Origin of the sequence: Agrobacterium sp. YIC 4121 (assembly GCF_002008205.1) — a bacterium.
GTDB classification, from domain to species: Bacteria; Pseudomonadota; Alphaproteobacteria; order Rhizobiales; family Rhizobiaceae; genus Agrobacterium; species Agrobacterium leguminum.
Map to the genome: position 1 here is coordinate 394335 of NZ_MRDI01000027.1, position 52086 is coordinate 446420.

At 57.0% G+C, this 52086-nt stretch carries 74 protein-coding genes, 2 tRNA genes and 1 pseudogene (2 of these 77 running past the window's edge); 27 read left to right on the forward strand and 50 right to left on the reverse strand.

Annotated features, from left to right (window positions below; translation table 11 throughout):
• The 3 genes in view from BTE54_RS23580 to BTE54_RS23590 are tightly spaced (each overlapping or abutting the next) and all read left to right on the forward strand, a layout consistent with a single transcriptional unit that may run on beyond the window.
• Positions 1-288: the 3' portion of a hypothetical protein gene (locus tag BTE54_RS23580; RefSeq protein WP_078054130.1), read on the forward strand. Its footprint begins 60 nt before the window's first position; 288 of the gene's 348 nt are visible here — the last part of the coding sequence; its start codon lies beyond the left edge, outside the window; its stop codon occupies positions 286-288.
• A complete protein-coding gene (locus BTE54_RS23585; protein WP_078054131.1) occupies positions 275-1084 on the forward strand; it encodes a hypothetical protein in 810 nt (269 codons plus the stop codon). The genes BTE54_RS23580 and BTE54_RS23585 overlap by 14 nt, the downstream gene beginning before the upstream one ends.
• Entirely contained in the window at positions 1081-1287 is a 207-nt protein-coding gene (locus BTE54_RS23590; RefSeq protein WP_078054132.1) for a hypothetical protein, read from the forward strand. Before BTE54_RS23585 ends, BTE54_RS23590 begins: the two co-directional genes overlap by 4 nt.
• 164 nt (positions 1288-1451) lie before the next feature.
• On the opposite strand, the gene BTE54_RS23595 is transcribed toward BTE54_RS23590, so the two are convergent.
• Positions 1452-1970: a TIR domain-containing protein gene (locus tag BTE54_RS23595; protein WP_078054133.1), complete on the reverse strand. Its 519-nt coding sequence runs from the start codon at positions 1968-1970 to the stop codon at positions 1452-1454.
• Positions 1960-2826, reverse strand: coding sequence for a DUF4231 domain-containing protein (locus BTE54_RS23600; RefSeq protein ID WP_078054134.1), 867 nt, complete (start codon positions 2824-2826; stop codon positions 1960-1962). The genes BTE54_RS23595 and BTE54_RS23600 overlap by 11 nt, the downstream gene beginning before the upstream one ends.
• A 407-nt stretch (positions 2827-3233) precedes the next feature.
• On the opposite strand from BTE54_RS23600, the gene BTE54_RS23605 reads away from it, so the two are divergent.
• From BTE54_RS23605 to BTE54_RS23630, 6 genes are all read left to right on the forward strand, one after another.
• Positions 3234-3821: a hypothetical protein gene (locus BTE54_RS23605; RefSeq protein ID WP_078054135.1), complete on the forward strand. Its 588-nt coding sequence runs from the start codon at positions 3234-3236 to the stop codon at positions 3819-3821.
• Positions 3822-4044: 223 nt separating this feature from the next.
• Entirely contained in the window at positions 4045-4539 is a 495-nt protein-coding gene (locus BTE54_RS23610; protein WP_143240764.1) for a hypothetical protein, read from the forward strand.
• The gene (locus tag BTE54_RS23615; protein WP_143240765.1) at positions 4536-4823 is read left to right on the forward strand and encodes a hypothetical protein; all 288 of its coding nucleotides are present in this window, start codon (positions 4536-4538) and stop codon (positions 4821-4823) included. The genes BTE54_RS23610 and BTE54_RS23615 overlap by 4 nt, the downstream gene beginning before the upstream one ends.
• A complete protein-coding gene (locus BTE54_RS23620; protein ID WP_078054138.1) occupies positions 4824-5921 on the forward strand; it encodes a phage major capsid protein in 1098 nt (365 codons plus the stop codon).
• Positions 5922-6024: 103 nt separating this feature from the next.
• On the forward strand, positions 6025-6258 hold the full coding sequence (locus BTE54_RS23625) for a cold shock domain-containing protein (protein ID WP_078054139.1): 234 nt from the start codon (positions 6025-6027) through the stop codon (positions 6256-6258).
• 9 nt (positions 6259-6267) lie between these two features.
• A complete protein-coding gene (locus BTE54_RS23630; protein WP_078054140.1) occupies positions 6268-6582 on the forward strand; it encodes an HNH endonuclease signature motif containing protein in 315 nt (104 codons plus the stop codon).
• A 204-nt stretch (positions 6583-6786) separates the two neighbouring features.
• Here the strand turns inward: BTE54_RS23630 and BTE54_RS25010 are convergent, their stop codons facing one another.
• Positions 6787-6924, reverse strand: coding sequence for a hypothetical protein (locus BTE54_RS25010; protein WP_158080280.1), 138 nt, complete (start codon positions 6922-6924; stop codon positions 6787-6789).
• A 58-nt stretch (positions 6925-6982) separates the two neighbouring features.
• Entirely contained in the window at positions 6983-7774 is a 792-nt protein-coding gene (locus BTE54_RS23635; RefSeq protein WP_078054141.1) for a hypothetical protein, read from the reverse strand.
• A 69-nt stretch (positions 7775-7843) separates the two neighbouring features.
• Here BTE54_RS23635 and BTE54_RS23640 point away from each other — a divergent pair, with 69 nt between their 5' ends.
• The 5 genes from BTE54_RS23640 to BTE54_RS23660 are packed head-to-tail and all read left to right on the forward strand — an operon-like array spanning position 7844 to position 11891.
• Positions 7844-8221 (forward strand): gene transfer agent family protein, encoded by a 378-nt coding sequence (locus BTE54_RS23640; RefSeq protein ID WP_143240766.1) that lies wholly within the window; start codon positions 7844-7846, stop codon positions 8219-8221.
• Positions 8178-8675: an HK97-gp10 family putative phage morphogenesis protein gene (locus BTE54_RS23645; protein ID WP_245316687.1), complete on the forward strand. Its 498-nt coding sequence runs from the start codon at positions 8178-8180 to the stop codon at positions 8673-8675. The genes BTE54_RS23640 and BTE54_RS23645 overlap by 44 nt, the downstream gene beginning before the upstream one ends.
• Complete coding sequence (locus BTE54_RS23650; protein WP_078054144.1) at positions 8665-11007, forward strand: tape measure protein; 2343 nt, start codon at positions 8665-8667, stop codon at positions 11005-11007. Before BTE54_RS23645 ends, BTE54_RS23650 begins: the two co-directional genes overlap by 11 nt.
• The gene (locus BTE54_RS23655; protein ID WP_078054145.1) at positions 11004-11294 is read left to right on the forward strand and encodes a hypothetical protein; all 291 of its coding nucleotides are present in this window, start codon (positions 11004-11006) and stop codon (positions 11292-11294) included. Before BTE54_RS23650 ends, BTE54_RS23655 begins: the two co-directional genes overlap by 4 nt.
• A 3-nt stretch (positions 11295-11297) precedes the next feature.
• Entirely contained in the window at positions 11298-11891 is a 594-nt protein-coding gene (locus BTE54_RS23660) for a hypothetical protein (RefSeq protein ID WP_078054146.1), read from the forward strand.
• Between the two features lie 945 nt (positions 11892-12836).
• Here BTE54_RS23660 and BTE54_RS23670 read toward each other — a convergent pair.
• Positions 12837-13148 (reverse strand): hypothetical protein, encoded by a 312-nt coding sequence (locus BTE54_RS23670; RefSeq protein WP_078054148.1) that lies wholly within the window; start codon positions 13146-13148, stop codon positions 12837-12839.
• Between the two features lie 98 nt (positions 13149-13246).
• Positions 13247-13435: pseudogene (locus tag BTE54_RS25525) on the reverse strand (helix-turn-helix domain-containing protein); the annotation flags it as partial.
• Positions 13436-13541: 106 nt separating this feature from the next.
• Here BTE54_RS25525 and BTE54_RS23680 point away from each other — a divergent pair.
• The 4 genes from BTE54_RS23680 to BTE54_RS23695 all read left to right on the forward strand — a co-directional run bounded on the left by BTE54_RS23680 (position 13542) and on the right by BTE54_RS23695 (position 14907).
• Positions 13542-13985: a hypothetical protein gene (locus tag BTE54_RS23680; protein WP_078054149.1), complete on the forward strand. Its 444-nt coding sequence runs from the start codon at positions 13542-13544 to the stop codon at positions 13983-13985.
• Positions 13982-14170, forward strand: coding sequence for a hypothetical protein (locus BTE54_RS23685; RefSeq protein ID WP_078054150.1), 189 nt, complete (start codon positions 13982-13984; stop codon positions 14168-14170). The genes BTE54_RS23680 and BTE54_RS23685 overlap by 4 nt, the downstream gene beginning before the upstream one ends.
• Positions 14167-14532 carry a hypothetical protein gene (locus BTE54_RS23690; RefSeq protein ID WP_078054151.1) on the forward strand — a complete coding sequence of 122 codons (366 nt, stop codon included), beginning with the start codon at positions 14167-14169 and terminating at the stop codon, positions 14530-14532. Before BTE54_RS23685 ends, BTE54_RS23690 begins: the two co-directional genes overlap by 4 nt.
• A 177-nt stretch (positions 14533-14709) precedes the next feature.
• A complete protein-coding gene (locus BTE54_RS23695) occupies positions 14710-14907 on the forward strand; it encodes a hypothetical protein (RefSeq protein WP_078054152.1) in 198 nt (65 codons plus the stop codon).
• A gap of 151 nt (positions 14908-15058) precedes the next feature.
• Here BTE54_RS23695 and BTE54_RS23700 read toward each other — a convergent pair.
• From BTE54_RS23700 to BTE54_RS23730, 7 genes are all read right to left on the reverse strand, one after another.
• Positions 15059-15149 (reverse strand) — tRNA-Ser (locus BTE54_RS23700).
• 321 nt (positions 15150-15470) lie between these two features.
• On the reverse strand, positions 15471-15710 hold the full coding sequence (locus tag BTE54_RS23705) for a hypothetical protein (RefSeq protein ID WP_078054153.1): 240 nt from the start codon (positions 15708-15710) through the stop codon (positions 15471-15473).
• The gene (locus BTE54_RS23710) at positions 15707-16459 is read right to left on the reverse strand and encodes a deoxynucleotide monophosphate kinase (protein ID WP_198939218.1); all 753 of its coding nucleotides are present in this window, start codon (positions 16457-16459) and stop codon (positions 15707-15709) included. The genes BTE54_RS23705 and BTE54_RS23710 overlap by 4 nt, the downstream gene beginning before the upstream one ends.
• Complete coding sequence (locus BTE54_RS23715; RefSeq protein WP_078054154.1) at positions 16456-16734, reverse strand: hypothetical protein; 279 nt, start codon at positions 16732-16734, stop codon at positions 16456-16458. Before BTE54_RS23715 ends, BTE54_RS23710 begins: the two co-directional genes overlap by 4 nt.
• Positions 16731-16973 (reverse strand): hypothetical protein, encoded by a 243-nt coding sequence (locus BTE54_RS23720; RefSeq protein WP_078054155.1) that lies wholly within the window; start codon positions 16971-16973, stop codon positions 16731-16733. Before BTE54_RS23720 ends, BTE54_RS23715 begins: the two co-directional genes overlap by 4 nt.
• Entirely contained in the window at positions 16970-17698 is a 729-nt protein-coding gene (locus BTE54_RS23725) for a hypothetical protein (RefSeq protein ID WP_245316689.1), read from the reverse strand. The genes BTE54_RS23720 and BTE54_RS23725 overlap by 4 nt, the downstream gene beginning before the upstream one ends.
• Positions 17698-18126 (reverse strand): hypothetical protein, encoded by a 429-nt coding sequence (locus BTE54_RS23730; RefSeq protein WP_198939219.1) that lies wholly within the window; start codon positions 18124-18126, stop codon positions 17698-17700. The genes BTE54_RS23725 and BTE54_RS23730 overlap by 1 nt, the downstream gene beginning before the upstream one ends.
• Before the next feature lie 207 nt (positions 18127-18333).
• Between BTE54_RS23730 and BTE54_RS25015 the strand changes: the two genes are divergently transcribed.
• Complete coding sequence (locus tag BTE54_RS25015; protein WP_158080281.1) at positions 18334-18483, forward strand: hypothetical protein; 150 nt, start codon at positions 18334-18336, stop codon at positions 18481-18483.
• A 4-nt stretch (positions 18484-18487) separates the two neighbouring features.
• Here the strand turns inward: BTE54_RS25015 and BTE54_RS23735 are convergent, their stop codons facing one another.
• From BTE54_RS23735 to BTE54_RS25020, 5 genes are all read right to left on the reverse strand, one after another.
• Positions 18488-19723 (reverse strand): hypothetical protein, encoded by a 1236-nt coding sequence (locus BTE54_RS23735; RefSeq protein ID WP_245316690.1) that lies wholly within the window; start codon positions 19721-19723, stop codon positions 18488-18490.
• Between the two features lie 81 nt (positions 19724-19804).
• Complete coding sequence (locus tag BTE54_RS23740; protein WP_078054156.1) at positions 19805-20143, reverse strand: hypothetical protein; 339 nt, start codon at positions 20141-20143, stop codon at positions 19805-19807.
• A gap of 37 nt (positions 20144-20180) precedes the next feature.
• Entirely contained in the window at positions 20181-20423 is a 243-nt protein-coding gene (locus BTE54_RS23745) for a hypothetical protein (protein ID WP_078054157.1), read from the reverse strand.
• Positions 20424-20447: 24 nt separating this feature from the next.
• A complete protein-coding gene (locus BTE54_RS23750) occupies positions 20448-21119 on the reverse strand; it encodes a serine protease (protein ID WP_078054158.1) in 672 nt (223 codons plus the stop codon).
• A gap of 317 nt (positions 21120-21436) precedes the next feature.
• Positions 21437-21610 (reverse strand): hypothetical protein, encoded by a 174-nt coding sequence (locus tag BTE54_RS25020; protein WP_158080282.1) that lies wholly within the window; start codon positions 21608-21610, stop codon positions 21437-21439.
• Between BTE54_RS25020 and BTE54_RS25395 the strand changes: the two genes are divergently transcribed.
• Genes BTE54_RS25395 through BTE54_RS23775 form a run of 5 tightly spaced genes read left to right on the forward strand, consistent with a single transcriptional unit; the run spans position 21545 to position 23445 of the window.
• A complete protein-coding gene (locus BTE54_RS25395; RefSeq protein WP_245316704.1) occupies positions 21545-21706 on the forward strand; it encodes a dehydrogenase in 162 nt (53 codons plus the stop codon). The genes BTE54_RS25020 and BTE54_RS25395 overlap by 66 nt on opposite strands.
• Positions 21690-22172 carry a hypothetical protein gene (locus BTE54_RS23760; RefSeq protein WP_078054160.1) on the forward strand — a complete coding sequence of 161 codons (483 nt, stop codon included), beginning with the start codon at positions 21690-21692 and terminating at the stop codon, positions 22170-22172. The genes BTE54_RS25395 and BTE54_RS23760 overlap by 17 nt, the downstream gene beginning before the upstream one ends.
• A 2-nt stretch (positions 22173-22174) precedes the next feature.
• Entirely contained in the window at positions 22175-22837 is a 663-nt protein-coding gene (locus BTE54_RS23765) for an SOS response-associated peptidase (RefSeq protein WP_078054161.1), read from the forward strand.
• A 9-nt stretch (positions 22838-22846) separates the two neighbouring features.
• Entirely contained in the window at positions 22847-23260 is a 414-nt protein-coding gene (locus BTE54_RS23770) for a hypothetical protein (RefSeq protein WP_078054162.1), read from the forward strand.
• Positions 23257-23445 (forward strand): hypothetical protein, encoded by a 189-nt coding sequence (locus BTE54_RS23775; RefSeq protein WP_078054163.1) that lies wholly within the window; start codon positions 23257-23259, stop codon positions 23443-23445. The genes BTE54_RS23770 and BTE54_RS23775 overlap by 4 nt, the downstream gene beginning before the upstream one ends.
• 1 nt (position 23446) lies before the next feature.
• Here the strand turns inward: BTE54_RS23775 and BTE54_RS23780 are convergent, their stop codons facing one another.
• The 3 genes from BTE54_RS23780 to BTE54_RS23790 form a co-directional block, all read right to left on the reverse strand.
• Positions 23447-23791, reverse strand: coding sequence for a hypothetical protein (locus tag BTE54_RS23780; protein WP_078054164.1), 345 nt, complete (start codon positions 23789-23791; stop codon positions 23447-23449).
• A gap of 117 nt (positions 23792-23908) precedes the next feature.
• Positions 23909-24148 (reverse strand): hypothetical protein, encoded by a 240-nt coding sequence (locus BTE54_RS23785; RefSeq protein ID WP_022556394.1) that lies wholly within the window; start codon positions 24146-24148, stop codon positions 23909-23911.
• The gene (locus BTE54_RS23790) at positions 24145-25071 is read right to left on the reverse strand and encodes a peptidoglycan-binding protein (RefSeq protein WP_078054165.1); all 927 of its coding nucleotides are present in this window, start codon (positions 25069-25071) and stop codon (positions 24145-24147) included. The genes BTE54_RS23785 and BTE54_RS23790 overlap by 4 nt, the downstream gene beginning before the upstream one ends.
• 361 nt (positions 25072-25432) lie before the next feature.
• Here BTE54_RS23790 and BTE54_RS23795 point away from each other — a divergent pair, with 361 nt between their 5' ends.
• Entirely contained in the window at positions 25433-26488 is a 1056-nt protein-coding gene (locus tag BTE54_RS23795; protein ID WP_143240767.1) for a class I SAM-dependent methyltransferase, read from the forward strand.
• Positions 26489-26633: 145 nt separating this feature from the next.
• On the opposite strand, the gene BTE54_RS25400 is transcribed toward BTE54_RS23795, so the two are convergent.
• From BTE54_RS25400 to BTE54_RS23825, 6 genes are read right to left on the reverse strand one after another with little or no spacing between them, the layout of a single operon-like run.
• Complete coding sequence (locus tag BTE54_RS25400; protein WP_245316692.1) at positions 26634-28547, reverse strand: hypothetical protein; 1914 nt, start codon at positions 28545-28547, stop codon at positions 26634-26636.
• Complete coding sequence (locus BTE54_RS23805) at positions 28547-28774, reverse strand: hypothetical protein (RefSeq protein WP_078054166.1); 228 nt, start codon at positions 28772-28774, stop codon at positions 28547-28549. Before BTE54_RS23805 ends, BTE54_RS25400 begins: the two co-directional genes overlap by 1 nt.
• Before the next feature lie 3 nt (positions 28775-28777).
• Positions 28778-31657, reverse strand: coding sequence for a phage tail protein (locus BTE54_RS23810; RefSeq protein WP_078054167.1), 2880 nt, complete (start codon positions 31655-31657; stop codon positions 28778-28780).
• 58 nt (positions 31658-31715) lie between these two features.
• Positions 31716-32144 (reverse strand): GNAT family N-acetyltransferase, encoded by a 429-nt coding sequence (locus tag BTE54_RS23815; RefSeq protein WP_078054168.1) that lies wholly within the window; start codon positions 32142-32144, stop codon positions 31716-31718.
• Positions 32144-32809 carry a hypothetical protein gene (locus BTE54_RS23820; protein WP_078054169.1) on the reverse strand — a complete coding sequence of 222 codons (666 nt, stop codon included), beginning with the start codon at positions 32807-32809 and terminating at the stop codon, positions 32144-32146. Before BTE54_RS23820 ends, BTE54_RS23815 begins: the two co-directional genes overlap by 1 nt.
• An 8-nt stretch (positions 32810-32817) precedes the next feature.
• Positions 32818-33462, reverse strand: a complete 645-nt coding sequence (locus tag BTE54_RS23825) for a hypothetical protein (RefSeq protein WP_078054170.1) — start codon at positions 33460-33462, stop codon at positions 32818-32820.
• 87 nt (positions 33463-33549) lie between these two features.
• Between BTE54_RS23825 and BTE54_RS23830 the strand changes: the two genes are divergently transcribed.
• On the forward strand, positions 33550-34044 hold the full coding sequence (locus tag BTE54_RS23830; RefSeq protein ID WP_045533628.1) for a ferritin-like domain-containing protein: 495 nt from the start codon (positions 33550-33552) through the stop codon (positions 34042-34044).
• A gap of 37 nt (positions 34045-34081) precedes the next feature.
• On the opposite strand, the gene BTE54_RS23835 is transcribed toward BTE54_RS23830, so the two are convergent.
• Positions 34082-36442 carry a phage tail length tape measure family protein gene (locus tag BTE54_RS23835; RefSeq protein WP_078054171.1) on the reverse strand — a complete coding sequence of 787 codons (2361 nt, stop codon included), beginning with the start codon at positions 36440-36442 and terminating at the stop codon, positions 34082-34084.
• Between the two features lie 14 nt (positions 36443-36456).
• On the opposite strand from BTE54_RS23835, the gene BTE54_RS23840 reads away from it, so the two are divergent.
• Positions 36457-36942 (forward strand): heavy metal-binding domain-containing protein, encoded by a 486-nt coding sequence (locus BTE54_RS23840; protein ID WP_245316694.1) that lies wholly within the window; start codon positions 36457-36459, stop codon positions 36940-36942.
• On the opposite strand, the gene BTE54_RS23845 is transcribed toward BTE54_RS23840, so the two are convergent.
• The 22 genes from BTE54_RS23845 to BTE54_RS23960 form a co-directional block, all read right to left on the reverse strand.
• Positions 36939-37142, reverse strand: a complete 204-nt coding sequence (locus BTE54_RS23845) for a phage tail assembly chaperone (protein ID WP_078054173.1) — start codon at positions 37140-37142, stop codon at positions 36939-36941. The genes BTE54_RS23840 and BTE54_RS23845 overlap by 4 nt on opposite strands.
• Positions 37139-37498, reverse strand: coding sequence for a hypothetical protein (locus tag BTE54_RS23850; protein ID WP_022556411.1), 360 nt, complete (start codon positions 37496-37498; stop codon positions 37139-37141). Before BTE54_RS23850 ends, BTE54_RS23845 begins: the two co-directional genes overlap by 4 nt.
• Before the next feature lies 1 nt (position 37499).
• A complete protein-coding gene (locus BTE54_RS23855; RefSeq protein ID WP_078054174.1) occupies positions 37500-37931 on the reverse strand; it encodes a phage tail tube protein in 432 nt (143 codons plus the stop codon).
• Positions 37932-37965: 34 nt separating this feature from the next.
• Complete coding sequence (locus BTE54_RS23860) at positions 37966-38376, reverse strand: DUF3168 domain-containing protein (protein WP_078054175.1); 411 nt, start codon at positions 38374-38376, stop codon at positions 37966-37968.
• On the reverse strand, positions 38376-38870 hold the full coding sequence (locus BTE54_RS23865; RefSeq protein ID WP_078054176.1) for an HK97 gp10 family phage protein: 495 nt from the start codon (positions 38868-38870) through the stop codon (positions 38376-38378). The genes BTE54_RS23860 and BTE54_RS23865 overlap by 1 nt, the downstream gene beginning before the upstream one ends.
• Positions 38867-39223, reverse strand: a complete 357-nt coding sequence (locus BTE54_RS23870; RefSeq protein WP_078054177.1) for a head-tail adaptor protein — start codon at positions 39221-39223, stop codon at positions 38867-38869. The genes BTE54_RS23865 and BTE54_RS23870 overlap by 4 nt, the downstream gene beginning before the upstream one ends.
• 125 nt (positions 39224-39348) lie before the next feature.
• Positions 39349-39696, reverse strand: coding sequence for a head-tail connector protein (locus BTE54_RS23880; protein ID WP_078054179.1), 348 nt, complete (start codon positions 39694-39696; stop codon positions 39349-39351).
• A gap of 1 nt (position 39697) precedes the next feature.
• Entirely contained in the window at positions 39698-40039 is a 342-nt protein-coding gene (locus BTE54_RS23885; RefSeq protein ID WP_078054180.1) for a hypothetical protein, read from the reverse strand.
• Positions 40017-40283, reverse strand: a complete 267-nt coding sequence (locus BTE54_RS23890) for a hypothetical protein (RefSeq protein WP_078054181.1) — start codon at positions 40281-40283, stop codon at positions 40017-40019. The genes BTE54_RS23885 and BTE54_RS23890 overlap by 23 nt, the downstream gene beginning before the upstream one ends.
• A gap of 34 nt (positions 40284-40317) precedes the next feature.
• A complete protein-coding gene (locus BTE54_RS23895) occupies positions 40318-40614 on the reverse strand; it encodes a hypothetical protein (protein WP_078054182.1) in 297 nt (98 codons plus the stop codon).
• Between the two features lie 516 nt (positions 40615-41130).
• A complete protein-coding gene (locus tag BTE54_RS23900) occupies positions 41131-42339 on the reverse strand; it encodes a phage major capsid protein (RefSeq protein ID WP_078054183.1) in 1209 nt (402 codons plus the stop codon).
• Between the two features lie 12 nt (positions 42340-42351).
• On the reverse strand, positions 42352-43470 hold the full coding sequence (locus BTE54_RS23905) for a S49 family peptidase (protein WP_078054184.1): 1119 nt from the start codon (positions 43468-43470) through the stop codon (positions 42352-42354).
• Positions 43471-43479: 9 nt separating this feature from the next.
• A complete protein-coding gene (locus BTE54_RS23910; protein ID WP_078054185.1) occupies positions 43480-44709 on the reverse strand; it encodes a phage portal protein in 1230 nt (409 codons plus the stop codon).
• Between the two features lie 24 nt (positions 44710-44733).
• Positions 44734-46395, reverse strand: a complete 1662-nt coding sequence (locus BTE54_RS23915; RefSeq protein WP_078054186.1) for a terminase TerL endonuclease subunit — start codon at positions 46393-46395, stop codon at positions 44734-44736.
• 14 nt (positions 46396-46409) lie between these two features.
• Entirely contained in the window at positions 46410-46865 is a 456-nt protein-coding gene (locus BTE54_RS23920; protein ID WP_078054187.1) for a terminase small subunit, read from the reverse strand.
• A 119-nt stretch (positions 46866-46984) separates the two neighbouring features.
• Positions 46985-47305 (reverse strand): HNH endonuclease signature motif containing protein, encoded by a 321-nt coding sequence (locus tag BTE54_RS23925; RefSeq protein WP_078054188.1) that lies wholly within the window; start codon positions 47303-47305, stop codon positions 46985-46987.
• 479 nt (positions 47306-47784) lie between these two features.
• Positions 47785-47861: transfer RNA gene (locus BTE54_RS23930), tRNA-Met, on the reverse strand.
• A gap of 225 nt (positions 47862-48086) precedes the next feature.
• Positions 48087-48992 carry a hypothetical protein gene (locus BTE54_RS23935; RefSeq protein ID WP_078054189.1) on the reverse strand — a complete coding sequence of 302 codons (906 nt, stop codon included), beginning with the start codon at positions 48990-48992 and terminating at the stop codon, positions 48087-48089.
• 41 nt (positions 48993-49033) lie between these two features.
• The gene (locus tag BTE54_RS23940) at positions 49034-49498 is read right to left on the reverse strand and encodes a VRR-NUC domain-containing protein (RefSeq protein ID WP_245316696.1); all 465 of its coding nucleotides are present in this window, start codon (positions 49496-49498) and stop codon (positions 49034-49036) included.
• Positions 49499-49834: 336 nt separating this feature from the next.
• On the reverse strand, positions 49835-50245 hold the full coding sequence (locus BTE54_RS23945) for an HNH endonuclease (RefSeq protein ID WP_078054191.1): 411 nt from the start codon (positions 50243-50245) through the stop codon (positions 49835-49837).
• Between the two features lie 208 nt (positions 50246-50453).
• Positions 50454-51089, reverse strand: a complete 636-nt coding sequence (locus tag BTE54_RS23955; protein ID WP_078054193.1) for a GIY-YIG nuclease family protein — start codon at positions 51087-51089, stop codon at positions 50454-50456.
• Between the two features lie 296 nt (positions 51090-51385).
• On the reverse strand, positions 51386-52086 hold the 3' portion of the coding sequence (locus BTE54_RS23960; RefSeq protein ID WP_143240768.1) for an ATP-binding protein. The gene runs 715 nt beyond the window's last position; only the last 701 of its 1416 coding nucleotides appear in the window; the start codon falls outside the window, past its right edge — the gene reads right to left on this strand; its stop codon occupies positions 51386-51388.

Genomic DNA, 52086 nt, shown 5'->3' on the forward strand with positions numbered 1-52086 from the left:
GGCGCGTATGTGCTCAAGACAAAGAACGGTTTTCGCATTCCCGGTCTTGTCGTCGACCAGTGGCGAGAACATGGGTTTGCCGTCCTGCGCACCAATGCCCTGGCTGCGCGCTACGGCGTCGGCCGCAAAACCATGTGGAACACCATCAAGGGTGCGATCGATGCCGGTTTCATCAAGGAGATCGGGCGAACTGAGGACGGCCGCGCGATGTACGTTCCTGTCGTCGAGCGTGGCGATGAATGGCGGGCAGCACATGATGCACGGATGGCGAAATATGAGCAAGCCTGATCACGCTGGCGGTCCCGTCGACCGTATCGAGCTCCTTGGGGCTATCATTGACGATGAGCGCGTGCGGCTCATCCACATCAAGACCGCGCGCCACATTCTCAAGCGCTATTACCAAAAGCATGGCAACGCGCGCGCCAGTGTTAGCTTCCTGCAGCAAGCCACCGGCCTGACAAGGGGCAGCGTCGCAAGCGCAACAGAGGATCTTGTTGCCTGGGGTTATTTCACCCGTGTCATGGGTTCCGGCAAACGGCCCTCCGAATATCACCCGAACTTTAGCGTCCTACAGTCCCCGGACGCTACTAGCGTCCTGCCGTCACAGGACGAAACAAAATCAAGCGTCCTACAGCCACAGGACGAGATCGTCCTACGGTCACAGGACGCTAAATCTGTTAGTGTCCTACAGCCGCAGGAGCAAACTCATTTACTTGTCTCGGCTACAGCCAGAGACAAAGTAAATACATCCGCAACGGGCACGGGGTCGGGCCTGTCGGCCGCCCCGGCCTGTGCGTCTGAAGATCGCGTGATGACCATTGTATCGAGCCACATTGAGCACGACGAAGACGACGGCTCGGACTGGCTTCGGCTGGATATGGAGACCGACGACGGCCTAACAGAGCCATACGCCATCTGCGTTCAAAGCGACGAAGATCAAGCAATGCAGGAACGCGGCATGAAAAAGCTAGAAATGCTGGCAACCGCCCTAGGCATAGACCAGATCAACGCGCCGGGCGACGTGGTAGGCAAGACGCTGGTTCTTACGGCAAGCGACGACTTCCTTCCCTTGGAGGCCGCATGAAATATTTCGCCCGCATCAATGCCATAGCCAACCGTCTCGAGCGGTTGGCGCCGAGCCACCGCGACCCGTTTCGCTTCCATGAAGAAAAGTCCGAACTGGTACATGAGCTCCGGAGGCTGGCCGACGAAAGCGCCGGCCTCCGTGCTGCCAACGACAAACACCAAGGGCTTTGCCCCAGGTCACTACATATGCATGTGCAATGAATGCGGAAAGCGGTTCACTGGCGCAAAGCATTCATGGAGGTGTCAGGGGTGCGAGTCCGCGAAAGAGGCCAGCAAGTAGTCCGGCATTCCCGGACTACTGAATCCATGCAGAAAGTGCATTAGTTGAAGGGGGTGTCGACCCTAGCTCGACGTCCTTGACAGTTTCAGAGGCCCCAACTTTTGTACAAATCGTCGTTATAACAACGCCATCCTTGAGCCCGATCGGCGGCAGACAGTTGTCTAAACTGCGGTGGCCAACTGGTCATAGCGTGCTTTATTGGCTTCAGCTTAAATGGGACATGGACGACGCATTTGTCGCGGATGATCGGGGGGCATAATGAGTCCTGCTCTCTGCTATCATTCAAGTTTGCGGCAATGATCGGCAGATCCATTGAAAGAGCCAATTCCATCTCCCACCGGACAAAGCGGTACAGATTTTTTGTGCTGTCCCCAATTAGCACTAGGACAGCACCTGACTGCTCCATCCGAGCCCTTAGGTTTTTTTTCACGTACTCCTCGTTTTGGGCTCGACTGGTCATGTTGTCGAGGTCATGGGCGTTGAAAAAGGTGAAGTCGACGTTCGGGAGCGCGTTCCAGCCCTTCATGAATTGATAGGCCCAGGCATCGTTATCGCCGTCGAAAACGACGTACGTTGGATAAGAATATGACACACTAACCCCCATGGTGCTGTCGAGCAGACCATTGAGTGTGCTCGCGTGAAAACGCCAATTCCGCCTCGTTTACGGCAGCCGAAAAGGCAGCGTTGGTGCGGGCATCGGCAATTAAACTCTCGGTTAATCCGATTTCTTGAGCTGTGAGGCTGTAGGCAGCTGCCAGCTCGTTGAACTTCTTAATCTGCGTCCATCCCACGATGGCCGAGGCCACGACTACCAGCGGCTCTGTAGGCCACCCCACGTTAGAGGGATCCACAATTCGGGTGCCTACAAAGAACAGGCCCATTGCATACGCCCCACAGGAGACCCAAAACCACACTTGGGCTGCCTTCTTGTTCGATGCTGCCTTTTTCTCGTACCAAGCTCTTTGGTCTGAAACTCTATTCTTGAGGTAGAAGGCTTTTCGATCCTCTAGCGCAAACTCTCGTATCGTCTGCATTTCGTTGGGCAACTGGTCGCCGGTCGCTTTTAGCCCTCCCAGAGCTTCGCTCATTTCCCGGTTCGAATTGAGGACATCCCAAATCAGTGCGCGAAAGTCTCTTCGGGCGTCCGCGCTTCTGTCGTCGTCGAATGGCTCTGCGCGCATCGCGAAACGCCAAGTCAGCGTTTTCACCGATTCCGCTAGCGCTCTTGCGCGATACCAGGTCTTCTCGGGCTTCTTGAGCGATCTGTAAGCCATCAATGCCATCGATGCCATCAAGACCCCGGCATAGCCGATGTAATACAACCGCGCGTCGCTCAACCCTAGGGAAAAGATTGCAGCTAGAAACAGCAAGAAATATTCGAGCCTGATTAGCCAAAGGAATTTTCTTTGGCTTGCATTCGACGCCTTATCTGCACTTTCAAATAAAACAGGAAATTTCATCAAACCGCCGCCCAATTTAGTAACTTATAGTAGCATGTGATTACTAATTCGCGCTTGGTCGACACTCACTATCCACAGGAATGAGCGTAGCGCCGCTCTAGCGGCTGCAACAATTCCTTCGCAAAGTCAAGAAAATCTTGACAAATTTGTAAAATCGGTCTAAGGTTTAGTTCGCTGATTTCCGGCGCCTCCACCCAATGACATGCCCTCTTTTGCAAGGTTACGAACCATTGAGTTTGCCAACCAGTCTGCGCACGCTTTCGGCTCGCAATGACGCCGAACGATTTGCAAACAAACTCCTCGCTGCCAACGACAACAGCGGACCGAGGGGCCGAACTCCTGTTTACCGGGGCGGGCGCCCTGCGTTTAGTTGGGCCGCAAAGAAAGATCAGTACGGGGCGGCTTGCATGTGGCTCATTGCGCGGCAGCGGCTGCCTATGTCGATGATTGCCGCCAACGACAACGAACCTCAGCAGGGTGGCCTTGATACTCGGCGAAACGGCACGGCTCGCGGCCAGGTCAAGCCTAAGACGAACCTCGGCGCGCACCTGGATTTGCCTGCCGTGATACCGCCCCTAGGATCTGCAGATCCTCAGCCCGTCAAGCCCTGCGGATTTACCCGTCTCGACATTCTGCCGCAGAACGATGTCGATGAGCTATCCGACAACTTCCGGGCGTTTGGCGCTTGCGCCGATGCAGTAGTCGAAGGCGCGATATTCATAGGAGCTGAATCGGGACTAGGGACACCTAGGCCAGGCAAGTCTAAAGGCTCGCCACTTCGGGTAGACGATCCAAACTTCGATGTACCGCCTTCAGATATCGATTATGTCATTGAGCTCTTGCTGGCCGGCGAAACAGTTTCAGGCATTGGAAATGCGTTCGGCGCCAAGGGCAGATACAGAGACAAGAAGGGCGCCGCTCTTCTTCGGGCCACGATGGATTGGGCGAAATCTCAGATCGAGCAAACTAATTTCGGACCACGTGTTACAAATTGAGTGACGTCGTTTCGCTTATAATATGATCCTTCAAAGGTCGCTTCGGCGGCCTTTTTCTTTTCCCATCATCGTGACCGCGGATGAACCGGCACTTTGAAATCCTGACGCCGTCCCCGTCGTCAGTGATCCGGCCAACGCACCCCGCTCCGGCGGGTGTGCGAGCTTGGCCTGATTTTTTTTAAACACCCGGAAAATTCATTTCAAAAAATGAAAGGAGGCGACCGTGCGCAAAGCCGCGGCATGTCTTGCCCTATCCAAAACACTTGGCATCGGCCTCGGTCGCGTCACTTCACTGGCCCAGCGCGCATCTGACGCCGGTGTCCTACCTAAGGCCGTGGGACGTACCTACCCGCCACTTTCCGCTGACCAAATGGCGCGGCTGCTTATCGCCGTCCTTGCTGACAACGGGCTCGGCACCGTAGGCGAAAGCGTCGATAAGTTTGCCAGTATCCATTCACCAACGCTCTGCATGTCGCTCGTCGAGGCCATTGCCGCTGCGTTCGATGGCGGACGGACAAACCCTTTTGCCCCGGTCATCAAGAGCATTGTGCTGCGAAACGATCTGGAAAACCCCGGCGTTGACATCCTTGCGGACGTCGGCGGCCACGGCGTTCACGCCGTTTTCGGCGCAACGCAGGCAACCGGTGCTGTGAAGCAGGCCCTTGTTGCGGGCCCCGCATTCGAAGCGCTGGCGAGAGAATGGCGGGCTGCGCAATGACGTCTGAAGTTACGCGCCTGCTCGCAGAAATTCGAGAGGATGTAGCAACGAGGAAGGCCGAAGTCTTAGCCAACCCCGTTGCCGCTGTATTCGAAGCAACCACCCATAAGCACCGAACAGCCGAACAGATCGCTGCGCATCGCGATCTATACCGGCAAGCAAAGCGGCACGTCGTCGAAATCGACACATGGAATGCCGCCAACACAGACAAACCCGCACGAACGTATCTGCCGCACATGCTGGCCTACCTCGGCGCGTTCTCCTATGTCGAAAAGGACACCTGAATGACTGACAATATCGCTACCAAAATCGAGCAGCTTGGTTCTGCTTTCAACACCGCCACAACCGACCTGTCTGAGAGAATTTCCGGACTTGAAAAGAGCTTCGCCCGTATGGACGGCCACGCCAACGACAACTTCGCCACCGGCGAAAGCCTGGCAACTGCTCTGGTCAACACGCCTGCGTTCAAGGAGCTCAATGGCGGCGCCAATCGCGGCCGCGCTTATGTCGAATCTGCCGCCATTACCTCTGGCAACACCACCGTCGGCACTGGTCGCTCTCAGGGCACGTCTCTGGTCCCCGCCGATCGACGCCCGGGCATTGTCACTCCCGCCCAGCGCGTTCTCACCGTCCGCGACCTCATTGCGCCAGGCAAGACCACTGCGGGCTCTATCGAATTCGTGCAGGAAACTGGCTTCACCAACAACGCGGCACCTGTCGCCGAGACTACGCAGAAGCCCTACTCGGACATCACCTTCGACCTCAAGACTGCATCGGTTCGGACCATTGCGCACCTCTTCAAACTCTCCAAGCAGATGCTTGATGACGTCGTCGGGTTGGTCTCCTATCTGGATCTGCGCGGCACAACCGGCTTGAAGCTGGTCGAGGAGCAGCAGCTGCTCTTTGGTAGCGGCACTGGCCAGAATATCCTTGGCCTTATCCCGCAGGCGACCGAATTCGACGACAGCCTGCGCCAGACAGGCGATACTCGCGTTGACACCATTCGCAGAGCCATCCAGCAGGTTCGCCGCGCGGAGTACACCGCGACTGGCATTGTCATGAACCCGGACGACTTGGCCGAGCTTGAGCTCACCAAGGATGCTGGTGGTAACTACATCATCGTCGACCCAGTAGAGGGCGGACAGGGCCGCATCTGGCGCCTGCCCATCGTTGATACCACGGCGATGCCAGCAGGCCAGTTCCTCGTTGGCGCACTGGCTACGGCTGCGCAGATCTTCGATCGGCAGCAGGTCACGTTCGAACTCAGCACAGAGAACGACAAAGACTTTGAGCTCAATATGGCGACGGCCCGGATCGAGGAGCGTCTTGCCCTTGCGGTCTATCGTCCTGAGTCTCTGGTCACCGGTGGCTTCGAAGCCTAAGCGCCATCTACCTAGGTAGCGTGGGTGTGAGTGGCCACGCTACCAACGGCCTGCTGCTGAGCCCCGGCGGCAGGCCACCCTTTCCACATATAAGGACTAACCAATGCCATCAGGCAAGATCATCAAGTGGATGACCGATCGCGGTTTCGGTTTCATCCAAGAAGACGGAGCGCGCGGTAGCGCCGGTGACTTCGTACACATCACCGCAATGCCAGATACTGAGGCACCACGTATTGGACAGCGCTTCGACTACGACCGCGTGACCGGCATGGATGGCCGCACCAAAGCGGTGAACGTCCGCGAGGTTACGACGTGGGGCGAGGCAGCGTACCTTTAGGTGGCAGGTATGTGGCGCAGTAACAACCGCGCTAAGAGTGCCGATTGGCAACACCTCTATAAGCGCAAGCGCTGGCTCGACCTACGAGAACGGCAGTTGATGCAAGAGCCCCTGTGTCGGTTTTGCCTCGCAACCGAAGAGGTGACCGCCGCCGAGGTCGTCGACCACATCACGAAGCATGAGGGAAACGAAGACCTATTCTTCGACCCCGACAATCTTCAAAGCCTTTGTCGCCATCATCATGACAGTGCCAAGCAGGCAATGGAACGAGGGCGCAAGGTTTTCGCTTGCGGTGTGGACGGATACCCCATCGAGCTAGGCTAGGGGGTGGAATTGAAGTGACCGTTCGCTCAGCCACGGAGCGGCGCGGGAAGGCACTTTTAATGCAAACACAGATTTTTGCCTCGCGCGTGCGCAAGCGCGCGCGTGAGAAAACATTGGATTTTTTCGCCTGATACGGGGCTTATCGAAACTCTGAAAGTCGCCTTTTTCAGGGACCGGCCGGGGTCATTCGCGTGCATATTACCCCTAGTTTTCGCTTGGGCTTTCCTCATCCTCGTCAGGGACCGTTTCCAGGTCTTTGCAAAGCGCCCTCGCCTGTTCTGCCAATGCGGCCAGCTGCGCCGTAATCTCTGCCAGCGGCAGGCCCTCAACCCGTTCTTCCATTGCATCCCTCCTGCATTTCGTCGGTGACGAACGCAAATTGGTGCAGCCTGGTTCCCTGCTAGATTTTCATGCGTTGCTGCGCGAGCTCCTCGTACAGGTTACAACGCTCCGCAATTTCTTGGTAGAGTCGGCTGTATATGCCAACATTGTGTATCGCAGCAGAGAGCACGCCTGGAGGCAACGTTTCAGGGACCAGTTCTGCCTCGAACCTTGCGTAGTCAAAAAGACAGGAACAGCGGGCATAAACCTCTAGGGCATCTATTAGGTGAGATTCCATCGTGCTTTTGGACGGCGATTGCCCGCCAGCTTTATCTCGCGCTGTGCCGCGCAACCTCGCGCTCTGAACCTGAAGCTTCGACGCGAGTTTTGCGAAAACCATACCTGCGGCATGATCGCTCAACTCAACCATCTCCTTCAATACAGCAACCGGCGTGTCTGGAACTGAAGGGTACACGGGAAGCACAACGTCTTGTGGCAATCGATCTTCACCGCATCGGAGAAGCAGACCGTGGGTCAGCTGGGCGCACGTGGTCGAGTAGTCACATAAATTGCTCAAGGAAAGCGACAAAACGGAACGAGCTGCCTGCAATTTTGCGAGCCGCCTCTCGTCTTCTAGCGACCGCTCCTGCTCAATCTGATCTCTCACCGCCCTAACGCTGACATAGGCAGCCGCCACTGCCGCCAGACCGGTGACAAGGGTTGTATCGATCCAACCCAAGCGGCCTACTTTGCTCATCGCATCGCCAATCATAACCGGCCATGATCGCTCATCTAGCGCGATCTCGCGCCCGACAGCGAACAGCAGCAATCCAACAAGAAACCCAACAGCAGCGGCGACCGATTTTTTCATCCTCCCATGAAGCGCTCAATCCTGAGTCGCGTCGATGCAACCCGCCTAAAATCCACAAGGAAAATCAAAATGACCACAGCACAGCCCTTTGCCATCATCGAAGAAGACTTCGCCGACGGCACTTACAAATTCGCACTGACCTGGGACTTGGCGAGCGAATGGGAAAAAACCACGGACCGATCGCTCTATGCCACTCTGCTCCAAGCAATGCGCACTGGCATCGTCGGCCTGAACGACACGCGCGAGCTGGTACGCTTGGGTTTGATTGGCGGAGGCACGGCACCGAAAGAGGCGCTGAGGCTGGTGCGCACCTACGTTGAAGAACGTCCGGCCGCGGAGAACTTCGGTCTGGTGATCAATCTGGTGGACGCACTCTACCACGGCAAGGGTGTGGCCGATCCGGATGAAGGAAAGCCAGCCGAAAGCGCCGGCGACGTCGATGGCTAAAGTCCAAGGCTGGGACCGCCTAAAGCGCCGTCTCGAAAAGATACCCAAGGCCGTGCGCGAGCAGACGCAGCCGTCAATCACTTCCGCTGCCGATGATGTGGCGGAAGTGATCAGGGCTTTAGCCCCGAAAGACGATGGCGATTTGCGGGACAGCATCGAAGTCACCGGCGGCGGGCAGTCAACTCCGCCCTATAGTCTGCCTGGACGATCTATGGTCGTTCCAGAGAACGCCGCCATGATCACGGCGGGTAATTCCAAGGTCAGGTACGCGCACCTCATCGAGTTTGGCACCCGCGCGCATATCGCCGGCGGCCAGTTCGAAGGCGCAGAGATACCCGCCATACCCGCGCACCCATTCTTTTTTTCGGGTTTTCGCACAGCAAAGAAAAAGGCTGGCCAGAAAATCAAGCGCGCGATGTCGAAGGCGATAAGGAGCAAAAAGAATGGCAATTGAGTATGAACGACTTGCCGTCATGCTCGAGGCCCGCGTTGCGGATTTCGAGAAGAAAATTGCTGGCGCCACGCGCAATGCCGAGCGCAATTTCAAGCGGATCGAAACCACTTCTGCCAGAATGCAGGCCCGCCTGAATTCGACCTATTCGGGGATCGCCGCCAGTGCGGCGAAAGCCTTCGCCCTTATCGGTGGTGCCCAAGGCTTTCGCCAGCTATCGGACAGCGGAACGCGCATCACCAACTCCCTGAAGGTAGCGGGCCTCGCCGGCGAAGAACTTGAAGGCGTGTATCAGAAGCTTTTCACGGCGGCGCAGAAGAATGCCGCGCCGCTAGAAACGTTGGTGCAGCTCTACGGCCGCGTGTCATTGGTGCAAAAAGAGCTGGGCGTCTCGTCGGACGAGATTATCAGCCTGTCCAGCAACGTTGCACTTGCGCTGCGCGCGTCTGGCCAGTCCAGCCAAGAAGCATCCGGCGCGCTATTGCAGCTTTCGCAGGCCCTAGGCGCCGGCGTAGTTCGCGCTGAGGAATTCAATTCGATCCTCGAAGGTGCGCCTACTATCCTGCAGGCCGCTGCCGCTGGTATCAAGCAGGCCGAGGGCTCAGTGGCGAAACTTCGGCAGATCATGCTCGAAGGCAAGCTTTCCTCAAAGGCGTTCTTCGACGGTATCAATGCTGGCGCACCAGTGCTTGAACAAAAGGTTGCCGGTGCCGTCCTGACGGTTGACCAGCGTCTTGAGAACCTTCGCACGGCCCTGACGAACTCTGTCCGCAGGTTCAACGAATCCACGCAGGCAGCAAACACGTTCGGCTCGGCCATCGACAACATGGCGAACTTCGTCAACAGCGTCGACATGGATGGCCTGGCTTCCGATATTCAGTACGTTATCGAGAAGCTGAACGCTGGTGCGAAAGCAGCTCAGGACTTCGCCGAATGGGTAGGAAAGGCGAGCGGCCTTCAGAACATTGGTCAAGGTGCTATTAGCGCGTTAGACAGCGATGGCGATGGCAAGCTATCAGTTCTCGGTGGCGCGCTGACAGTCAATTCAACCGTTAAAGCCAGCGACAAGCTCGTCGACAACACCCAGAAGCGGCTAGACCTCGAAAAGCAGATTGCTGAGATCAAGGCCAATCCGGCCAACGTTCTCGGCCAGGCTGAAATCAGGCAGCTTGAGGGGCAGATCAAGGCCCTACAAGAAGCGCAGACCAGAACCGCGTCCAGCATCATTCAAGACGTGCTGAATGACAAGCCGCTGAAATATCCCACCAGTGCGCCCTCTATTGTGGGAGGCGGCGGAGAGACCAAAACCGTCAACGGCAAGAAATTCACGCCGATCGACATCACGGACAAGCAGTACCAGGTCACAGCCGACAAAGACGGCAAATCCAGCAGGAAGCGTGCTGATGAGTATGCCCGCGAGGTTGAGCAGATCACGAAGCGAACCGCGGCTCTGAACGCTGAGACGGCAGCGCAGGCTGGTCTTAATCCCCTCCTCAATGACTACGGGCATTCCATCGAGTTCGCCCGCGCCAAACAGGAACTCCTAACCGCTGCCCAAGAGGCGGGCGTAAAGATCACGCCTGAACTTACGGCCAGTATCGAGGATCTAGCAGCAGGCTACGCGAACGCTGTCGTCGAGTCCGAGCGGCTTTCCGAAAAGCAGGATGAGATCCGCCAGCGCGCTGAAGAGGCGATGGAAACCGCCAAGGATGTTACGCGAGGCATGATTGACGGCTTCATCGAGGGCGCCAGTGCGGCAGACATTTTGGCCGACAGCCTGAAGAAGATTGGCAACGCCCTTATCAACGACGTCTTGAACAACATCTTCAAGATCAACAACGCCGGCGGCGGTGGAGGCGGCCTGTTCAGTCTGTTCAGCGGCCTGTTTAGTGGTGGCAAGAGCAGCTTTCCTTCGGCTCCTGGCGGCCTTTATTCTGAAGGCGGATACACCGGCGACGGCGGCAAGTACCAGCCTGCCGGGCTCGTGCATAAAGGTGAGTATGTCTTCGACAAGGCTGCGGTCAAAGCTGCGGGCGGTCCTGCCGCACTGGAAGCAATGCGCCGCAATCTAAAAGGCTACGCCAACGGCGGCTACGTCGGCACGATGCCTTCGGTGCCGGCGCTGCGCGTGCCATCCATACCGGATATGAAATCCATCGCTGGTGGCGGTGTGGGCGGCGCGGTTAACGTGAATTTCTCTCCCGTTTATAACGTGCAGGGCACCGGCCCCGAGATCGCACAGCTTCGTGCGCAAATGGCCAAGGACAAAGCAGAAATACCGCTTAGAGTGGAAGCGGCAGTTAGAGACGCTCGGAAAAGGAACGTGAAACTATGATTGACGAATACAACAGACGACTTTTGACGGTTGAGGGAGAAATGTTCGCCCTCAGAAACGCGACGCATCTTATCGCATCGATTTTGCGCGAAACATTGCCTGATCAGGGCGTGATATTCGATGAGTTTCTGGAAACGGCAATAAGCTCCTACCGCAACGAGCTGCCATCTGATGAAAGAACGACCGTGTATCTTGAGGCTGCAATAAAGGCCACACGCGGCCTAATGGGCGCCCCAAGTGTGACGCCGACTCTCTCCGTGATCGAGGGCGGCAAAAAGGAAGAATGAGCCTTGGGGCAGCTGAAATGCGGGTGTCAGGTCCGCGCAGAAGCGAAACGTGAAGCTGTGACGGCAGAGCTTCAGAAACTTGTTGATGACCGATTGATCTCGCAAATCTTCTCCACGCCCTTAGGGCGTGGATTTTCTAGGCGAGTTTTCGCTTCGTCGGATTGGCCGGATTATGTGCTGAAAATGCCACTGAACAGCGATGGCTCAAACGCACGGGAATGGAACAACTGGACCATTTGCAAGGACGGCAGTCTAAGCAAATGGCTGGCGCCTTGCGTTGCTTATTGCCCAGACCAGGATCTCTTGCTGATGGGGAAAACAAAACCGATTCCTCGCCACTTCTGGCCCCAGTTCATTCCGGCCTTCTTTGGTGACGACCACAAAGGAAACTTTGGTTTCTTCCGGGGAATATTTGTATGTCACGACTATAGTGAGCTCGATCTTACTGGCTTTGGTTGGCGGCAAGCACCATGGCGTGGACGACGTGACGGCCTCTCTAAAAGGTGGCGCGTTGAAATGCATCAGCCAAAAATTGAAGTCTATGAGACTTACTTTGACAACTACGCTCGTGCAGTTCGGGAAAGCGGGATTGCCTAAAGCGTCGCCCCACTCCACCGGTAAAGCGCCTCGCTGAAAGGTAGGCGCAGCAGTGATTCTGCCGCAACACCCCATCCGCAAGCGGATGACTGTCCTAGGCAATAGAACGCGCCAACGTGACTAGATTTTTTTGCGGATTTTTGACCGTTAACAGCATCTCTTCCAGCGAAGAAGCTGCTAAGCTGTATCACGAAAAACGGACTAAGTCAACCGATTGTTGATATTGACGGCGCCGTCAAGTTGACCATATTCGAAGTGTACGCGAGACGCGGTAATTAGCCAAGGCCGTCCTCCCCGCAAGGGTGTAGAGCATTTCTGGGTGTTTGGCGCCCAGGCGTACAAAGACCCCGCTCCGGCGGGGTTTACTTTATCCGGCGAGCCCTTTTCGCGCGCCGTCGATACTCACTCGCGTGGACGGGGTGAAACGTGCTCACCCATATTTCATTTTTCAACTGAACTCCTTTGAGAACCAGCCGATAAAGCCGGTTCTCGATCTGGGAGAAGAACTGGATGCAGTTCGGCTCTCGGTCGGTGTATGCTTCCCCATATTCCAGAATGGTGGGAATGTGGGCAAACGCCATTTCGGCCGTCCGGTGCTTAAATCTGATCTTCTTTACATAATCGGGACTGATCCAGATCGAAACAGTGGACACGCCGATCAAAACCGAAAGCGTAGGGTTCAGCCCACATATACGCACCGGCCTATCGAATGCTCCTATTGCAAGAAGGTGCCATTCATCTTCATTTAAGCTCAATATTATCCCGCCAAAGCCAGCCGTGATTATGGATACGCGTGAGCCGGAATAATAATACAGGAATCAGGCCGGCAACGTGCAATGGAATCACAATCCACAAAGCTTTGGCAACTACCGCGGGATACTGCCAGTTTGTTCGCGTTAGGTTCTTTTATGTGGAGCGAGAGCCTAGCTGTCCGGCCACCAATGACTAATTATCTCGAAACGGGCCGCCGGTGAACCGAAACAGTGTTTCGCTATAGGGTAGTCGCAGCAGGATTTTACCATTCTCAGCTATCGCGCCGAGGGCTGCAGCTCGACAAAGAAGGCTTACTCCGCCTTGTTGCCTGTTGCACATGGCATCTGGGCTATCAATCAATCGAACGTTGGCCAGGCCAGCAACCACTATTGTTGTGCCTTCGGGAAGCGCGCCGATCGGCTGAACAACAATAATCCTAACGCCACCCAGCCATACGCCTATTGATGCGATAAACACTACCGCGAGCGCCAACAGCAATTTCATTCTTGCCCCCCAGACCTATGGGAGCAAGATGGTTTAGCCTGCCAAGATGGTCAAGGCTTAATGGTCACCCCGTAGCCTTGGGCAGTATCTCCGGTAGCGATGAACATGACGCCGGCATCTTCAAGGGCCGACTGGATATCGCGCAAAGTCCTGTCGTACGGCGTGGATTTTTCACTTTCGAAGTTTGCCAGCGTGGCTCGGCCCACTGCTGACGCCTTGGATAAGTCATCTTGCGACCAGTTAATTAGGGCACGCGCTGCCCGGCATTGTGACGCCGTAATAGACATTTTGTATAACTCTATCATTTTTGTGTTGACTTACGACCAACTCGATGTATTTTGTATCGTGTTATAGCGAAACAATCGCTTCGCAGCAACCGAGGAGAACGTTGAAATGACGCATGCCAGCAGAAGACACGAACCTGCGCGGAGCAATGCCAGAGAGCAGTTGCCGCGCGCGCTTGTCGGAAGAAGACGACCAACCTTCCTTGAGCATGATATTGCCGCCGCTCCCCAGGCGGCACACTACTACAGACCATCCCAAGGCCAGAACCGCTGCGCCATGGAGATTGATGGTGAGCGCGTTTTGGTGGATGTCAGCACGTTCACAAACATGAAGAACGAACGGGCTGTCGTCCTGCGCCATGATGGCAGCATCGGTATTGAGCTGGTCTCTACTGAAGACGACTACCCTCGCCCTTACGGAACAAGATCTGCTTTCGGCCAGAGCTATAGAAGCCCTCACGGCGGAACCATGCGCGATTGTTTAACGGTCGTTGGTAAGGTTATCGATCCTGAAATCTTTCATGGCGTCACGATCGACGGAGAGCCGTCATGACGTGGCAGCAAACCTACCCTGAAGGCTCGACCGTATTGATCGGTCGCGACAGTTACACGGCCAAGCACAATCCCCACTTTCCCGGCATAGATCTATATCAGGGGCGCTTGCGCGTCATGACGGTTTGCCCCGATTATTTGCCGCAGGTCGCGACTGGAGTGATGATCGAGGGAGAAGCACGATGACCGGCGCTGCCCGAGAAGCTTCCGAAAGATCATTCCTGCGAAGGATGACTTCGCTATACGCAGAACTTGATACCGTCTGGAGCCGGCACGGTGAATTGCCTGACGAAGTTAGTGACGCCATCGTCGACGCTGCAGGGCTGCTGTGTGACGCGATTATCAATGCCCCGATCAAAAGCGAGGAGGACATTGCTCGCAAGCTTCGGTTCGCCGCGGACCTCGTGTCCAGCAAAGACGGGGTAATGTTAGCCGAGCGCCCAGCCGTCGAGCGAGCGCTGCACGACCTGATAGCATTTCGGGAGGCAGAACTGCGCGTTGACGAGCGCCTCCTCGATCGACTTCAGTTAGCATCCGCACACCACTAGTTCCCTGTGCCAGCCTTGCATTCGGGCTGGCCAATTTGCCGCAGCGCGCCTTCGGGTTGCGCGCGGTCTTTTATTCCAGTTGCCGATACCCCCGGCCTAAGAGGCCTCACCAGCTGCACCACGCGCTCCACCACTGCGCGGGCCGGGGGTGGTAATCAATCGACCGAGGAGACCTTCATGATTTCAGCGATCCTATGCGTGACAATAGCGCTGGTTGTCGCAGCCTCAATCTTGATGATGATATTGATGGTTGCCGACGAGCACCCGAACGGCGCAACGGTTAAGTCAAGCATGTGGACAATGATGGGAGCGGCGACGGTATTAGGCGGCCTATTGATTGGAATGATGCTTGTGCAGGCCGCGAGCGCTATCTGATTTCCACGTCACCACGCGCCTACGATGCCCGCCAGAATCACCAACTGGCGGGTTTTCGCTATCTGGACGACATATCCACAACGGAAAACTCGCCGGCCAAGTTATGGCAAGCGGCGAAAAAATCAAAATTATGCAATGAAAACAAGGGTTGTGGCGGAGAGGATGGGATTCGAACCCACGATACGCTTTTGACGTATACTCCCTTAGCAGGGGAGCGCCTTCGACCACTCGGCCACCTCTCCGGTAGAGGGGTTACTAACCGCAAAGCCCTTGTCCTGCAAGGGCTTTTTTTCATGTCTATTCGTTTGTTCTCCTATTTTCTTCGATACGTGAAAATGCGGCTTGTGACGTGAACAAACAACGATTTACGCCAAAAAACATCCCATATTTAGACCATAGGCGTTTTCCATATGTGCTTATTTCGTTCACACTACCTAAAAACGGACCATAATTACCGTACCGACGTGTATATATAATGAGAGACGGTTTTTGGCATGAATCCTGTTTGCGACATCGCGAATCAAACAAAAAACCCCGCCGTGGTTAGTGGCGGGGTTTTTGTGTTATAGCGGCGGCGGTTCCCATTTCGGATCCATGATGGCAGCCGCGATCTTTTCTGGCTCATCTTCATTCAAGTTGCAGCCGGAAATGTCCTCCAAATAGCGGCGGGCAACATCGGCGCATCGTTCACGCTCGGCGAGGATGGCTGCCGCAAATACCTTGCGAGCATGGCTGTCTGTTATTCCCGCGTTGGCGCAGATCGATGCCGCTACCGCAGTGATGTCATCTGGAATACCTCTCACGCCGCATCCTCCATGCGCCAATCCAAGAAGATACCCAACTGGCGATGAAGATCGACAATATCACCAATGTTGTGAATCTCGATATCCGGGCGACCACACCCCGCCTCGCTCTCGTGGCTGCCCGCGATGCCACCACGACCGACAAGTCGCCAAACCACACCACCCAGCTTGCGCACCTCATCCGCTTCATTCGGGAAACGGCAGTCATCGACGACAACACGGCCGCCAAAGGCAAGCACGCCGTCTACGCGTGAGCGCCAGAGATTGGTCCAGAAGTCCTCTCCCATGCACTTGCGTCCCCACTCAGTGCCGAGCGTCTGCATGGCATGCCTTGGCGTGTATCCAGATAGCATTGCAAGGTCGGTCTCTTTGTGAGCGCCCTCGATGTGACCTTCGCTCAGACCGATCGCCCGCAGCATGTCTTTCAACGGGCCTGCGAACTTCACCAGTTGGTAGCCGTGCTTCTCGACCAGGTACTTGCTGGCCGTGCTCTTACCGCTGCCGGCAAGGCCGGTGAGCGCAATGACGGGCGGCAAGATAGATGTGCTCGCCTTTCCGATTGCCGCGCCGAGTGCGCGCAGCTCGATAGGAACGTTATCATTCGCCGGTACGGCTGTGAGGCAGCCTGTGTCTTTGGATGTCAGGGTCTCGCCGAGAGTAAAAGACGCACGGAAATCCACCAAAGCTGAAGCATAGGCAGCGCGGTTCTTTTCAGCGAGTTCGTCGAGCTTGTCCAGAATGTTGGTCATAACGTTTCCTCGATCTTCTTCTCTTCCTCGACTTTCGGCTTCACCACCGGCCTGAACCGGCGCAGCGCGAACGGTGGATCCTCATCGCCGAACTGCGGACACACGCCACGGTTCACGCCCGCCAGCCTGATGCCAGCGTAGTCACCGCCGAGATACGAGCGGCACATGCCGACCCAAGTTGCTGTGTAGGTCTCCCCGGCACGAATGCCGAGGTATTGCTCTGGAAGGGTAGTGTCGTCGATGCAGATTACTTCGTCGCCGGGTTTGATGGTCATGGTGCCAACGCTCCGATGATTTTGATTGCCTCACGTAGGTCAGCGGCATACTGCCGATCGCGCTTAGCCCCGTTGTGGTGGTCGAGGAACATGCGAACCGCGAAGGTGTTGTGGTTGCCCTGCCCGGCGTTGAATAGGTCCATCTGCGGCTTCAAGGCGTCGGCCACAGCATCGTTGTTTGCGGCACATGCCTCGTCCTCGGCGAGTCGTTTTCTTAGCCGCTCGATAAGGTCGGTCACGCAGCCCTCCCCGCCATAAGCGCATCAAACGTCGCCAGGAATTCCAACTCCGCTTCCTCCGGTGACCAGTACCGCATCTTCACGCCCAGCTCTTTGCCGGCGTACCGCGCATGCCACGGCATTTCACGCAGGTTGACCAGCTCGTCCGCAATGATTCGGTTGTCAGCGTCATGCACTTCGCGCGGCAGCTCCCGGTCCAACTGAAATCGCGCCGCGATAGCCAGCCAGTTGTCCTGCTCAATCGCCCGGTAGTTGATAAGGTACGGCTTGAGCGGTCGCGGAATGTCCACGCAGTATGCTTCAGGGGCATCGTGGAGAAGGCCAGCCAAAGCCACCTCCGGCGCGTGCTTGGCTGCAAGATGACGGGCAATCAGGACAGAATGTTCGGCGACGCTGTAGAACTTGATGCAGTGACCAGCGTATCGGCATTGCAGGCCGAGCGAATGCGCGATGTCTTCGATGTGGACTTCGTGCGGTCTCGGAGACATCGGCCAGTATTTGCGGCCGGTGAACGTTTGCATGAAATCGCCGGTGCGGGGTGGCTCGGCTGGTGTGTTGCGGGTTAGGCCGATGTATTGTCCGTTGTCCTGGGACTGAGGACGGTTGTCGTTGGCGGCAACTGGGGTACACCTTGTGCGCTCTTCGCGCAGCGCCACTGCAGCCTTAAAGGTGGCGATCTTTTTATCTGCGATCTCTCTAGCGTCTATCACTGCAGCGTATGGCATCAAAACGCCTTCCCACCAGCCATAAGCCGGTTTTCGATTTTGTGGTCAGGGCGGTTGGCGTTGAATGCCATCTTCTCGACGACGGCGCCGCCGAGGTCATAGCCGAGGAATGCCGCCAGATCGCCGATCCGGATCATGGCGTCGGCCAGCTCCACCTCAGCCATAGGTCGGTGCGGCAGCTTGTCGTCCATCAGCACTTTACCGGGCCTGGACTTGCGATAGCCCTCCATCGCTTCGCTGATCTCGCTGTGAATCAGGCAAAGCATCTCAGGCACGTTGCGGTCCAGCGCCCTGCCTGTGGCGAGGTCAGTGTACCAGCCTGCTCTACGGCTTGCTGCGTGGCAGTCGGCTGCAAACAGGTTGATCGCTGCGGCGTGGTGGAATTCCACCTCCGCAGCGATTTTTAAAGTCACGACGTTGTCACTCATTCTTGTCTCCTCAGTGGCGGTGGTTGACCGCCAGTTGGTGGCTGGCGGCTGGTTGGGGATTGCTGGGGAAGTCGCTGTATAAATGCTAAAAAAAACCCGAATTTGCCGGTTGTTTCGGTGGTTATCCCCCATTGGCAATTGACCTTCGGCCCGTAGGGAGTCCTTATTGCCATTGTGGTGCCAGCGAATCTTTCACTGGAGCACCAAATGAAGACCTTCCTTAAGTTCAGGCACGGTAAAACCGAAGGTGAAGCGAACAACACTCTCGGAATGTTGCTGCTAACGATCATTGCCGTAACCTACAGGCTTGCACCGTTCATCGCGCTGGGCGCTGGCGGATACTGGCATGTTCGCTAGGGCGTCACGCCACTGCCCTCGCCGACTCATTATCATTGGCGGCATCCATCATCGCAACGCGAACGCGCGAAACTTCGCCATATTCCTTGTGGTAGCTGATCGACTGCATAGACCGGCCAGACAGGAAGCCCGAGCCAAAGTGCCACGCATCCTGCGGCGTCGGCGTCTGGTGAGATTCCGAAATCACCCCGCCGCCCTCAGAAGCGAACTTGCTCGAGTGGTGGATGTGAAAGCCATGGACGAAGCGGTGGCGAGTTGCGCCCCAGTCTTCGGCACGGCGGTGTGCCATGATGCTCGCCATGTCCTTGAGCTTGACCGTGTGGCCATGCGTGGCGCCGATCATCACCTTGCCGAAACGGAACCAGAAGAACAGCGACGGGTCTACGTCGACAGTCACTCTCGGCTCATTGCGATACCAGGCGAGCAGGAAGTATGCGACTGCAACAGACGCGTGCTCATCGTGATTGCCTGGCAAGATGCGGACGGTGACGTGCCCATGCCGCTTAAGGCTGGCGTCGATCGATCGAACGACAAGCCGGCATGCGGTCATCAGCACCTTTTGATACCTGCCGTCGACCTGCAGAACGTTGCCCGAGCGTGCAGTCTTGTTCTCGTTGTTGTCAGAGTGGAGCAAGTCACCGCCACCCAAGACAATCGCATTGGCGGATGGCGGAGTGCGCGCAATCAGGTCTTCAATTGCTGAGCCAATGACATGCTCCGCAATCTTTAAATCCCAATTCGTGTCTGTCTCGCGATGCCATGAGAAGAGTCCGATATGCCAGTCGGCCAATGGCGTCAGCGTCAGCAGATCGTCATAGACGTGCGTCGGCGCGGCGATAGGTTCGGCGGGCTGAACATCACGGAATGCCTCTTTGAGGACGGCGGCGATATCGACTGGTGAGTGTTCCACCGCCGTCTTCTGCCACTGCTGGATAACGCGTCCCTCAGCATCGACGAGCGCGGACACACCTTTGACGACGTGACCGGTCGGGACTTCGAAACGCTCGCCGCGCTCCTGCGTCTGCTGGATATATGTGCCGCTCGGCGTGTTGCTGATACGGCTTATGCGAAAGCCAGGAAGGACAGGCTCTGTGCCCAGAAGGCCAGCTTCGGCAGCGCGTTTGATGCTCTCGGCAAGAGCGGACTTGCCGATGCCAAGCGCGGCGGCAGCCTTCACGAGCGTGCCGTGCTCTCTGTAGGCGTCGGCTCTTCGACGTAGTTCTTCTATGGGTAGAGGCATGCAGTCTCCTCGATGTGGTGGTGAAGGCCGCTTGGTGGGCGGCCTGATGTCACTCTGACAAAGCCGGTGGGTTGGTGGGGGTCACTTCATCTCGTCGTAATCGAGGAAGTATGATTTGCCGCAGACGTCACAGCGGTAGCGCTCGCCATCCATGCCGCCGCCGACTTCCTTCATGTTTGGACAGTCGCGAGTTGATGGATCGGCTATGCCGCAAGGCCGTGGACCTGAAGCCTGCTGCTCTGGTGCGCCCTTAAGACCACGCATCAGGAAAGCTGTTCGCTGTGCGGTCTCGTAAAAGAATTGCCATTCCTCTTGCGTCAGAGGGCGATTGAACCCAATCACGCACTCGGAGCTTTCGGGCTTGTTCCATCCGCGTTCGGCCAAAAGGTCTAGCTTTTTAAGAGACACGACGTTGCTCATCTGCTTCTTCCGCTGTGCTGTGGTTACTTGGTGGGGGTCAGGCGACGAACTGCGCGTCGAGCTTTCGGAGCGTCTGCTTTGCCGCGACCGCTTGCAGATCACCGCCGACGCGGAAATCCATGGCGCTGGTAATCCGCTGGCGAACCTGTTCGCGCGACGGCGTGCCGTTCATGAAGCCGATGCTGTGGTTGAAAACTTCGTTCTCAATCGTTTCGACCTCGACGCAGAAATCGATTGCCGGGTCTGGATGGTGGTCAAATTTTCCGAGTTTCTCTGTCATGTTCCCTATCCTTTGTCTGAAGCCCTATGCGGGGCGGCGCGCCAGTAACTCACAAACCTCAGTCGAAGGCACAACATAGCCATAGCCAACCAGCGAGCCTGAGAAGCCAATCGGTGCGGCCATAACCCCGACTGTGATGCCAATCAGATCGCCGTTCTCTGCAAAGGTTCCGCCGCCTGAGTGGCCCATCACAGTTGTGATGTCTGTCACATAGACCGATTTCCACGGACCTGTTTCGCGTGGCTCGCCGGCGATCTTGCCGTATGCGGCAACGAACTCGATTTTCAGGGGATTGCCGTAAGCAACGATAGGATCGCCCACCTTCACAGCGTGGCAGGCCAGTTTCGCGACGCCGAGGCCGTCCGACGACGTGCGCAGCAGTGCAATGTCATTGGCTTTGTTGACCCAGAGGACATCGGCTTTGCGAAGAGCGCCACCCTTCTCCTTCAACTGGACTTCCTTCGCGTCGCCGACGACGTGCGCAGCAGTGACTATGAAGCCATCGCCGATATGAACGCCGGAGCCGTGGCCGTTTTCAAGCTGGATTTTAACGGTTGCCGTTTCGGTTGCGGCAGATGTTGGCGGAGGAAGGAGCGCGTAGGCGGCCGCAGAGGTCGCGGCAATGACGAGGAATAAGGCAACCAGGAATGCTGTTGGCGTACGCCGCGACGCGGCACGCAGGAATCGTCTGAGCATGATTATCCCCTCTTTCTGGCGACCGTGCGCCGATGTGGTGGTCTCGGTTGGTTGCCGAGCGGCTGGTGAGGCCGACAATCAAGCTATACTGTTTTTACAAATTTGTCAAGATTTACGGTCGCCTCAGAATCCCGATTGACTCTTTAGAGTATGAGAACATAATAAGAACATTATGTCTCACAAGATGCGAACACAAGCAATGAAACAGTACAGATTTCAGGCTGGGCGCTGGATCGTAACAGTGCGCGCGCCGACCTTTGCCCACGCTAAAATAGCCGCCGCAGCAAAGCTGGATCAACGGGCAGCGAAGCTTTTTGCTAGTCCGCCTGCATGCGGCTGGAAGCTTGAACGACTAGCAGACACCACCAGAGGATAGTCCTGTGCGCCCAGAAAGGCGAGAGCCGGAAGCCGACCCGGTTGACCACATCATTGCCTGGCACGACGGCGACAGCCGTGCCGCGATAGAGACCCTGATGGAGGACATCCAGCATTTGCGGATGCAGCTTGCGCTGGCGACCGCCGCGATGGGCAGAGGTTTTACGAGAGGCTGGCTACCGAATGAAGACCGGGATGACAGCAAACGATAACGCATACGATTACAAGGAACTTGATCGGAAGAGAATATGGGTCATCTGCGAGGACTGTGAACTTCTTCGATCATTTGATGGCAACGCAGTAAAAACGGAATTTGCAGCGACACCGGCCCCAAGCCCTCTCCGTATGATCGCACAGAAGCTTATAGGCTGCCCGAAATCGAAGGAGGACTTCGGGCCGCGATGCAGGATGAGCTACTATTGGACCTCCGAGGAACGATCAGCGAAGGCGGTGCAGGAAGAAGAGTCTGCCGGTGTGCGAGTGTTCGATCTTCGCTCTTGGGAGGTTGTTGTGGCAGGTTGTGGATCGTGCAAGCATGTTACGGAGTTACCACGGTGGAAGCTCTTAAAGATGGTCGAGGGTAACACGCCCCTAAAGGAATTACAGCCCCGTCTGAAGTGCCGGAAGTGCGGCGAGAAGGGCGGCTCCTACATCACAATTGCAAAATTGCCGAGGTGAGTATGTGTAATCTGTATCGCGTGAAGACCAATCAGGAATCTATCCGCGACATCGCTGGGATTATGCAAGAGCGGCTTAACCTGGAGCCAGACGTTGAAGTCTATCCAGACCGTCCGGCGCCAGTAGTGCGCAATGGAGAGAAAGGCCGGGAGCTGGTCGGGCTGACGTGGGGCATGCCCTCGCCGCAGTTCGTCACACAAGGCAAGCCAGATACCGGCGTGACCAACATCCGCAATGTCACCTCCCCGCATTGGCGCCGGTGGCTGAGGCCAGAGAACCGTTGCGTGGTGCCGTGGACGACCTTCTGCGAATGGGAAGACACCAAGCCTCGTAAGACGAAGCGTTGGTTTGCGCTGAATGAGGAAGCGCCCCTAGCCTTCTTCGCCGGCATCTGGACGGAATGGCATGGAGTTCGCGGATCGATGAAGAACCCACGCGAGGGAGACCACCAGCTTTTTGCATTCCTGACGACGGAGCCAAACAGCGTCGTCAAACCGATCCACCCGAAGGCTATGCCGGTCATCCTGACAAACAAGGATGAGGTGGAGATGTGGCTGACCGCGCCATGGGAGGAAGCAAAGGAACTTCAGCGGCCATTGCCTGATGATGGGCTAGTGCTGCTACCGGTCGAAGATGAGACCAAGACAGCCGATCTATTCGGATAGGAGACTAATATGCATATCCGTCCTTACATTCTGGAAAATCACGGTGTCTACCCCAAGGCGCTACTGGAAGATGGTGACTTCTTTGGAGTGCAGAAAGCCATCCACGAGGACATCGACGCGCGACTGCTCGCGGAGGTGGATCGGGAATCGGACCTCACCGCTTATTCCGGATATGTCGCCATGGAACTTTGGGCCGATGACGACGACATACCGACCGGTGCGAGGATGGAGATTTTGTTCAGCGAGCGAAAAAGCGTTGCTGCCCTTCTCTATGACCACCCCAAGATTTCCGACGCGTTCATAGAGTGGGTGTTTTGCACCTCACCCGACGATGCCTTGACCGAGTGGAAGAGGAAGGTTCGCTGGCCGCTGATTGAAACGTCGCGGGGACCAGTAGAGATTATCGGGGATACCCATCCATGAGCGACCAGACCGATAAGGCCGGCGACGGCATTCATGAAAACCACTGGTGCGAGCATCCCGCCTGCAAAAAGTGGGGCGGGTTCGGGTATTCTCGATCAAAGGCCGAGAAATCCACCTGGCATTGCTGGGAGCATTATCCGCATAAACAAATAAAAAACCCGCCCACCTCTCGGCAAGCGGGTTGATTTACGAAGACCGCGTCGCGCGTGGCTTCGACTGATTCTCCACGATGCGGTCGACGCGCAGTGTCATCTTGTCGACAGCGTCTTTGACTGCGCCGATCGCGCCCATGATCTGCTCAGTCTGCTCGCGAAGACCCGACTTGGAAACGTAGGTTTCCGCGACATGCAGACGGTGCGCTGCGAGTTCCTCTCTCGCCAAAGATGCCATCGCCGATGCAGCTGACGCCGCCGCAGACGCCTCGGTCTTGGCAGCGCCGATTTTGGCGTCGACGTACTTCCACAGGCCGAAGATGAAGCCGAAGACCAGTACGAAGAAGCCGACGGCCCCCATGATCTCGGCGCCGGTCATGGCTTCACCCCGCACAGTTTCTGCAGCTTCTCGTTTTCAGTGAGGATTTGCCGCTTTGTCTCTGACGTCATCTGGTCCTCGACAGAGGGCCGTACTGGACGCGCGATGTCGCAGTAGCTACCGTTTGTCGCGCATCCACTTGCCAAGAGCGTCATCAACGCCAGCGTCATCCAGATTCCTGATTTCATTTTCGACATCCCCGGCCTTCTTGATGGCCTTGGCATTCGCCGCGGCCTGTTCGTCTTTTGCCGCGGAGCGTCCTGCCCTCTGGCCATACAAAAAGACGCCCGCGAGGATCGCGAGCGCCGTACCGATTGCGGCTAGATAGCCTTTGAGTTTTGCCCACAAGAGGATCAAACCACCACCTCCTTCCCGCGCCAGCTATTCCACCGGCGAGCGATGACATCTCGATTGCGATAGGCGACATAGGCCACGACCGCCACGGCAACACCGGCGACGATCCAGCCCCAAGGAAGGCCAGCCACAAAAGCGAGCAAGCCTGAGCTTGCAGCTGAGCCGACACCCTTCGTGACGGCTTCCCTTGCCGCAGATGCGTCGCGCCGAAGCTGTGCAAGCGTGGCCGGACCGATGATACCATCAGCTATCAAATGTGGATGCGCCTTCTGATAAGCGATCACCGCGGCCTTTGTCTTCTCGCCCATCCAGCCATCGATGGCGCCGGGATTGAGGCCAGCCGCCGTCAGCAGCTCCTGCGCTTCCTTCACAACCGGATCAGGCTGGGCGGGCGGCTCGGCGGTAGCCTCCTTAGTCGCGCTCGCTTCGCCGGTGTAGATGCCCTTCTCAAATAGCAGGGCCTCCTCCTTGCGTCGGCGCACGAGGCCCGGCAGCTTCTTGCCTTTCGCGGTGTTGTAGTTGGCGGCAAGATGAGCGGCGGCCTTCCCGATCTGGCCTCTGCGCCAGTAGTCGGCCCACGTCCAGTTCATGGCGCCGACGCCGAGATTGAAGGTGACAGAAGTGGCCGCGTCGAGCTCGTGCTGCTTGCGGTCGACGGGAGAACCGGCAACGACAGCGGGCACGTATTCGGCGGCAAGCACGGCATCGAGTATCGCGTCGCTCTGTGCGGCCGTGATCTTAGTCTTGCCTGGCACGAGCTTCGTGATGCCAATCTTGGCCAGCTCGCGCCGCACGGAATCGCTGCGCATCGTGAAACCGGTCCCGATAGTCGGCACCCCGACAGGATCGAGATAGGCGGTGAGCGGATTGCCCTCATGCAGGCGCACGAAAGCCCTCCCCTGTGTGGAGATTTTGGTGATTGGCATTTGGTTTCCTTTTGAGGGGTAGGGCTGGGAACGTTCGGTCTGTCGGCGCGTTTAGACGGCGCCATGTCCCCAATTCCATGGCCTAAAGACCCGCGCACGCATCCCCCCGCTGCGCGGGTCTTTTGCTACTATTGATACAGCCGAAACTTGCAGATATGGAGAAGCGCCGCGCTCATAACAGGCCGAGGCACGGAGGCTTGGCGCTTGGCGGAGCGTCGGGCCTCTTTTGTTTTGCTTTCGGATCGCGCCCGAGGAAAGCGTGCTCGATCACAAAAATTGATCAACGCTAAGTCGTGCGCAAACTTCGGGGGTTAATTAGAAGATTCTGACTTGCGCCGGTCTGCAGGCTGAGCAATAACCCTTGACAACAGTAAATCAACCGGGCGTTGATGCGACCGGCGCATGTGTTGGGGGAGGAGCCATGCCAAGCTTGAAACAATTGAAACGCGCGATCCGAAATATGTCTACGATCGACGTGGACAGTATTTCCAAAATCAGCGGAATGTCGACTTCAGTGCGCTCAATCGAACACGGGCAAGTCGCGCTGAACGACGGCATGACGACTCTAATTGATAACGTCACCAACTTGGCCGACGTTTTGAAAGCGCCAAAGTCATCCGTACTGGATGGTCATGTTGTGTTCGACTACACCTACAAACCCGAACGCCGTGAGCTGCATAAAGGCAGTGCCGGCAAGAAGCTAATAGATATTCTTGATCAGGGTCGTAGCTTGTATCAGTCTCACTTGGCTGGAATAAATGACCTCTCAGAATGGCTAAAGAAGATCCCGACCCATGGGTCGCCAGAGGATATCACACCATATTGGACAAACGGCTGGTTTGAAGGGCTGGATGGCGCGTCCCTCTATTACCTGATCGCTAAAAATAATCCGTCGATCTACATGGAAGTCGGATCAGGCAATTCTACTAAATTTGTCCGCAAGGCCATAGAAGATCACGGGCTGAGGACAAAGATCGTCTCGATAGACCCTCAACCTCGCGCAGATATCGACAAGCTATGCGACCAAGTTATTCGTCAGAAATGCGAGGACGTTGATCCTTCGATTTTTACCAGATTAGGGCCTGATGATATCCTTTTCATAGACAACAGCCATCGGAGCTTTCAGGGGTCCGATGTGACTGTATTCTTTGCAGAAATACTTCCAGCGCTGCCGCGAGGAATATTGTTCGGAATTCATGATATATTCATTCCGTACGATTATCCGCCCAGCTGGTCTGATCGCTTTTATAACGAGCAGTATCTGCTGCTGGCGTATATCCACGGCGGCATGGGCGGCGGGTCAATCGAGCTCCCTGTCTGCCATCTAAGCATTTCAGGCGAAGCAGCAGAAATTCTCACTGATTCACTTGTGTCTCATACGGGTATCGATGGCGGGGCATTCTGGATGCGCCGCTAATCGGGTTGTGAGATCAAGGAAACCAGCGATCTTTACCGCCCTCCTTTTTTGGATCTTGGCGCGGCGCGAACACCGCGCCGCTTCCTCAGGCGATTGCTGCCACCATACCAAATAGCGCTACCGGTCAATCAAAAAGCAGCTTAATTCAAACATACTGCCCGCCTGTTGCAGCAGTTCCCGCAACAGTGCCAGGGAAGTAATTCGCCCCGGCACCTTCGACAATTACGCATCCGTTTCTGTGAACGAGATACGTTGCTCCTGCAACATTTGCCTTGTTTGTAAACGTACATCCGGTGGAAGTCAGGAGGCCTGTCGCCACCCCGCACCATCTCGTAACGCCAATTGGCGCAGAAATAGTGATCGTTACATTTTGGCAGATGACCTGACCAAACCCGTAGGCGTGCCAGTGGTTTACGCAGCCGCCGGCAACCGTATAATTTGCGGTTATAGAAATCGTGCCACCATTGATGGCGATAAAATGATCACCACCAAGAGCACCAGCAAAGAGACAATTTGCGCCAAGCTGAATATCCCCGCCGTTTGCAAACAAGCAACTCCCAACGTTAAGCGCCGAAAATCTAACTCCGCCCACGTTCACGGTGAAGCCGGGACAAGAATTTACGATGCAATTGTTGTTCGTCACTTCAAGGAAACAGTTCGCTGGATTAGCCACATTTCCGCGTATAAAGACACGGTTGTTTCCAAGCAGTCTTTTAGCGACTGTTAATGACGCCGAGTGGTAACCATCCGCCATGTTGATAGTTACATCAAAACCGTTCAGGTCGAGCTTGTTTGCAATAAAATCATACGCGTATTGCAGCGTGGCCCAAGCGCCAGCATCAGTGTTTTCAGTGCCTGCATTTGCATTATTGCCCCCTGTTCGGACATAGTAGTTCCGGTTTTCAGTCAGTATGTCGCGGATGCCGATGGCGGCTCGAACTTGAGCCACCGTCAACCGCTCAACCGGGCCTACCCCGGCGGAAACTCGACCAACAAGAGCGGGCGAGCCCATTTGTGCCGTACCGATTTCTTTACCGGTATCGCCAGAAAACTGAACGAAATCGCCAGCGATGGCATTTTCTGGGCCGACCACATCACCTACACCAGTTCCATCCGTCCCCTTGCGGGCCAGCAGCCGCCAATAGGCATTACTCTCGGTCGGCAGGGTCGGAGGCGCATTGCCCGTGGCCGGCTGAAGTGCGATCCACGTCGACCCGTTATTGAGAACAATGTCGTTCGTCTCATAGGCCGTAGCGCCGCTATATGTGCCGCGGTCAACCACGCCAGCCGTGCCAGAGCGCGCGAACAGTAGCCACTGCGTGTTCTCGGTCGTCGGAAGCGTCGGCGGCGCATTACCGGTTGTGGCTACCTTGGCGATCCACGTAGAGCCGCCGTACTGCACGATATCGCGGATCGCATAGGCCGTGCCTGCGCTGTAGTTGCCTCTCTGGTTGACACCAGCAGGGCCGACAGGACCGGTCACATATGACGGCGCGCTCCAGTCGCCCGACGTTGCCGAGTTCTTGAAATAGAGCGCAGACCGGCCATCTCCAATGTCGATGACAAGGACAGAAAAACCAGCAGCGGCGCCATTATAAGCCGCCCTTCCCGCAAGGTTCGCCACCCATGCATCATACTGCACACCCTGAACAAGAGCCGCCTTGTTGATCGTGCTGAAGACGCCCGGGCCGATACCAATCGGAATATCGTCAGTGCCGACCGAGATTTCAGACAGGCTGTCGAGGTTGCCATTCGACAACGAAGCCAGCAGCCGGCGCATAGCCTCGACTGCCGCAATCGTTGGCGAGGTCAGCTCGACCTTGTAGGGCGCATCTGTCTGCGCAGGACCGGGCCAATCATCGGCAAGCAGCAGTTCCGTATCGCTGATGATCTGATCGATGACGATCGGACGGCCAACATGAATTCCGAACTTGTCACCGGCCTTGATCGGGGTCAGGCCAGCAACTTCCGTCAGCCAGCCGGTGTCCGTGCCGGTGACAGTGCGAGAGCCGACAGCGACGGTTGCCGTGCCGTCGCCGTACCAGGTGGTGTTAGCCATTATTCGGATGCTCCGTTACCGTTATCGACTGGATCGCCCGCGCCTTTTGCAAGGCGCAGATCGGCTTCAAGGCCGTTGATCTTGTCGAGGAGGGTTTTGTTTTCCTGCTTCTGCATCACGAGATGCTGACCGAGCAGCAAGGTCCGCTGCTTCAGAAATTCTTCGCGCACTTCTGCTTCCTGCAAGGCGACGAGAGCGTCGACCTGCATCTGATTGCCGGAGGCCATGGATTACCTCTTGAATGCTTGAGCAACGATTGTGGAATTGACAGGGGTTGCCCCCTGCGGCGTTGCGGTCAGCCTGAACGTGGTTTGAGTGCGGCCGCTTGGCGGGTTGAACAGGTACGTCGTAGAGCCAAGGAGGCGCGCTGCACCGGCTGGTGGCGTCGTTTTCGAGAACACCAGGAAGGTTTCAACATCGACGGCGTCAGTGACGTTTCGAAGCGTGAAGGTCACATAAGCACCATCGGTGGATGTGCCCGAATACACCTTCCCGACCACCTCCACCTGAACTCGGGGAGAACCTGCGCCGTGAGTGAGCGTAATATCGACAGACCCGTTTCCTGGAAGAACATCAGACGCAGCCGCGGTGATTGCTCCGGGATCGATATTCGACGTACCGACAGTTAGCGTGCCGATGTAAGCGCTCGAAATATCGACATTGCCAAGAACGGCCGAGAACGCAGAAAGGGTGTTAGCCCTGATGTCATTCGCGTAGAGGACGCCATCCTGCACCGTGAAGGGCCGCTTGATAGTTGCCCCATCGTCGCTCGCTACAACAAATTGGCCGGCCTGAACGATCACGCGCGTTGGCAGTGCGGGGTTAGCGGGAACATCCAACAGCAACGACGCGGCACGATATGCGCCGTCATTGGCAGCGGCCGTCACGCCATACCGCGCTGCGTATCCTGATGGAGCAGCGATGGCAGCCCATGCGACATTGACGAACGCCGAACTGCCGCCCAGTGCTGCCGTTAGCGTTTCGACCTTGCCCGCGACAGCCATGGTTTCATTCACGGCAAGCTGGATATCCTCACGATATTCAGCGCGGGCCGCGCCCAACTCGACAGACAGTTCTCTGGCAAGCTTCCGCGTGTCTTTGTACGCGACCGTTGCCAGCTCCATCTGGGCGGCGATGAGGCCGTCGATGGCATCCTGCGCTGTTCGCGTGCTATTTCGCAGCCAGCCGAGGGCCTCTTCAACGCCGGTAAGGTCGACATCAACGAACACATCCTTATCAGAAAGCAGGATATTCGGCGTGATGACGGGAATAAACCCGGACCACAACACCGGCCTGTCGCCGCCAGGAATGTATCGACCGCGGACAACGTAGCTTTCAGCCGGAAGGAGGCTTTGCGAGATGAGCATCGAGCCAACCTGCGGCTGGTCGGTTCGGCCTTCGGAGACCTTCTCCAGCGTCGCCTGTAGTCTCACCTCGTATTCGATGCCGATCACGTCATCGAGGCGCCCATCGCTGTTATCCCAGGTCAGCCGAATAGCCGGTCGCCGATCTTCACCGGAGCTATCCTTGACAGTGGCAGGTTCCGCAAACCAGTCGACAATAGGCTGTGGCGTTGGACGAATGACGCCAAGCTGGCCGTCAACCGGCGGCTTGAACTCGGTATCGCTGCTCCAGTCGTAATCGGCCGGATCCACCTCAGTGATGTCGATCATCACATCGAGGTTCGCACGATCAGCAACGCCGTCGATCCGCATCAGCTTGGCGATGTAGCCGTTGCGTTCTGACGTCCACGAGAACACCGTTCCCGGCGTGGCGTAGGCCCAGAACTTTGGCGGCAACACAATAGTATGCCTGCGAAAGCGCCGAGCCTCCTCAAGCGCCGATTTCATCAAGCGCTGAACCTGTTCCGGATAGGGAACGAAGTTCAGGTCGACGTCAGCCATCAGTCGGCGGTTGCCGTCGATCGCTTCAAGGTCAGTTCGATAGAGCGGCGGGGCTGTCTTGGCGACCCAGCCATCTGCCGGCGAGGGATAGTTTGCCGAAACCCCGTTGATGGTGTCAGCCAGTCCGAGGAACGGCGTGAACTCCTGCTCTTCCGTCGACAGGATATCGTCGTCCGTGAAGGCGATAACAGGAGCGTCAGGTGCACCGGAGTGGAGATAGTAGACGCCACCGACTTCCGAAATCCTGCCCTGGCAAGCCGTCAGCAACGCTTCGACGGCGGAGGTCAGAGGTGCGTCGACCTGTATTTCTCCGCCGCTGCGGTAGGTGTTCACCCAGCCGGTCGACTCCAATGTGCCGGCGCGATGCTTCTCGATCTGCGCAATCCATGCCGCGGCAGGCAGGCGTGAAGAGGAAAGGTTCTGGAGACCATAGAACCACTGGCCGTTATAGGTGATGCCGCGCAGCAGATTGTAGATCTGCACTGCAGGCAGGAAGTCACCGTCCCCGCCCCATGTCGCTGGATCTGCAAATCGCTGCGGACCGACACCGCCTTGAGTGCTGTCACGCGAGATATCGTAGAGGCGCAGCCCTTCGAGCACGAACTTGAAGGACGGCACGCCCGAAAACATGTTCTTCGAGACGCGAGCGGTGACGATGGCATAAGCAACGCCGCGCCCTATACGATCCGGGTTCCACCACCTGTTGCCGTTCGACACGGACGTGAACAGGAAGCTATCCGCCGTCGTCTGCGTGCCGTCGTAGAACTTGACCCAGAGACTGTCCGGATACTCGTTGACCGAATAGCCGCGATCAGTCAGGCCGCCGAGCGTCACCAGCTCGCCATTGACCCAGACTTCAGCAAGGCCACGCACCGGCAAGTCCGACAGCGCAATGACCTGCGTCAGATAGGCGTTCGGCGTGTCACCGTCCTGCCCCCAGGTGTTGACGAACACGAGAGAGCCAGCGGTAGCCGTGCGGCCCATTATGAATGAGCGAGGAACATCGCCGCCGCCTTGCAGTGTGCCGTTAATCGAGAACGTCGGGTCTTTCGGCTTGCCCGCAAGAGACTGGGCGAGAAGGCTAAGGCCAACGCCAACGGCGGTCTTCAGCAGGAACGCACCGACTGCGCCAAGGCCGCCAATAAATCCAGAGACAGCCGAAATCGCGCCGCCGATCGCAGCCGCGATGCCAGAAAAGATAGCCATCGATTTTCCTTGGGATGCGCGTTGCGCGCGGGGCGCGGATGGCGCCGAAGGAATGCCGCTAGAGCGGCTTCATGAAATGAGTTTCGACAGCGCTGTAGCCGCGCCGCTCGTAAAGGCTGGAGACGTCATTAGTTGCCAGCGAAGCCATTCCGGCCGAGACGCATCCGACCGACCGCGCCCACGTCTCATATGCGTCTAGCATCTGAATCGCGCCCCGACCGCGTGCCGCTGGCGTGACGTACCAGACCGTCTCCTTGGCAATTCGACCAGCGCCAAAGGGATGTTCAAAGGCACAGGCCATCAGGACGCCTTGTGCGGGCTTGCCTGCGACGAGAACGCAGGCCTTGTCCGACGCCAGATGCTGCTGAAACAGCCGATCGGCGTAGGCTGCCTGAAATGGGAACGTAAACCCGGCGGCTTCATGGCTCTCACGCAGGAGCGCCACAACGCGGTCGCGGTCCTCAGCGGTAGCGAAGCGGACGTCCATCAGAAGATTCCTAAAAACTTTTTCCGCTTCGGCTGCGTGGCGACCTTGCCCTTTTCCGAGCCCCAGAAGAATTCCCACTCCGAAGACGTGTCAGCATCGGTGTAGAATGCATCTCCGGCCTGTCGCAGTACCTGCATGGCATGACTGCGCGTCGACGGGTTGGATCGCGTCATTTCCTGCGTATGGCTCGCGCAAACCATCGTAACGCTACCCTCCTCATCCTCAGAAGGTGTGTTGATCGTGATGGTGTCGACAAACCCCACGAAGCGGCACTCCGCAGGCGCCACCATCTGGCGACTGTCCGGGTCGAAAAGTCCTCGGTAAATCTCGACGCGGGCCTGACGGCAATCGTATTGCCGCACCAGCGTCTGGACGTGTTCACTCACCTGCGACAGGCGGATACTGACGTTCTGCACCGAAAGGTTGGCGACGAGCGGAATGTCATCGATCTGCACCAGCGTGCCGGAGCCGTACCAATCACGGGTGACTGGCAAGCCTGTATCCGGATGGACGATGGTGGCCGACACGTTGCCTACATCCGACCACATGCCATCAGTGACAGGCGCACCGGTTGCCCGATCGCGCGCGACAAACCAGAGGAAGTCGCGCGCCACCAGTTGCCGCACCTCAAGCGCAGCAAGGTTTTCTGCTGATATGTTTCTCATGATACCCCTTAGCGGGCTTCAATCGCCTGAAACGTGACTGTGCCGCGACCCGTCGCCGTGTCAGCAGTCGTCGAGATCGAGCCTGGCACGATCGCCATGATGCAGGACGGCTTGACCAGCGTAGCGGCGACAGGGGCCACCACACCCGGCCACAGATGCGGGCGGACCTCAAACTGCGTTGTCACGCCGCCTGCGCCGGCCGTCACAGGCTCCATCACCATATGCAGGTCTTTGTCGCCGATCTGGATGTAATCGCCGACCGTGACCTTGTAGCCAGCAGGCAAGCCCGAGAGCGAAACTGCCTTGCGATTGGCGGCGATAGTTGCCACCTGCCCCACCCCGGCGAATGCGCCGCCGGTTGGCCAACTGCCGTTCGGATACGCCACCGGGAAACAGCGAGATTTCGGAAAGGCGCGGAACGTCTTGAGCCCGTTTTCCAAGCTCGTGAGCCGCGCGCGCCAGTAATCCAGTTCGTTCGGCTTCATCGAGCGCGATTGCGCTGTCATCTGCCAGAGTGGCGAACCCATATCCTTGACGACCGTTTGGCCGCCGACAGTGCGCGACTGTTCTTGCCGCCAGAGCAGGCTGAACTCGGTCGACCAGCCTGGGAACTCGTCGAAAAACGAAGTTGGGAGCGGGTATGAAATTGTCATTGTGTCTCCGCCGTTGGGTGGCCGCAAAGGAACAAAGCTCGCAACCGCGCATTTCCCCCGGCGCAATCAACAACCGGAGGAAATCCCATGAAATCGCTTGCAGACATTTTCGAGCACACGCTGCAGGACGTCTACTACGCAGAGAACGCCATTACGAAGGCGCTGCCGAAGGTAGCGAAGGCCGCCCAAAGCGCCGAATTGAAGAAGGCCGCCGAGGATCATCTCGCGGAGACAAAGGACCAGATCAAAAAACTCGATCAGGTCTTTAAATCCATTGGCAAGAAAGCCTCCGGTGAAAAGTGCGACGCGATTGAAGGCTTGATCAAGGAAGCCGACAGTCTCATGAAAGAGGCAGAAGGTACCGCGCTAGACGCCGGCCTTCTTGCTGCGTGCCAGGCAGTAGAGCACTACGAGATCGCCCGCTACGGTTCGCTGCGCGAATGGGCCAAGGATCTCGGCCACGACGAAGCGCACAAGATACTGAGCGAAATCCTCGACCAGGAAAAGGCTACGAACAACAAGCTGACTAACCTCGCCGTCACGTCAATCAATAAGACGTCGGCTGCAAAGAAAGCTGCCTAAAGCAGGTTGCCAAGGCCTCCCCAATCGGGAGGCCTTTCTACCCCAACTTCACGTTTCGCTTCTGAGCCGACCGAACTGCCGCTTCAACACGGCTCTGCAGTTCGCCTTGCATTTTGGCCAACGCCTTTTCCTGTCTTGCGACGGCTTCAACAGATGCGCCGCGATTGTCTACGACAGGATTGAAGTTGACGACGACACCCGCCGACTGCGCGGACATGGATCGCAAACTCGGCACACTCGGGACCGAAATCCCGACCGGGCCGCCGTTGGCGTAGCCTTTGCGGAGCGCTTCAACTGCCCCTACTCCACCGGCCCGCGCCACGTCAGCTTGCGACCACACGACTTCGCCTTTGTGAACGATGCCGGCAGGCTGATATTTGCCGCCCGGACCAGTAAAGCCGCCCTCGGAGAATAGGCCTCCCGAGATCGCCCCTGATTGAATGCCAGCCCACTGTGAGCCACCGCCGAACAAGCTCAGCAGTCCGCCCAGAAGCCCGCCACCGCCGCCACCAGCAGCGTTGTTGACCTTGAAGATGCTATTGAGCACATCGTCCAGAAGCGCATCTGCAATGCGGCTGAGCGCGCCAGCAAATGCATCCGCGGCACTCTCGCCATGGATTAAATCATCGATAAAGCCGCGCGTTGCGTCTCTCGCAACGTTGTTCCACTCATTCAGCTTCTGCTGTTCCTCTTGCGCTTTCCTAAGCGCCTCAGATTGCCGAGCATATGCAGCAGACTCCTGCTCGATTGCGGCAATCTTGTCGGGCGAAAGCGTGATGCTCTCGAGGTCTTTTTCGCCCTTCTTGCGCGCCTCTTCGCGAAGGTCTGCCAGCGCCTTTTGCTCCAGGTCTAGCGCTGTACGGCGCTTAACTTGAGCCTCGTTGGACAAGCCAATAAGGTTCATTTCCTGGCGCAACGCCTCAGTCCTATCTCGGACAGCCTGAAGGTCTTCCGCGAAGCGGTCAGATGCCGTCTTCTTTGGAGCCCTTGCTCGCTTCGGCGCACCGAAACCTCTGTTTTTGTCAGTGTCCAGATCTGACGGTCGGCGTTCTGGTGTGGGGCCGTTGTCCGGTAGGGGAAACTGCGTTCCTTGGATTGTGGCGTCAGCGCCAAATTGGGAATCCTGCTGGCCTGCTCCGCGCCACGTCCTCGGATCATTGATCTTGGAGGTCGCAACAGAGGTGACCTCATTGACCTTTTGGACGCTATCCGCTGCAGTCAGCGCTGCCGCCGACAGTGTGGAGAAGTATTTGGCGAACTCAGCGAGTGCAGGAATACCAGTGCTGTTGATCGCCGCGCTTAGAGCGGCCTGCACTCGGTCGACATCTTCAGTCTGTGCCTTGCCTTCTTCGGCAGCCTTCGCGAAGTCATTGAATGCTGACTGGAGGTTCTTGATAACGTCAGCTTCTTCACCTGCAGACTGAAGTTGCGAAACCAGATCGGCAATGGTGGCGCGCGTACTTTCGACCTCTTGGCGGACGTCAGCGAGCGTATTGGTATTTACAATGTCGGCGCCCTTGGTGAGATCGGCATTGTCCTGCGCTCGTTTCAGTTGGTCGGCGTAGTCGCGCAAAGCGGGAACGGCATCGCCCCAGCGTTCGGCGACCGCAGCAATCAGCGCAGCCTGCTGTTTGAGCACTTCGGCGGACTTATCGCCTTCGCTCATAATCGTCGAAAAGTACTGAAATGCCGCCGTGCCTGCGGCGATGACGCCAATCGTTACCAGCGACAACGGAGAGATCACCGACGCGAAAGCAGCCGCAAGACCTTGGCCGACACCCTGCCCGCTATCTTTTATCTGCTGCAGGACGGCCGAAAGCTGGGTGCCCTGCTGCAGGGCGATCTGGATGGGAGACATCCCCATCGCTGCGGTAACGCCGATGTCCTGGAACTGGGCGGCAATGTTTGCGGTATTGAAGCTGTTGCCGCTACTTGTAGTGACCGTAGCCTTTAGTGCGGCGTTGCGACCCTTAATGGCCGCGGTCGACGCAAGTGCCGCCTGTCGCTCTCTCTGAATCGCAGACGCCATCTCGTTGGCAGAAATTGCGCCGGCGGCATGGGCCTGCCGAATTTCGGCGACCACGTTCTTATAATTCGAAATTGTTGCGAACAACGGGCTGTATTTGGCGCGGAGGCGATCAAGCTCTTTCTGCTGATCAGCGAGAACCCCGTTCCATTCTTTTGCTGCCGTCGTACCGATGCCGACCATGCTGTTGATGCGATCCTGCATCGAGGTGGTGAGCGAGTTGTTGATCGACTTGCCGGTAGCGGCAAAACGTTTCTCAATGCCGTTGGATGCCGCGCCTACGTCCGATACCAGCCGATTTAGCGCACGCTTTACGGTTGCAAGATCGGTGCTGATTGAGATAATCAGATCATCACTGTTGTTGCCGGCCAAGTCGGTGTCCTAACGTGAAAAAGCCCGCCAATGGCGAGCCGAGAAGGATGGATATGCCCAAGTGCAAACGATGCGGGACAGACTATTATCTGGGCGGGAAGGACGGCCACTGCGTTGACTGTGAAGAAGCGGTCGCGAAAATCGACGGAGACGCCAAAAAGGAGTCGATCATCATGACGACTTCGATTGACGTGCCCAACCGTGAAGTAGATAGCGTCATATCGATCGTCGCGTCCGAAGCTGCTCTCGGCATGAACATTTTCAAAGACGTGGCCAACAATTGGCGCGATTTCGTTGGTGGTCGGGCAAATTCATCTCAAGCCTCGCTCAAGGAGGCACGTCTCGCGTGTTTGGATGGCCTCAGGTCAGAGGCCTACGCGGTAGGAGCTGACGCCGTGATATCCGTCGACCTAGATTACAACCAACTTGCTACGGGCGGCACCGGTGGCATCCTTTTCGTCGCCGCCACGGGTACAGCGGTCAAGCTGAAGCCAGCCTAACCACCGTACTTCTTGATCAATTCGTCCATCTCTTCGTCAGACGGCGGCGCCACGGACTTTTTGGCTCCGTTCGCTTCGGCCTTGCCCTTCACCGCAAGGGTGAACTCGGTCAAGCTTGACGACCAGAATATTACTGGGGTCCAGCCGAGGCCGCCGAATGCGATCTTTTGCCAATCGCGCCAAGGGAAGGGTTCTTCTATGCCGCCTTTAGAGCGGCTTCCCCGTTTCCCTCGTCGTCCTCATCAAAATGATGAGACAGCGCCTCGGAAATCGCCTTGGCAACGGCGCCGAAGTGCTTCAGCTTCAGCGCACCAATTGCCGCGACTTTGTCGCCGCGGACGGTAAGCAGGTCGAGTGCGGCCACAGTAGCGGCCGGCTCGACGCCTGAAAGGCGAAGAAACAGATCAGACATGCTCTTGCAGGAAAGGCGCGAAGACACAGCCGCAAGACCGCCCATCTCGGCAACGATAACCAGCGGCACCTTGCCCACGAACAGGCCGACTTCGCCCCGCGCGCCATTCACTTCAAGCGGGAACGGCTTTTCAGCATCAGCCAAATTACACCTCCGCAACGAACGTCAGAACGCCGGCAGCAACGAACGTGGCCGTGAATTCCATGTTGCCCTCCATCTCGCCGCTGAACTCGAATTCAGAAACGAACCAAGGGCCGGTGTAAGTACCCAGGCCAGGAACGATCACCTTGGCATTGAATTTGGTCGCGTCGTTGACGTGCGTCATGAACGCGGTGTTCGAAGCGCTCTTAATGAACTTGCCGGAACCAGAGAACGTGCGATTCTTGATGCCCGGCTCTGCTGTTTTCTGCGGCGTATTCTCTGGATTAACGCAGTCCGTGATGGTCGTGTCGACCTCATTGGCGGACATATTGAAACTGCGGGTCGTGAGACCGCACAGGTTCGAAAAGACTTCAGGAGTTTCGCCGTCACCGATCTGGATGAGCAGCGTACGACCAATCTGTTGACCGTCGGCCATTTGTAAACCTCAAAAAGTAGGAGTTGATGGCCAATCAGGCCGGTGTCTCGACACGCGCGACAAACTCGGCGACACCGTGGGTCGTGACTTCGTCCGGGTCTTTGAAATGACGGGTGTCTTGCCGCGTGATCGATATCAATCGATGTGAGGGCAGCACTAATGGCGCTTCATCAAGAGCCTCGACGACCTCGTGAATGATTTCCTTTAGCTCCTTGAAGCCTCCGGAGTATTGCGACCAAACGTGGATCGTCACGTAGATGAGGTTCGACTTTAAACAGTCGACGTCATCCCTGATGACTTGGCTTTCGCCGTATTCGACGTATGGGAACGGTGCGTTGGTCGGCGGTCTATCATAAATTCTTTGCGCCACCTTCGCCGTCAGACCTGCTCGCGCCTTTAGCCTCGCAACGATGGCACCTTGGAGTTCTAGATCTAGGTTAGCCATTACTTTTTCATGGCCTCCCTTACGCCACGCCAGACGGCGTCGTTGATGCGCTTCTTCGCTTTTGCCCTAAATGCTCGCCACGTCGGGAAAATATGCGGTTGCGCCCGCGTGCCAGGGTGCATCTTTGCGCCGGCCGCCTGCTTCTTGCCTGCAACCGTACCGCCACCCTTCGCAACGTTATGCGGCCGTGTGCCGAACTCCAAAAAATGCCAAATCCACGCAGCGAAAACGCCAGTCGCATCCGGATCCTTGCTGGTCGATGCACCGACAAGCGCTTTCGCAGTCGGTCTGTCAGAAATCTTGCCGCCCTGTATCGAGGCGGCGTAATCACCAGCCGTTGCGCTGTTACTTATCGGCGCCCGGTCGGAGATTTTATCGGCGGCCTCGGTAGCGATCTGTAGCTTCGCTTCTGCGGCGTATTTGTTGGCGAGCGGAGCGACCTGATTGAGCTTTTTCGTTAGCGCCTCGCGGCCCAGAACCTTTGCTTTAATCACGAAGCCTCCCCCTGCACCACAAGCAGCTCGATCCACTGGTTGCGCTCGTCGATGTTGACCGCAGCCTTGATCGCGTAAACCACGCCAGATCGCTTATTCCGCGCCCGCCATGCTGGCGTGATTGTGCGCGTGCGTTCGTTGCTGCGTACAGTCATGGTGAAGGGCTGCAAGCCTTGCAGGCGGTTGGCTATGACCGTTTCAGATCCTGCGCGCGGTTCAAGGCGGGCTGGCTCCACGAATTGCTCAGCGAAGCCGACCACCACACCGCCATACCCATCGTCACCCTCGACCTCGGCCTCAAAGGCGATGCGCTCACTCAGCGAGCCTGCGCCCACCCTCTTGCGTTTTGGCATTCGGTCGATCCTTGGTGGGTTCAGCAGCCTTAGCCGCTATTGCAGCCGCAGCGCACTTGCGCGTGACGTTGTAGAGGCCGACCGGATACGCGACGGTGAAGCCTGGCTGACGCCAATCGAACGGTTCATGGAAGCGGAGCCACATAGTCGTCCGCCACTGTTCGCCAGACACGCCACGGTGCCAGAAGCATCCGCACTGCGCGCGGAAGGACCGCGTCGCCAGTTGCCTTCGGGTCGGGCTCGCGCACCTCGTAAAGATCGCCGGTCACAAGAAGTATCGCCGACACGATCGCGGGCGTTGCTGCAATGCCGTCGACAGCAGAAGGCGTTTCACCGACGGCTACAACTTCGCGATCTAGATGCTGCGTAACGATGCTTTCTGCAGCATCACGGTAAAGGCCGATCTCCACATCTTCATCTTCATGAAAGACACGGAGATGCTTTTTGACGGTTTCGAGATCGACGATTGCCATATCAAGCCGCCACTACTGCGGACGTCGGCGCGCTTGTGACGGGCACACTGCCCTTGTCATTCGCGGCCGTGACGCGGACCGTGATGGCCTTTCCAACGTCGCCGGTGGCCGGCACATAGGTAGCCGCAGTGGCGCCAGAAATCGCGACGCCAGCAGCGAACCACTGCCGCGCGTAAGTCGGCGAGCCGGACCATGTGCCGGTTGTCGACGTCAGCGTCTGGCCAACCTGCGCAGTGCCCGTGATGGCAGGTGCAACAGAATTCACCGGGGAGCCGATACCGTTGACGATACCGGCGCCGATATAGGACGCGACCCTGCGCTTACGAACCTTCGTTGACAGCATCGGGTTTGTCCTTCTTCTTCGTCGAGCGAGCAGAGGAGATCACCGGCTTGTCACCGGCTTCATCCGCGTCGTCGTATTCAGCAGAGGTTTCAGCCTTTGCCTCGCCGATGATGTCGACCAGACCCTGCGCCTCAAGCTGCTTCGCCTCGCCTGCCTCGACTTTGAACGGATCGCTCTTTTTGGTCTTCAGGTCTTTGCCGACGGCGAACGTGCGCTTCGCCTTTACTTCCAGAAAATCGGTCATGTTCACTCCCTAAGAAAAAGGCCCCTTAAGGGGCCTAGATCAGGTAAATTTGTTTCGCTTGCTTTCGGACATTGTCTGACGCCCAAAGTGGCCGCAGATTGGTCAGCGCCCAAGCCGCCTTAAAGCCTTTGCAATCGGCTGTACTGAATTCGAAACTCGACTTAGGCACGATATGATCGATGTGCCACTCACTGCGATTTTCCCAAGACATGCCGGGGAGAAACTGCCGCTCAAGATGCCGTACAAGATCCTCGAGCGAGTAGTCGACAAGGTCACGCCAGCTTTTGCCAGACTTTCCTGCTGCCAAACCTCGCGAAATCATCGTGCTCATATGCCGAGATACAGCGATTTCTGGTCGCCTACGTTGGTCTCTGTACCAAGCGTTGAACTTTTCCTTGCGGTGCGGATCGCCGCTTCGGGATTTCGATCTTTCCCGAGCCCTGGCTCTGTCTGCATCTGGCCTGCATGGCTCGCAATAAAGCGCTCGGCTTTTCGATGTAGCTACGAAATACGAGCCGCAAAGCTGGCAACAAAAGGTCTCCCCTTTTACCTTGGGGACGCCATTTTTGCGCCGTCTGCGTTCCGATGCCTCTACATCTTTTGCACGCTTTCGAGAGGCTTTGCAGGCCTCGCAGTATTGTGCGTGCAGCGTTTTACCAAAAACAGCAGAACTGCAACCTGGGCATGACTTAGTGCGCAAACTTTGAGCGGTGCCATTACCGGAGGTACCGTTAGGCACAAGCATCTTTGAACCCTTACGTTCTCAGGTGTTTGCGTAACGGTGAGACTGCAATCCCGCCGTTACGCTCCTCTAAGGAGATAAGAGTTTCAGCTGTTTTTATCCAGCTTACGCGCCTTCAACATCGCCAGTAACAAACGCCTCAGGACGATAGACGGCGAACGCCAATCGTTCTTCAGCGCGGATCGACACGAGGTTGTTCTCGAAGTCTTTGTCGTTCTCGGTCGACAGCAGAACCTCGATATCCATGCGGTCGAAGATCTGAGCCGCGAAGCTGAACGCGCCGGTAAGGAATTCACCTGCGGCCATGGCCTGCGTCGAAACGACCGGCAGGTTCCAGAGCGTCGGAGTAAGCGAGCCCTGCGGATTGCCGATGATGTAGTTGCCGCCGGCATCCTTGGTCAGCTCGATCTTCGCCCAGTCGATCGGGTTCAGGACGAACGCGGTTGCCGGATACTCGGCGAGAACGACCTGCAGAACAGCCAGACGGAGACGGTCGATGCCCGTTTCGTCAGCGGCAGCAAACGCCGGATTGAATGCAGTCGCCTGCGGGACGAGACCGTGAATGTTCTGGCCGGTGCCAGAGCCGTTCAGCAGCTGGTTTTCCTCGACAAAACGGAGACCGTAGCGCGCACGACCGTCGATCATCGAGCGAAGACCGGGTGCGTCGTCCATGATCTGGCGAGAAGCCTTGAAGAGGTGAGCGATCGTGCGGACAGGTGCCGACGCGAGATCGTAAGTCAGATCAGAATAAGGCTTCGCGGCACCTTCTGCGACAGGCGCTGCGTTATTGGTGAAGCCGGTTTCCTTGACATACTCCACGTTGCCGGAAGAGGTCTGACCAGGAAGCACGAGATCACGGATCGTCAGCTGACGATCGGGAAGCGCAATGATGCCAGGCCTGCGGTCACCTGGGACAAGCGAAGTGCCAGGGGAGCGGCCTGCGCCGACGGTCGTATTTGCCGTGGTGATCGCGGCTCGATCGGCCTTCACACGGATAGAACCGCGGGCGCCGCCCTGCAGGTCACCATTGGTAAATCCGACCGATTCAACGACCAGCTCACCGAGCGACTTATGCTCATTTTCGCCGCTTTCGGTTTCTCGAGCGGCACGCTTTTCAAGGTCGCCAAGGCGGGTCGTAACGTCGCCTAGCTCAGACAGCGCCTTGTCGGTCTTTTCCTTCAGCTCCGCCGAAACTTCGCCGTTGGCGGCAAGCTTCGTGGTAAAGTCGGTTGCGAGATTGCCCACCTGCTCCTTGATGGACGCAAGCGAAGTACCGAGCTCGCCGATCTTATCGGCAAGTTGATTATCAGCCATGAGTGGCTCCTTTTATCGAATGAGTGGTGATTTTGCTTCGGCGATAAGCCGTTCAATGGCTGCCAAAGCAGCAGCATCCGCATCGATGTCAGGAGCCCCCTGACCATCCTTGAGGTAGAGCCGAGCGGCCCGCTCTGCCTCAGAGCCCGACAACCCCATCAGTCCCCTGATGCCGTTTTCAAACTCGCGTTTTGTGATTTGCTCGCCAGCCGTCATCTTCGCGACCAGCGTTTGTGCGGCTTCAGCCTTTGCGGCGTTCGCAGCCTTGATACGCCTCACCGGAGCAGGCTCGACGTCGGCGCCGTAGCGGGCCAAAGTCTCGTCAAGCGTCGCAATCCGGTCGACCATGCCGCGGTCCATTAGCGCTTCTGCGTAGAAAACGCGCCCCTGACCATAGCCATCCTCAACCTTGCTGACAGTCACGCCGCGCCCTTCAGCGACGGCTGCGACAAAGCGATTGTACGAGCGGTTCACGCCGTCCTGCACATGTGCGAGGGCATCCTTGCCAAGCGGCTCGGTTTCGTTACCTTCGACCTTGTGCTTACCAGCAGAGATGTAGGTGCGCTTGATGCCGCGCTGCTCAAGAGCTGCGGATAGGTCATCGTGTGCAGTGTAGACGCCTATCGAACCAGCGCGGCCGGAAGGCGTGACGACGATTTCGTCCGTCGACGCCGCGATCCAGTAAGCCGCACTTGCAGCCAGGCTGTTGACCTGAGCAATGATCGGCTTCTCGCCGCCACGTAGCTTGCGGATCTCGGTGGCTAGTTCGTCGGTGCCTGGAACCGTGCCGCCAGGGCTGTCGATGTCGAGCACGACAGCCTTGATGTCGGCGTTAGATAGCGCCTTGTGCAGCGCTTTCTTGATGCCGGCATAGGAAGTGCCGCCGCTCATCGCGGAAAACAGGTCCATCTTGTCAGCCAAGACCCCGTAAACCGGGATAATGGCCACGCTGCCGGTCGATTCCGCGATTTCCTTCGCTCGGGCCTCGTCGATTGAGGCGGCGAACTCGGACGAAAACAGCTTCTCACCTTCGGCCCGCGCCACCAAAACATCAGCCAAAACGCCCAGTTTTTCGCGCTGAATAGCCCAAGGCTCGGCCAAAAAGACCGAAATCAGGTGTTCAAACTTCATGATTTTCCCTTATGCAGCGCGCGCTGCTGGCGTTGGCGCCGGAGTTTCGGTCTTCCCGAGCGTATCGAGGCGCGTCATCGTGCCGTTCACGATGGCCTTGTTGCCGCCGTCCACTGGCGCCTTGTCTTCGTAAGAGCGAGCCTCATCGACGAGGTAGATGCCGTTCGTGACCATCTTCGACAGGAATTCTGCTCGCGCCGTGCTGTCGCCGCGCAAGAGTTCTTCCATGTTGAACTTCACCTTCGTGGTCTTCCTCGTCTTTGCGTCCAGCAAGTCACGATAAATTGCCGCTTCGATGCGCTTGAGCATCGGCCGCATGCAGGTTTTGGTGAATTGGAGGATCAGCTGCTCGATGCCGCTGCCCCAAGTCGTAGTGCCGTTTGCTGCGTGCCCGATCATAACGGGCGGCACACCGAAGATGCGGCAAATTTGCTCTACACTGTACTGCCTCGCCTCAAGGAACTGTGCGTCCTTGGGGTTGATCGACATTGGATACGGCTTGAAACCGGCCTCCAATACCGTCACCCCGCCAGCCTTCTCGGCGCCGGCGAACTGCGTCAGCGTGTCGGATATCTGCTTTCGCTGCTCAGGCTTCAGGATTTGATCCGAGCTGACAATGAGCGACGAAAGCAGGCCGTTCTTGAACATCCGGCCGGCGACTTTCTCGCCCGCCAATGCGCTCCCGACTGTATTGCGCACAACGGCAATCGGCGACATGCCGCGATCACAGCCAGGCAGCCGCACGCCGCGGACGTGAAACATCTTACCTTCGGGCACTCGACGCTTTTTGCCGTCTTCCGTCACCTCGTAGTATCGCGTGTTCCTGCCGTCTTTCGACCGGCACACATCGACGCTCAAGGGGTGAAGCGGGTTAAGCGCCACCAGGCGCTCGCCGTTCATCTTCTTTTCGGCGAAAAAGTTGCCGTCCAACAGCAAGCACATCGCCGCCATCGACCAGAACTCTGGCGCCGTGTCGTCCATGTTCGGCATGTCGTGCAGAAGCTCGTAAAGCGGAGCGTTCTTATCGACCGTCACGCCGTCCTTGCCGTAAACGATGCAAGGAAGGGTGCCGGCCGCGTTCTGCACGAGGTTGACGCATGCCCAGACCGCATCAAGCGAAAGGGCGCTCTCAATCGTGACTGTCTCCCCGGACGTGGTGCCAAGGCCAAAGAAGCCTCGCCAGAACTCGCCGTCGGTGAGCTTGATAGGCCTTCCGACCCATCTCTCAAAAAAGCCCATCAGGCCTCACCACTAGGTTGCCCGTCACCAGGTGACAGAGATGATATTGTTGACGAAGTCGTCCAGGTTGCCGCTATCGCCGCCCTCGTAGGTTCCGGCCATCGCCGTTGCCATTGCCAAGGCGACTGCGCCGTCGATGCGGCGTTCGCGATTGTGTTTGACGAGCTTTCGATTGCCGGCAGGATCCGCTTTGACGGTGGCGTTCATCATGCACATCGTCAGAACCGGGTGGTCGCCGTGGGCCAGATTGCCGTTCAGGATGATGCTCTCAAGCTCGCGAAGTGCCGGAGACATCGACTGGAAGCCCTGCCCGAAAGGCTGGAAAACAGCATCATCGCCCTCAAGCTGATCGTCCGTGAAGCCGGCCTTCTGCAGCCATGGCTTCAGATGCCTGAAATTCCAGCGGTCAAACGCGATCTTGCGGATATCCATCTCTTCGAAACGGTCGCGCAGATAATGCGCAACGAACTCGTAGTCGACGGTTCTGCCTGGGGCGGCCTCGAGATGCCCATCCTTGTGCCACACATCGTACGGCACACGGTCGGCCTTAGCTTTCGCGCGTATGCCGTCGCCGGGCAGCCAGAACGTCGGCTTCACGTGCCAGATGGTTTTGCCTTCCTGCTCCTTCGGCGCCATGAGCATCAGAGCAGTCAGGTCGCTCACCTCAGAAAGGTCGAGCCCACCAAATACAGGGAGACCATCAAAGTCCACAACTCGAGCGTTGCACGCTCGCCAAATAGCCGGCGACACAAACGGAGCATTGGCATCGATCCTTTGATTGAGATGGAGCCAGCGAAAGCTGGCCTCCTCGGTCGGCATTCGTGCCGCGCGCTCCGCGTCGTCGCGAACCGATGAAACGGACTTGAACTTACCAAGCGCAGGGTTCGCGGCCTTCCACGCTTCCTCGTCGAGGACGTCGCAATCAGCAGGAGCCGTGTAGAGGTGCGAAACCGTTCGTGGTGCTTGTGACGTCTCGGCATCGTCCAGCCACCGCGAGAACAAGTCGCCGTCAGTTGCCGCTTGCGTCGAGATGGCGAAGATCATTGCCTTGTCGCCGTAAGCGCCTTGCGACGTCACGATCGCTTCGACGAAGTCGTCGTGCGGGCCTTTGATCTGGCCGACCTCATCGAGGATAGCGACCAGTGGCGAACCGCCGTGCGCGCTCTTGGCTTCTGCAGAGCTGGCCTGGTATTCTACTGCTTTACTCAGGCCAACAATTGTTTTGCTGGAGGGCACAAGTCTGTATTTTTTGTTGAGCTCAGGAGACAGCAGAAGCATCTTGCTGGCGTAATTGTAGACCTCTGCCGCTTGTTTGCGCGACCGAGCGCCCGACATCATACGGCTGTTTGGAAACGCCTCAGGCCCCACGATATGAGCCAACAGAAGACATGCTATTGTTGCCGTCTTCGAATTCTTGCGTGCAATCGACAGGTACGCCCTGCCCGTTCCATGAGGGTTGTCGTAAACCGCCAGGATAAAGCACTCTTGGAAGTCAAGAAGTCTGATAGGTTGGCCGACAAGATCCCCCTCCGGGACAACCAAAAAACCCTCGATAAATCGGCATACCTTCTCACCTCGCGTAAGCTCGCCGACCGGAAGTCTGCGCCAGTCCCGCCTTACGGGGATGGGACCGCTCTTAATCGCCTCCAAAACACTTGGCGGCCAACTCAGATTTTGGCCGGTCATGCATTAGGCTCCAATCACGCAAGCAAATCGCTGTCTGATCTAACTCCCGCCTCAATCTCCTTGGCCTGGTCTCGACGCTTGGCAGCGTCCCTCGCCTCGCCCTGTACGGCTCGCGCATGCAGCGCCAGCGATCGGCGGAACGAAAGAATGGAAGAAGCGTGCATCTGGACCACGGACTTGCGCGGATTGGCCACGGGCGTGCCTTTCTCGGTGACTGCGACCGAACCTTCGGTGCGGAGCATGTCCTGCTCCCTCACAAGGTCGGCCATTGTGCGAGCAAGCATCGCGGCAATCTCAAGCTGGTGCGCCGACCAATCGGCGCGGGCGTATTCTGCGATGACGTTCTTGAAAAACGGGACGTCACAGTCGTCGAGCGGCACGTTTTCGGGAAACTGGATATCCTCAGATGCCGCCGAAGCAATCCTTATGGCCTCATCAACGCTGTCGACGCGGCTTTTCTTCTCAGACATGCGGAATCCCCTCGCGCACGCGCGCTTGCGCACGCGCTAGGCAAAAATCTGTGTTTGCATTTGAATTGCGTTACCCCGCCGGTCCTGCGGTGGGCGGTCGGCCACTTTCGAGGCACCCCCTAGCCACCGACATCGACAGGATATCCATCGACACCAATGACCACGGCCTGCTGGCCTCGCTCGATGCGAGCCTTCAGCTTGTCGTGGCATGGAGCGCAAAGTGATTGGAGGTTCGATGGGTCGTAAAACAAAGCCTCGTCGCCCTTGTGCGGCTCGATATGGTCACACACCGTAGCTTCAGTGACATCCTCAATGGCCAGGCAGAACCGACACAAGGGCTCGGCAGCAAGCTGAGCCTCGCGCAGTCGCGCCCATCGTGCCGTCTTGTAGAGGCGACGGTAAAGTGCAGCTTCTGCTGAGCGCCCGTAGGGTTTGAACATTGCACTACACCCTTATGACGTGCAATGTTCAATGCTGGGTAGACATTGAGCTGGGGCAAGCAAGATGGGTGTCTTTACAGAAGAAGAGATTGCAGCAGAACTTAGTCGGCGCAGTAACGAAACGGCCAAGATCGAAGCGGACCGAGCCGAAAAGGCGCGCCAGGATGAATTAAGCCGATGCGACACCGTATGCTTGATGTGCTGCACGCCGGTTGTCTCGTACCTGACGACCGACCCAGAGAACCCTCTGTGCGACGTCTGCCTTGGTGACTAGCTGAACCAAGCAGAAAGCAAAAGCGGCCCGCTCAACCAGCAAAGGGAACGGGCCGCACGATCACCATGCAAGCGGAGGAGAACGCGCATGGGATTGGGAAGGAACGTGCACCCGCAGATGCACGCGTTGCGCCAAGGACGCGAAGCAAGGAACGACCGGAAAGCCCCAATCTTCTCAGGAGTTACAATTTCCTGCCTTGCTGAGTTGGTTGCGGAGGTGAGATTTGAACTCACGGCCTTCAGGTTATGAGCCTGACGAGCTACCATACTGCTCTACTCCACGTGATAGTTACCCGCCCACCACTGCGCGTCCACAGCGGATGCCTGTCAATTCAGGGCCAAGCTTGCAAGCAGAGGGTTGGGGCGTGATAGTTACCCAAAGCTCAGAGGCTGCAGCGAATGCAGCATGGCGATGGGTCCGACGCATAGCGCTCGGAATGTTGTGGGGTTCGCAACTACGTTGCGCCACCCCTTCACATTACTCTCTCCGAGATCGCGGAAAGGGACGTTACGAAGCCGCCTTTCGCAGTGCTGCCATCAGATTATCGTTTGCGGCCATCAGTCGGCGCTTCCCTTGCCGTTCCGCTTGTTTGCCTTGGTGGCCAGCCTTCAAGCCGATATCAGCCATGTTTCTCGCAGTCCTTGCCGCTTCCAGGGTCGCCCTGTCTTCGTCCTTCAGCTCGTCAACCGCATCGAACCACTCCTTGCGATCAGCCATCGCAGTGACGATGTCCTGCCACATCATTGAGCCGCCGCCAGCGCATGTGGTCTTTTGCATTCCCAGAAAGCTATCTGAGATCCTGGCTGAGCCACACGGAAGACCATCGGGGCATCGGGTGAACGTAACCTTGCTCATGTCGGTGTTGGCGTAAGCCTTGGCTAGCTCCGCTCGCGCCTCGTCCGCCGTCATCCTCACACGCGGACCTTTGTGCTTTTTTCCGGTAAGGTATCTGGCCTTCTTCGTGTCGAGCATGTCGGCGAAGTATTGGTTGCTGTCGGTGACCTCTTGCGGATTGTCGTCTCCGCCTAACGCAACATCCACCTTGTCGCGAGATCCAAGCATGGCACCGGCCGGCATCCTTGCCGCGTACTCCTCAACGCCACCGTCGATGGTGAGACGGTACGCTTTCTCCGTCTGAGTGCCATCGCTAAACCGCAGCCGTCCGATACGTACCACCTGCCCCGCTTCGTTGCGCTCAACCTCGCCTGTTGCCACGTTCTTCATGATCTCGGCGACCGATGGGGTAACCAGCCTTTTGCGATCGTGCTTCAGGTCTTCGATTTCATCCGGGTTGTTGTCATTCGCTGGAACGACAGACCAATTGGTCTGTAGCGGCTCGGGCTGATGATCTGGTTCGGTGGCGAAGCGTCGCACCGCCGCGAGCTGCTCTGCAAGTGATCCGTGTCTGGTCATATCGTCTCCCCTTCTGTGGTGATGGCGCTTGGTAGGCGCCATTACTGCTGCTTGGTGTTGTCGTTATCGGCCAGCCATCCTTTGACGAGCGTCACCGCTTTGCTGGCCGCTTCTGTCGTGGATGTGAACCGCACCACCTCCACTGGGTGCCCGAGCCGCGCCAGCGACGTATGCCGCTCAACCTGAGCCGGCGACAGCCTGCCTTTGCCGACCTTGTTTTCGATCATCCGCAGCGCGCCGCCATTGAGGTAAATCCGCAGGTCAGCTTCGCCCGGCGTCATGCCGGTTGCGATCGCGTCGGCCTGAGCACGTGGGCCGCGCTTCGCGCTGTTCATGTCGCCAGCAAGCAGGAACTGGCGGCCGTACTCCGGCAGCGACCGCAGGGCGCGAACCTGGGCCGCCTGCCCCTCGCTTTCCTTGATGGGTGCGTCTGCGACGGTGACTTTGCCTGTCGCGGTCGTACGGATGACGACGCGCTTGCCGTTGATGCGGGTGGTTTGCTGCATACTGGCCTCCTGGTGGTGCGGTGTCGTGGTGGCGACACACATACTTTCCGAGAGAGGAGCGAAAACGGGTAGTGGATTTTGAGAAATATTTTTGGGTGAGCATCAGGTTGCACTCGGACCGCCCTTCTGCCCGGTGCACGTTGCCCGAATAAATCATCTTGAGAACCGTGCGCGCGGCACACCGCCCTGCACGGTTGCACGTGTAGGGGTATATATAAATATATACCCTACTAAACGTGCACTAACCGGGCAGCGCTGTGCGGGTGTCTCCGCCCGGATGTGCACAGTTACTGCACGGATAGAATTTTGGTATCCGTGCAAACTTTAACGCGAATTTTATGATGCGTCTTGGTTGTATTGCTGATTGTCGTTTGCGGCCTCGGTCTCGTACCAAAACTCGTGTAGATCGACGCCATCGAAGATGTTGAAGTTGTGATGGATGAGCCAAGAAATTTGCTTAACGGTGAAATGCGGCGCAGCGCCCTGCGCCGTCAGGCGCGTTATAGTTTTTTGATATCGCCACTCGTCGATAGTCTTATCGCTCTTTTCAGAATTGCATTGTGCGCACGAGGGTACGAGGTTTTCCAGCCTGTTCGAGCCGCCGCGTGACGAAGGAATCGCATGGTCAATGTGATACTTCTCGCCGAAATTCACCCCGCAATAATAGCAAAAACCACCCGTTTTTCTAAGCACCGCCTCCTGTACCAGAGGTCTAACGGCGTGCCACGGCATAGTTGCGTAAGTCATTAAGCCTCCTTCGGCCAATCTTTCGGCCTATATCCTTCATCGTAAGCCATCATCAGCAGAGCGACGTGCGTTGGTATTTGGCGTGGGTTCTTTTCGCGCTCATAAGTGCTGACTGTGAGCGCTGTGGCGTACTGTAGAACACGCGAAAGCTGGGCCTGCGTGAGGCCCAGTCTCTGTCGGATTGCGCGGAATTCGGTGTTGGTCATTGTCATGAAGGTACAGCGTTCGCAAAGTCATATACTGCGGTTCGCCTGCTTCTTTCCATCCATACGTCGAGATCAGCGACCATGTATCGTACGTTTCCGCCTATCTTGTGGTAAACTGGGCCGCTGCCATTAAGGCGAGTTTTGTCAAGCCAAGATTTTGATTTACCTAGATATTTTGCCGCATCGGAAGTGGTCATTGTTGACGACTTATCTTGTTTTAGTCGAACCATTCCTGTGATGCTTGATTGATCTGCAGGTTCGGCAAATGCACTTTCTTCGACAAGCCTTCTTCGCTTCATGGCCACGACCAAAGCGTCAACCTCTTTGGCAAAATCACCCCGAGTGAAGAAAGCCTCGTAGAGTTCATCTATCATTTCTACAGTAACGGAGAACCACTCAAGCATCACATTTTCAGATCTGAACTCCTGATGGCAAGCTCTCTCGAAATCTCTCGCGTCATCTTCTGATAAGAACTTCCATTTCTTTTTTATATGCAAGCGATACGGGTTGCCGGTCTGTAGACCATTAAGGCGCGACTCCGCGTTTCTCGCTATGCCGATCTTGATTATTTTCTCGAACCCAGGGTGGCTGGCGTGCATACCAATGGCGTAAACATAACACGTTTGACCAATTGTCATTCAAGTCTCCTCTTGTGGCGTGGTGTTGGTAAATACACATATAGGCTTATACGCCTAGTAAGTCAATACGCCTACAAAAGAAAAAGAGACAGAAGCCCCGCTTATTCACCTGGATGTTTGCACGTCATGATGTTTTCTCTCTATTGAAAAATTCCATAACCGCCGGGCGACCGAACCCAACAAAAAAAGGCCGGTGCATCGCTGCCCCAGCCTTCCTGTAGCTATCGCCCCTGCCAGTACATCCGTGGTCGACGATAAAGCCGACGCGCTCAACGCGCTGCCATGGAAGTCCTAACTCAGATGGTGGCGTCTGGTTCCTTATCATCGCTGGTCGCGGGCTTCCGCCAAGACGGCTTCTTGCCCTTTTCCTTCGGGGTCTGCTCGAGTTGACCCCGCTCTCTCAGTCTATAAAACACAGACTTCATTGAGTTTTCTGACTTGATGCCGGTTAGTTCGCGCGCGATCAGGTTCGTGATCTCAGGTTCATCTTTTAGGTAGTCCATTACCATTTGCTCTGGCGACGCCAGGCTCTCATGCCGCAAAACAACCAACACAGACTGATCAGTCTCGCTGATTTGAGGCGGTTTGAGCCTTAGTTTTCCCATAGCTTCAAAGGCGGTTTTTACTCCCTCACCGACATCTTTGTTGGGCGGGTTTTTGAACTTGTTTATAAGGCGAACAAGCTTTGCGTTTCGCGCGAACTGCGTTTTTGTAATGTTCGCGGGAGTGACGTGTCCAGGAAGTCGCCCGGGGCTCTCGATTTCGACCCGATTGTCGAAGATTCGGATCTGCACGTCGGATGCGACGCTGTAGTCCCTGTGAAGTACGGCGTTGGTAACTATTTCATGGAGAGCTTCTTCCGGATAGGAGACTTTTTCCATCTTCTCCTCTCCAAGCTTCTCCATGCCTTCAACGATCTGCTTAACCTGATCAACAGCATCATATATTAAGCTGTATATCGGCCCCTCGATCGTTACAGGATCAAAGGCTAAGAAGT

Coding starts and splice junctions, on each gene's coding strand:
- BTE54_RS23640 (WP_143240766.1), top strand. CDS start 7,844: ATGACCACAGCACAGCCCTTTGCCATCATCGAAGAAGACTTCGCCGAC.
- BTE54_RS23780 (WP_078054164.1), bottom strand. CDS start 23,791: ATGACCGGCGCCGAGATCATGGGGGCCGTCGGCTTCTTCGTACTGGTC.
- BTE54_RS23945 (WP_078054191.1), bottom strand. CDS start 50,245: ATGACTTACGCAACTATGCCGTGGCACGCCGTTAGACCTCTGGTACAG.
- BTE54_RS23830 (WP_045533628.1), top strand. CDS start 33,550: ATGAAATCGCTTGCAGACATTTTCGAGCACACGCTGCAGGACGTCTAC.
- BTE54_RS23770 (WP_078054162.1), top strand. CDS start 22,847: ATGCATATCCGTCCTTACATTCTGGAAAATCACGGTGTCTACCCCAAG.
- BTE54_RS23690 (WP_078054151.1), top strand. CDS start 14,167: ATGACCGGCGCTGCCCGAGAAGCTTCCGAAAGATCATTCCTGCGAAGG.
- BTE54_RS25015 (WP_158080281.1), top strand. CDS start 18,334: ATGAAGACCTTCCTTAAGTTCAGGCACGGTAAAACCGAAGGTGAAGCG.
- BTE54_RS23670 (WP_078054148.1), bottom strand. CDS start 13,148: ATGAAATTGCTGTTGGCGCTCGCGGTAGTGTTTATCGCATCAATAGGC.
- BTE54_RS23710 (WP_198939218.1), bottom strand. CDS start 16,459: ATGACCAACATTCTGGACAAGCTCGACGAACTCGCTGAAAAGAACCGC.
- BTE54_RS23880 (WP_078054179.1), bottom strand. CDS start 39,696: ATGGCAATCGTCGATCTCGAAACCGTCAAAAAGCATCTCCGTGTCTTT.
- BTE54_RS23620 (WP_078054138.1), top strand. CDS start 4,824: ATGACTGACAATATCGCTACCAAAATCGAGCAGCTTGGTTCTGCTTTC.
- BTE54_RS23740 (WP_078054156.1), bottom strand. CDS start 20,143: ATGAGCAACGTCGTGTCTCTTAAAAAGCTAGACCTTTTGGCCGAACGC.
- BTE54_RS23775 (WP_078054163.1), top strand. CDS start 23,257: ATGAGCGACCAGACCGATAAGGCCGGCGACGGCATTCATGAAAACCAC.
- BTE54_RS23650 (WP_078054144.1), top strand. CDS start 8,665: ATGGCAATTGAGTATGAACGACTTGCCGTCATGCTCGAGGCCCGCGTT.
- BTE54_RS23825 (WP_078054170.1), bottom strand. CDS start 33,462: ATGACAATTTCATACCCGCTCCCAACTTCGTTTTTCGACGAGTTCCCA.
- BTE54_RS23595 (WP_078054133.1), bottom strand. CDS start 1,970: ATGGGGGTTAGTGTGTCATATTCTTATCCAACGTACGTCGTTTTCGAC.
- BTE54_RS23680 (WP_078054149.1), top strand. CDS start 13,542: ATGACGCATGCCAGCAGAAGACACGAACCTGCGCGGAGCAATGCCAGA.
- BTE54_RS23600 (WP_078054134.1), bottom strand. CDS start 2,826: ATGAAATTTCCTGTTTTATTTGAAAGTGCAGATAAGGCGTCGAATGCA.
- BTE54_RS23805 (WP_078054166.1), bottom strand. CDS start 28,774: ATGGCCTCCGGCAATCAGATGCAGGTCGACGCTCTCGTCGCCTTGCAG.
- BTE54_RS23625 (WP_078054139.1), top strand. CDS start 6,025: ATGCCATCAGGCAAGATCATCAAGTGGATGACCGATCGCGGTTTCGGT.
- BTE54_RS23915 (WP_078054186.1), bottom strand. CDS start 46,395: ATGACCGGCCAAAATCTGAGTTGGCCGCCAAGTGTTTTGGAGGCGATT.
- BTE54_RS23735 (WP_245316690.1), bottom strand. CDS start 19,723: ATGCCTCTACCCATAGAAGAACTACGTCGAAGAGCCGACGCCTACAGA.
- BTE54_RS23810 (WP_078054167.1), bottom strand. CDS start 31,657: ATGGCTATCTTTTCTGGCATCGCGGCTGCGATCGGCGGCGCGATTTCG.
- BTE54_RS23685 (WP_078054150.1), top strand. CDS start 13,982: ATGACGTGGCAGCAAACCTACCCTGAAGGCTCGACCGTATTGATCGGT.
- BTE54_RS25400 (WP_245316692.1), bottom strand. CDS start 28,547: ATGGCTAACACCACCTGGTACGGCGACGGCACGGCAACCGTCGCTGTC.
- BTE54_RS23940 (WP_245316696.1), bottom strand. CDS start 49,498: ATGCAGCAAACCACCCGCATCAACGGCAAGCGCGTCGTCATCCGTACG.
- BTE54_RS23730 (WP_198939219.1), bottom strand. CDS start 18,126: ATGAGTGACAACGTCGTGACTTTAAAAATCGCTGCGGAGGTGGAATTC.
- BTE54_RS23790 (WP_078054165.1), bottom strand. CDS start 25,071: ATGCCAATCACCAAAATCTCCACACAGGGGAGGGCTTTCGTGCGCCTG.
- BTE54_RS23630 (WP_078054140.1), top strand. CDS start 6,268: ATGTGGCGCAGTAACAACCGCGCTAAGAGTGCCGATTGGCAACACCTC.
- BTE54_RS23860 (WP_078054175.1), bottom strand. CDS start 38,376: ATGGCTAACCTAGATCTAGAACTCCAAGGTGCCATCGTTGCGAGGCTA.
- BTE54_RS23655 (WP_078054145.1), top strand. CDS start 11,004: ATGATTGACGAATACAACAGACGACTTTTGACGGTTGAGGGAGAAATG.
- BTE54_RS23870 (WP_078054177.1), bottom strand. CDS start 39,223: ATGCCAAAACGCAAGAGGGTGGGCGCAGGCTCGCTGAGTGAGCGCATC.
- BTE54_RS23585 (WP_078054131.1), top strand. CDS start 275: ATGAGCAAGCCTGATCACGCTGGCGGTCCCGTCGACCGTATCGAGCTC.
- BTE54_RS23900 (WP_078054183.1), bottom strand. CDS start 42,339: ATGGCTGATAATCAACTTGCCGATAAGATCGGCGAGCTCGGTACTTCG.
- BTE54_RS23885 (WP_078054180.1), bottom strand. CDS start 40,039: ATGCTGTCAACGAAGGTTCGTAAGCGCAGGGTCGCGTCCTATATCGGC.
- BTE54_RS23955 (WP_078054193.1), bottom strand. CDS start 51,089: ATGACAATTGGTCAAACGTGTTATGTTTACGCCATTGGTATGCACGCC.
- BTE54_RS23890 (WP_078054181.1), bottom strand. CDS start 40,283: ATGACCGATTTTCTGGAAGTAAAGGCGAAGCGCACGTTCGCCGTCGGC.
- BTE54_RS23905 (WP_078054184.1), bottom strand. CDS start 43,470: ATGAAGTTTGAACACCTGATTTCGGTCTTTTTGGCCGAGCCTTGGGCT.
- BTE54_RS23715 (WP_078054154.1), bottom strand. CDS start 16,734: ATGACCATCAAACCCGGCGACGAAGTAATCTGCATCGACGACACTACC.
- BTE54_RS23820 (WP_078054169.1), bottom strand. CDS start 32,809: ATGAGAAACATATCAGCAGAAAACCTTGCTGCGCTTGAGGTGCGGCAA.
- BTE54_RS25020 (WP_158080282.1), bottom strand. CDS start 21,610: ATGCTGGATGTCCTCCATCAGGGTCTCTATCGCGGCACGGCTGTCGCC.
- BTE54_RS23745 (WP_078054157.1), bottom strand. CDS start 20,423: ATGACAGAGAAACTCGGAAAATTTGACCACCATCCAGACCCGGCAATC.
- BTE54_RS25010 (WP_158080280.1), bottom strand. CDS start 6,924: ATGGAAGAACGGGTTGAGGGCCTGCCGCTGGCAGAGATTACGGCGCAG.
- BTE54_RS23725 (WP_245316689.1), bottom strand. CDS start 17,698: ATGCCATACGCTGCAGTGATAGACGCTAGAGAGATCGCAGATAAAAAG.
- BTE54_RS23765 (WP_078054161.1), top strand. CDS start 22,175: ATGTGTAATCTGTATCGCGTGAAGACCAATCAGGAATCTATCCGCGAC.
- BTE54_RS23895 (WP_078054182.1), bottom strand. CDS start 40,614: ATGAGCACGATGATTTCGCGAGGTTTGGCAGCAGGAAAGTCTGGCAAA.
- BTE54_RS23855 (WP_078054174.1), bottom strand. CDS start 37,931: ATGGCCGACGGTCAACAGATTGGTCGTACGCTGCTCATCCAGATCGGT.
- BTE54_RS23925 (WP_078054188.1), bottom strand. CDS start 47,305: ATGTTCAAACCCTACGGGCGCTCAGCAGAAGCTGCACTTTACCGTCGC.
- BTE54_RS23605 (WP_078054135.1), top strand. CDS start 3,234: ATGTGGCTCATTGCGCGGCAGCGGCTGCCTATGTCGATGATTGCCGCC.
- BTE54_RS23645 (WP_245316687.1), top strand. CDS start 8,178: ATGAAGGAAAGCCAGCCGAAAGCGCCGGCGACGTCGATGGCTAAAGTC.
- BTE54_RS23935 (WP_078054189.1), bottom strand. CDS start 48,992: ATGACCAGACACGGATCACTTGCAGAGCAGCTCGCGGCGGTGCGACGC.
- BTE54_RS23615 (WP_143240765.1), top strand. CDS start 4,536: ATGACGTCTGAAGTTACGCGCCTGCTCGCAGAAATTCGAGAGGATGTA.
- BTE54_RS23920 (WP_078054187.1), bottom strand. CDS start 46,865: ATGTCTGAGAAGAAAAGCCGCGTCGACAGCGTTGATGAGGCCATAAGG.
- BTE54_RS23910 (WP_078054185.1), bottom strand. CDS start 44,709: ATGGGCTTTTTTGAGAGATGGGTCGGAAGGCCTATCAAGCTCACCGAC.
- BTE54_RS23635 (WP_078054141.1), bottom strand. CDS start 7,774: ATGAAAAAATCGGTCGCCGCTGCTGTTGGGTTTCTTGTTGGATTGCTG.
- BTE54_RS23815 (WP_078054168.1), bottom strand. CDS start 32,144: ATGGACGTCCGCTTCGCTACCGCTGAGGACCGCGACCGCGTTGTGGCG.
- BTE54_RS23760 (WP_078054160.1), top strand. CDS start 21,690: ATGACAGCAAACGATAACGCATACGATTACAAGGAACTTGATCGGAAG.
- BTE54_RS23750 (WP_078054158.1), bottom strand. CDS start 21,119: ATGCTCAGACGATTCCTGCGTGCCGCGTCGCGGCGTACGCCAACAGCA.
- BTE54_RS23695 (WP_078054152.1), top strand. CDS start 14,710: ATGATTTCAGCGATCCTATGCGTGACAATAGCGCTGGTTGTCGCAGCC.
- BTE54_RS23590 (WP_078054132.1), top strand. CDS start 1,081: ATGAAATATTTCGCCCGCATCAATGCCATAGCCAACCGTCTCGAGCGG.